This is a genomic window from Streptomyces sp. NBC_00009, from assembly GCF_045040855.1.
In the GTDB taxonomy this organism is placed as follows: domain Bacteria; phylum Actinomycetota; class Actinomycetes; order Streptomycetales; family Streptomycetaceae; genus Streptomyces; species Streptomyces aureus.
Genome location: NZ_CP108312.1, coordinates 572,052 through 629,321, shown reverse-complemented (window position 1 = coordinate 629,321; position 57,270 = coordinate 572,052). Strand labels below are relative to the sequence as shown.

The window sequence follows — 57,270 nt, the reverse complement described above, 5'->3', positions numbered from 1 at the left end:
GCGCCGCTGCTGCTGGTGGTGCTGCGGTTCGCGCAGGGCCTGGCCTGTGGCGGTCAATGGGGCGGCATCGTGCTGCTGTTGACCGAGTCGGCGAGCCCCAAGCGGCGTGGGTTCGCCGGGACGTTCGGGCAGATGGGCGTGCCGCTCGGCATCATCCTGGGCAACTCCGCCTTCCTGCTCACCACCAAGCTGACCTCCGACGACACCTTCCTGAGCTGGGGATGGCGCGTCCCGTTCTTCTCCAGCGTCCTGCTGTTCCCCGTCGTGCTCTTCATCCAGACCAAGGTCGAGGACACTCCGGAGTTCGAGCAGCTGCGGCGCAGTGCGGAGCGCGGGGCCCGCCCGCAGGTGGCGCAGGCGCCGCTCAAGGAGGCGAAGCTCCTCGTCGCCCGTAGTCACGCGGTCCGCCTGAGCAGCCGGTTCGACGAGGCCATCGACCTCGCGCGCCGGGCCGCACAGCTCATCGGCCCCGAAGCCGGCCCCGAAATCGGCCCCGAAGCGGGCGAAGACCTCGGTGAAGCACTGCGGGCAGAGCTCGCCGTTCATCTCGACACCGTGCACCCCGCGCGCGCCGAGCAGGTCCTCGAACGCCTCACGGCCGTCGGCCCGCACGAGCACGACCTTCTCGCGCCGCGCATCGAGAACGAGATCAACCGTGGCCGCCTGGCCCATGCCGCCCGACTGCTCGACCGCGCGGATGACGCGCACACCGCCGCACTGCGCCCCCGCCTGCTGGTGCGTCAGGGCAGGCTGTTGGAGGCCCGCAGCCTGCTGGAGCGGTTCACCGACGACCACAGCCGCATCCCGATGGCCCACCGCGAGAGCTCGGCTCTGCTCGCCTGGATGCACGCACTCCTGGGGCATGCCGACCGGGCAGCCGAGCACGCCCGGGTCGGGATCGGCCTGGGGCGAGACCTGCGCTCCCCGCTGCTCACCTGCGTCTCGACCGGTCGCCTGGGGCTGGCCCTCATCACCGGCTCAGGACCCACCGACGTCCGCCAGGCCCACCAGCACCTCCTGGAATCCCTCGAACTCGCCGAGCGGCTCGGCGTCGACCGTTTCCGGGCCGAGCCCCTCATGGGCCTGACGGTCCTCGCCGATCGGATGGGGCGGCCTGAGGACACGTTGCGCTTCGGGATCGACGCGGTCGAGATCCTGGCCGCTGCCGGAGACCGCTACCTCGAAGCCATGGCCCGACTGGCGATCGGCGCCGCACTGGCGAGCCGGCACGACCCGACGGCCCGCACGTGGCTCAAGGAGGCCCGGGAGCTGGCGCACGAGTGCGGCGATGCGCTCGTGCCGCTGCTCTGCGACCAATGGCTGGCGTCGCTGGACCTCGCCGAGGGGGACCGGGCCGCGTTCGCCGCGCGGGCACAGGACGTGCTGACCCGCACGGTGGACCTCAACCTCACCGACATCTGGCTGACCCCCGGCTGGCTCGGGATCACCGATGAAGCCGTCCGACGGGCGTGGCTCGACGCGGCGCGGGCGGAGCGGTGCGCCGCCGCCCACGCGGCCTACCTGCAGGACAGGATCAGCCCGCCGACCGGCGGCACCATCACCCACCCCTCCCCACCGGCGCAGTCCGTACTGCGCATTACGACACTCGGCGGGTTCGCGGTCGACCGTGGAGGCGTCACCCTGACCGCGGAGTCGTTCGGGCGGCGCAAAGCGATCGAGATCCTCCTGCTTCTGTGCGCGAGCGAGCGCCACTCCCAGAGCCGTGCGGAGCTGCACGACAAACTGTGGCCGGAGCTGTCACGCGAGAAGGCGAGCGTCAGGTTCTGGGTGGCCCTGCACGCGCTGCACCATGTGCTCGAACCCGAGCGGGCGCCGCGCGAGCCCACCCGATTCGTGCGCACCTCCGCGGACCGGATCTGGCTCGACCCGCACAGCGTGACCGTCGACGCCGACGAATTCCGCGCACACGCCGATCAGTTGCTGGCGTCCGCGGAGTGCGACCCGGCAGAAGGCCAGAAGGTGCTGGGCGCCTACCAACAGCCCTTCCTCCACGACTATCCGGCCTTCGAGTGGGCGATTCCCGTGCGCGACGAGCTGGCGGTCCGCTTCACCGAACTCACCCTGGCGACCGCGGAATCGTTGCTGGAAGCCGGCGACCACACAGCGGCCATCGCCGCCTGCCGCCGTCTCCTCGCCCATGACCCGTTCGTCGAACCGGCCTACGAAGTAGTGGCGGCGGCCCGCCTCGCCGCAGGCGACTCGGCGGGTGCCCACCGGGCATTTCGTGAGTGCGAGCGACTCTTCGAGGAAGAGCTGGACATCAGGCCCACGTGGACTCTGGATTCGTCCGGCGTTCACTCGGTTCGGCATGTGCGGTGACTGCGGCGGGCAGGAGGGCGGGCTGCACCCCTGAGCCGGCTGCCTGGGGCCGATATATCGGCCCCAGGCAGCCGGCGATCTTGTCTCGACGACACCGTCAGCTGTCCTTTGTCACCCAATCGAGTCGTTTGACATCGAACCCGGTCATTTCGACTTCTCTGACAGTGAATCTAATGGCAGACAGCACAAGAAGGCTCCGCACCGCTGATACGCACCCGAACCATCAACACCCCTTGCCCACACGGGAATCAGAGATCCCAGGCAGAGCAACTCTGTCCGGATTCGGTAGACCGCTCTACGCTTCGATCAGGAGCACGACAGCATTCGCGCCTCGTCCTGCCGCAGGGGACTACGACGGGGACACATTCCCGCATGTTCCCGGCCACCGGCCAGGATGCCCCGAGCGAGGGTTGAAGGTTGGAAGCCCGAAGCCGTCGCGCACGCGGCCGCGCCTCGCCGACTGGCTCCCAGCCACGGCGGCCGCCACACCCAGCCCAGCGGGGTCCCGGCCAAGACGACGGTGGATCTTGAACGCGCCAGTCGAGCACGCCCCCGTCCCTGCGCATACCCCGTCTTGCCAGCGCAACGGCCAGCCCTCGTTGGTGTGCTGGGCAACGATTGCCCGTTCGCCGAGTTCTATGAACGCCGGGGCCACGTCTGCCTTCGCATGCATCGGCCACAACTGGGTCGCGGTGCCGGATGTCGGCGAAACCAATGGGGTCCAGTTTCCCCGGGTCGGCGAGGAGGCGTACGCGGCTGGTCTGATCCGCCGCCGCACCGTCCGCTCCGCCGTGTGCGAGCTGATGGACGCGCTTCCCTTCGTCGACTTCGCCGCAGCCGGCCCTGGACGCAGGGCAAAGGGCAGCTCGGAGGGGGGTACGGCCGCGCCTCACCCGGCCGGTGACGGCGTCGCGACACCGCACGACGAGCCCGGGCGAGGGAGGGGAGCTACGCGGTGACTGGGTCCGTGGCCGCGGTGTCGTCGTCGAAGGTCATCTCCGGTGCGGGCCGGCGGAAGCCCTTGGTCAGGACGGCCAGGTAGACGACGCCGATCGCCAGCCAGACGCCGCCGATCTGGAGTGCGACGTCACCGAGCTTCGTGAGCAGGTAGAGGGAAACGCCCGCGCCGATGGCCGGCATCACCAGGTACGAGAAGAGGTGGGGGGTGCGGCCGTGTCTGCGCTCTCGGACCAGGTGGGCGATCACGCAGACGTTCACCAGGGTGAAGCCGAGGAAGGCGCCGAAGTTGATGAACGAGGTGGCTGTGGTCAGGTCGAGTTTCATGGCGATGACACCGGCGGCCGCGGTCAGCAGCAGGTTCGGCACGGGCGTGCCGGTTTTCTTCGACAGGTTGCCGAAGACGGCCTTGGGCAGTGCGCCGTCGCGTCCCATGACGTACATGAGGCGGGCGGCGGAGGCTTGCAGGGCGATACAGGAGGCGACGGATCCGGCGATGGTGACGAAGTTGATGATCTCGGCGTACGTTGTGCCGCCGACCTGGACCTTCAGGTGGTAGGCGGCCGCGTCGACGTCGGCGAACTTCGCGCCGGGGTGGACCAGTTGCATCACGAAGGACAGCACGATGAAGATCGCTCCGGCGGCGATGACGCAGCCGATGATGCCGCGGCCGATCGTCCTCGCCCCGCCCCTGGCCTCCTCGCCCAGCGTGGAGACGGCGTCGAAGCCGAGGAAGGAGTATGCGGCGATGGCGGCGGCCGCCGTGACCGCGCCGATCGACGTGCCGGAGTTCCACAGGGCGTCCGTGGCGGGGGCGGAGGAGCCGTGCTTGCCGAGGAAGACGACACACAGGGTGGCGAAGAGGACCAGCGACCCCAGAGCGATGAACATCAGGACCTTGTTGACGCGGTCCGCGAGCTTCATGCCGAAGACGTTGATGGCGGTGGTGATGCCCACCGAGACGATCAGCCAGACCCACTTGGGTATCTCAGGGAACTGGGCGTTGAAGTAGATTGCCGTGATCAGCCAGCCGACCATCGGGATGAAGAAGTAGTCGAGCAGCATCGCCCAGCCGGACAGGAAACCGATGCGGCTGTCGAGCATCTTGCGGGCGTAGGTGTAGACCGATCCCGCGCCGGGCACGGCGCGCGCCATCTTCGCGTAACTCAGCCCGGTGAGCAGCATCGCGAGGGTGGCAATGGCGAACGCGGTCGGGGCCGCGCCGCCGCTGGTGGCGGCGACCACGCCGAAGATCGTGACGACGATGCCGGGGGAGATGTAGGCCAGGCCGAACAGGACGACGGAGAGGAGGCTCAGGTCGCCCTTCAGTCTCATTGTGTTCTCTGTTGTCTCGCTGTTCATCGTGGTGGCTCCTCGGTGGTGTGGGCGGGGTTCCAGGTGGCGGGGTCGATGCGGCCCCCGTACAGCGGGAGCTCGAGGGCTGGGTCGCCGGGGCGGAACTGGTCCCAGATCCGGTTGAGACCGGCGGTGCCGTAGCGGCGGACGTTGCTGACCTCGTCGAGGTCGATCACGTCGGTGAGGGTGGAGTCGCCGGCATCGACGGTTTCGGCGCGCACCGTGCCCTGTGGATCGATGACGAGGCTGTGGCCGATCCCGGACGGGGCGGCGGAATTGACGCTGGCGACGAAGACCTGATTGGTGATGGCGTTGGCGCGGCTGAGGACGACTTCCTGCGCGCGGTCGCTCGTCGACGTGCGGACCACGTTGACGATCAACTCGGCTCCCATCCAGGCCAGATGGCGGGAGATCTCCGGGAACCAGGTGTCGTAGCAGATGGACAGGCCGATGCGGCCGACCCCGGCGAGGTCCACGACCTCGAACCGGTCGCCGGGCGTGGTCGTCTCGTACGGGCGCCACGGGAAGACCTTGCGGTACGAGGCGAGGCGCTCACCCCGTGGTGAATAGACCAGTGTCGTGTTGTGGACGCGGTCGCCGGTGCCTCGCTCGTAGACGCTGCCGGGCACCAGCCAGATACCCAGATCCCCCGCGAGCTCGGCGAAGGCCGCATCGCGTTTGCCGTCGAGCGGCTCGGCGGCCTTCTCCGGGGCGGCCGGGACGCCGGGGGCGCTCTCGCCGAGGTGCAGTTCGGGGTAGACGACGAGGGCGCCGGGTGCGCGCAGTTTCACGCGCCGCTCCACGTCGGCGGCAAAGCCTGCGAGGTCGTCTGCCGGGCGGCCGGGCGCCTGGGCGAGGATCAGGGGCAGGGGGCGGGCCATGCGGGAACACCAGCCAATCGAAGGAACTATTCGAGGAGAAGTCGACGGAGATTCGGGCGCCGATAACCAGAAATTCCGGTGGGACAAGAATGCAGCCAGTCAGCCATAGCCTCAAATACTTGAGAGGGTTGATTATCATGCCTTTGAGGCATGAAGACGTCATGCCTCCTCCGTCTCCCGAGGGGCCACCGCCATGGAAATCCGAGTGCTGCGCTACTTCCTGACCATCGTGGAGACCGGTTCCGTCACCAAGGCTGCCGAGGTGGTCCGCGTCGCCCAGCCCTCGCTGTCGCGCCAACTGCGCGGTCTGGAAGGGACCTTGGGGATGACACTCTTCGACCGCGGCGGCAAGCAGATGGTGCTGACGGCGGCCGGCCGGCGCTTCCTTCCCCTGGCCCGCGACCTGGTCGCCCGCGCGGACACCGCCGAGGCCGCAGTCGGTGCGCTGGCTGCCGGTCGTGCCATGCGGATCACCGTGGCGGCGCCGCCCACCACCATCACCGACGTGATCGCGCCGTTCCTGGCCACCTGGGGGCCGGAGGATCCGCTCGTCACCGTGCAGGCGGAGAGTCCAGCACATGCGTACCAGGCCCTTGCGAGGGGCGCCGATGTAGCCATCTCCTCGGCACCTCCGAGGCGCCGTTTCGCCGGGCTCCCGGTGGCCCGCCTGCCGCTGTGGGCCTACGTCCGTGCCGACCATGCCTGGGCGGACCGGGACCGCGTCACCATCCAGGAACTGGCCGCGGAGCCCCTCATCGTCCTCACCCCGGCGCACGGCACCCGCCGCATCCTGGACCATGCCGTGCAGGATGCGGACGCCTCGTACGACATCGTGCTCGAATGCGACACCCCGCACGTCGCACAGGCCATGGCGGCTTCGGGCCATGGTGTCGCGGTGGTCTCCGACGATCCCCGCTTCGACCTGCACCCGCTGCTGATCCTCGACAGCACGGGCGAACCGCTGCAGATCCACCTGCACGCGGCGTGGGACGCCAGCCACTATGCGCTGCACAGCATCGAGGCATTCGCGGCCGGGTTGTCCCGTTTTTGCGTCGAGCGGTACGGGCCACAAGTCGCCGACCGCCTATGAACTGCAGCGACGACTACAGACCACGGCCCTCACCACGACGCGAGGCGTGAGCGCATGCCGACCCGACGGCCGACAGGGCCAAGGAGAGCTGGAGGTATGCCTGGCAAGCAGCCTGGCCAGACCAGGCAGGCATTGGACGGTGGCCCCGGTGCGCCCCACCATGCGGCGATATCCCACATCAGCCGCCAGCCCGAGAGGACATCGGACCATGCCGAGACCGTTCCATACCCGACGGCTACGCCGTGCCGCCGCCACTGCCGCCGTGCTCGCGGGGCTGTTCGCCGTCCCGCCACCGACGATGGCGGCGCCCGCCGCAACCGCACTCGTACCGGGTGATCCGCTCACCGGAAGCGGTGCGGTGAACCGGACCGAACTCACCGCCGGCCAACTCACCGGGGGTACCGCCGAGGACACCGTGCCCGACAGGGCCTTCGCCCTGCCGGCGCAAGCAGCGCCACCCACCCACAGCTTCGAAGGCACCCTCACCCTCGACGGCCTCTCCACCGCCGGCGGATTCCGCGCACTGAAGGACCCGAACGGATACGGATACGGAGACGCAGCAGCGACCCGGCACCTGCCACCGGTCGACATCGCGCTCGTGCAGAACGGCAGCCACCTCGTCCCGGCGAAGCGCGGGTTGCAGTACACGGGGAACCAGGCGTGGAACCTGGCGGTGGAACCCGGCCGCGCGTGGAACGAGGACGGCGACGGCCAACGCACCCGCGCCTCCCTGCCGTTCGCGCTCGTCGAGCGCAACGCCAACTGCGTGCACAACGGCGCCCTGACGTTCCTCTTCGACAACACATCGATCTCCGAAGTCCGCTACCAGATCACCACGGAGACCTGCGAGTACTTCCAGTTCGACATGTGGGGCCAGGTACCGGCCGACTACCGGCCCGGCCCCGTCGACGGCGCCGAGAACCTGCGCGACGCGTACGCCTCCGAGGTCAAGGGCCGGCTCCCGACCAAGCCCCTCTCGGCTCTGGCCACCGACTACCCGGACAGTGGGGTGGACGTGACGAAGTTCGGCTCCGGCATCACGCCGTCCGCGCTGAGCACCTTCGGCTTGTACTTCGGCGGAGTCCACTACGTGGGCAACTGTCGGACCCGGCAAGGGGAGTACCCGTTCTGCGGCCAGATGCTTCTGCCTTCGTACTCGACCGCGAAGTCGGCGTTCGCGGGAACAGCCATGCTGCGTCTGGCGCAGCGCTACGGCCCGGCCGTGGACCAGGAGAAGCTCTCCGACCGAATCCCCGAGACCGCCGGCAACACTGCCTGGAGCGGCGTCACCCTCGACCGCACCCTCGACATGGCCACCGGGAACTACACCTCGCCCGGCTACGAGACCGACGAATCGGGCCGCACCATGGCGGACTTCTTCGCGGCCGAGCCCTACGCCGACAAGATGCGACTCGCCCTGTCCTTCCCGCGTAAGGCCAGCCCCGGCAGCAAGTGGGTCTACCACACCTCGGACACCTTCCTCGCCACCCGCGCGATGAACAACTACCTGCAGGACAAGGCCGGTTCGGACGCCGACATCTTCGACATGCTCCGCGACGACGTGCTCGAACCCATCGGTGTCGGGCCCGACTCCCTCGTCTCCTCCCGCACCGACAACGGCCCCGGCGGGGTGCCCTTCGGCGGCTACGGCATGTTCTGGACGCAGGATTCCGTCGCCCGGTTCGCGAAATTCCTCAACAACGACCACGGCGCCGTCAACGGCACGCAGATACTCGACCCGGCTCTGCTCGCGGCCACCATGCAACGCACGCCGCAGGACCGGGGCATGACCACCACCGGCACCAAGCCCATGAAGTACCAGAACGGCTTCTGGGGCCGCGAGTTCACCTCCGCCGACAACCCCGCCTACACCAGCCCCTTCTACGTACCATTCATGTCGGGATACGGCGGCATCACCGTCGCGATGATGCCGAACGGCGCCACCTACTACTACTTCAGCGACAACAACGAGTTCAGTTGGAACGCCGCCGTCGCCGAAGCCGACAAGCTAGCGCCCATGCCCGGCGCGGCAGTTACTGCGAGGTAGACCCCACCGAACGCACCCTTTCGGCTGGGGCGCGCTTCGCCTGACAAGACCGTTGCCGGGGTGTCCCTGCGCCTGCCGAAAATCTCGTCCGTGCTGGTCAAGCAGCATGTCGGCATTCGTGGAGGGTGCCGCCGAGTTGGTCGTGTCGGCGTATGTCGAGACGGGCGATTTTGTTGGGATCGATGATGGGTTGGGGCCCTGGGCGGAGTGGAGCTGCCTGTCTCATGGCCTTGTGGGGACGGTGGGTGTTGTGATGGGTTTCGAATTCGCGCAGGGCGTGGCGGAGGTGACCCTCGTTCCAGATGAGGGTGCGATCCAGGAGTTCGTGACGGCAGGTCTGCACCCACCGCTCCGTGATCGAGTTCATGCGCGGGGTGCGGATACCGCTGAGGACAACCTGAATGCCGGAGTCGGCGAGGATCCGGTCGAACAACGCGGGGAACTTCGCGTCGCGGTCTCGGATCAAATGCCGCGCCTGGGCGCCGACATCCTCGAGGTCCATGACCAGATTCCTCGCGGCTTGGGCGAACCAGGCCGCGTTCGGATGCACGGTGGTACCGAGGGCGCGGATGCGGCGGGTGGCGTGTTCGATGACGGCCAGGATGTAGTGGCGTTGGCCGGTCAGGGTGACACTCTCGATGAAGTCGCAGGCCAGCAGGGCGTCGGCCTGAGAGTGCAGGAACGCTGCCCAGGTGGTGCCGGTCCGGTCGGGGGCGGGGTCGATGCCTTGTTGTTTGAGGATTTCGCAGACGGTGGAGGCGGCGATCTTGATGCCGAGGGTGTCGAGTTCGCCGTGAACTCTGCGGTAGCCCAACGAAGGGTTCTCCCGGACCAGGCGCAGGATTAGCGCGCGGATCGAGTGGGCCGTGGGCGGTCGGCCCGGCCTCCTGGGCTGGCATGTGCGGGCATGGCGCCGCTTGATCAGGTCGCGGTGCCACAGTAGCCGTAACCGGCGCAGAGCTTGACGGGGGAGGGGTACCGTCAGAGCGGCGAGGAACGCACAGTCCTCTGGAGCGAACTTCACCTGGTCGGCACCGAGCTGCCGCTCAAGGAGGGCGAGTTGGTGGCGCAGGGCAAGGATCTCCACGCCCTTAGCGCGCTCGCTCATCGGTAGAGTCGCGGTGCGGCGAACATGCTGGTGACGGTCAGGCAGGCGAGGCGAAGTAACACGAGTGTTCATCCTGCCGCACCGCCGAACGAGCTCCTGATCTGCAGGGACGACATTTTCGGCAGGCGCAGGGCCGGCGCGGTACCAAGGAGCACCGCGAACTCGTGGAGGCGATCGCCGCCCGGGACGCCGAGGCCGCGAGCACGCTGATGCGCACCCACTTGGAGCGCACGGCTTCCCGGGTGAAGGACTGACCCCACCGCCGACGACCTGTCCCGAAGCGCCCCGGACCACCGCGGTCCCGGGCGCTTTCGTGTGCGCCGTCGGAAGTCCCGCACCTGGGGTGGCGGTTCGTGCCCGCCCGTCACAGGAGCGCGGCGGCTGCCTCCTCGACGGTCTGGCGCAGGACCTCGCTGATGCGGCGCTGGTCCGTACGGCTCATGCGGCTGATGGGGACGGACACGTTGATGGCCATGCGCACGGGCATCCGCTCCGCGGGAAGGGCGACCGCGACCGATCCGACGCCGTCCTCGCTCTCCTCGGAGCTCGTCGCGTATCCGAGTCGCCGTGCCCTGTCGACCGTGTCCTCCAACTCGGTACGTGTGCGGACCGAGTTGGGAGTCAGCCCCGGTAGCTCCTCCTCCGGGTAGAGCTGGCGCAGGGCGTCCACGGGGAGTTGCGCCAGCATGGCCTTGCCCGTCGAAGTGCAGTGCGCGGGTATCGACCGTCCGAGGCGGGAGGCGACGCGAACCGCTCGCGGGCTCTCGATCGCGTCGATGAACCGCACGGACGTGCCGTCCAGCATGCCCAGGTGGACGGTTTCCTTCAGCTCCGCGTTGACGTGCTCCAGGTAGGGATGCAGCGCGTCACGCACGTCGAAGCGCTGCAGGATGGCGGAGGCCACGCCGGTCAGCGCGGGGCCCGGCACGTAGGCCTTGCCCCGTTCAGCCTGCCGGATGAAGCCACGGTAGTGGAGCATCGCCAGGAGCCGGTGGGCAGTGGACGTGGCGACCCCGAGGTAATGGGCCACATCGGTGAGCCGGAGTTCAGGCTTCTCACCCAGCAGCAGCAGGACCTTGAGCGCGTTGTCCACCGACTCGATGGGGTACTGAGGCGCAGGGCCGCGGCCTAGTGACTCCACACTCTCATTTTTCTTCATAGCAGAAGAGTAGACCAAGACGTTACGTCGTGATCCATGCGGGCGAGGGCCCGGCGGCGGAGAAACTTGGGCGGGACATCGCGGCAGACCTATTGACCAGTGCCTTTCATCACTGTAGGACAGAGAGTCATTCTTCACTACAGAACATTTGGAGCTGGTTCCATGTCCTGGATGAGTCTGGAGCGGGTGCGCGAGCCCGTTTCCGCGGGGGCTCCACCCGGCGGCCGCGCCGGCGCCCTTTCCCCGAAGCTTCGCCGAGTCTCCGTCGCCGCCGTCGCGCTGGCCCTCGTCAGCGCACTCTGCTCCGGCTGCGGTGGCAGCGCTGTGGCGGTGGACGCCGATCACTACACCATCGGGCTGGTCACCAGCCAGACCGGCAATGCCAGCCAGCTGGGTGTGGGTGAACTGCACGGCGCGCAGCTGGCCGTCGATACCGTCAACAAGGCAGGCGGCATCAACGGGCACAAGGTCTCGCTGCGGGTCGCCGACGACCAGAGCAACCCCTCGCAGACCGTGCTGGCCACCCGCCGCCTGCTGCCGCAGACCGCCGCGGTGGTCGGCCCCTCGGTCGCCGGCGCCTGCAACGCGGCCGCGCCGCTGGCCACGAGCGCCGGGCGCGTCAGCTACTGCCTGTCCCCGGGCATCCGCCCACAGCGGGGCTCGACCACCTGGTCGGCCAGCGCTTCCACCGAGGACCTGGCCGAGCGGCTGGTGGAGTACTGGCACCACCGGGGCATCACCCGCATCGGGCTGCTCCACACCACCGACGCCAGCGGCATCGACGGCGGCGAGGCGCTCCGTACGGCCGTCAGGAAGACCCCCGGCATGAAGCTGACCGGAACCGGGGCCTACAGCCCCAAGGCGATCTCGGTGACCCCCCAGCTCCAGTCGGCCACCGCCGGCTCACCGCAGGCCCTGGTCGTCTGGGCGAGCGGCGCCGCCGCGGGAGTCGCGTTCAAGGGACTGAAGGACTCGGGCAACACCCTGCCGGTGGCCACCACGGACGCCAACCTCACCTTTGCCTTCATGGAGCGCATCAAGGACTACGTGCCCGACACCCTGCTCATACCCGCGACCAGGGACTTCTGGGGGCCGCACGCCGGAAGAGGGTTCGCCGACCGCGTACGCCACTACCAGGACAGCTACCGCGCCCGCTACCACGAGGCCCCCGACTTCGGGCCCGGCGTGGCCTATGACGCGGTCATGCTGGTCGCCGAGGCACTCAGGGAGGCGGACGGCGACCCGGCGAAAGCCGTGCAGGCACTCGAGCAACTGGGCCCGTACGACGGCATTCTCGGGACGTACTCCTTCGGCGCCGCCGACCACCGGGGCCTGACCGTGGACGACGTGGCGGTGGTCCGTGCGACCGGCCGCGGCTTCACCTATGTGGGGCGGTGACCCATGTCCGGCACTCTCCAGATCATCCTCTCCGGACTCATCGACGGCAGCGTGTACGCCCTCATTGCCCTCGGCATGACGCTGGTGTACTCGATCAGCAGGGTGATCAACCTGGCGCAGGGCGGATTCGTCGTCCTGGCCGCGCTGACCGCCGTCTCGCTGCAGCAGTACACGGGGCTCGCTCCGCTGGCCGTCGCGGCGATCGTGGTGGTTCTGTTCGCCGGTGTCCTCGCCGTGGTCGACCGCGTGGTCGTCATGCCCGGCTCCCGGCGCACCACGCCGGACCGGATGCTGCTGGTCACGGTCGGTCTGCTGCAGGCCATCGGCGGCCTTCTGCTCCTGGTGTGGGGCAACCTCCCCTACACCATGCGGCCGTTCCTCCCGGCCGACGCGACCGTCGTGGGCGGCGTGCGGATCAGCCCGCAGTACTACTGGATCGCCGGCGCGCTGGCGGTCTCCGTCCTCGGACTGTGGCTGCTGCTGCACCGGTCCCCGCTGGGCACGGTGATGCGCGCCACGGCGAACAACCCGACGGCGGCCGCACTGGCCGGTGTCAACACCGACGGGGTCCGGCTCATCGCGTTCAGCCTCTCCGGCGCGATGGCCGCGCTCGCCGGAACCACCGTCATCCCGGTGACGTTCCTGCAGTTCAGCACGGTGACGCCGTATGCCGTGGCCGGGTTCATCGCGGCCGTGGCCGGCGGTCTCGGCAGCAGCCTCGGCGCGGTGGTGGGCGGTTTCGTCCTCGGGCTGCTGCAGGCCGTGTTCGGCCGCTACATCAGCAGCGAGATCGCCGAGGTGGTGGCGATCGGCGCGCTGCTCCTGGTCCTGCTGTTCCGGCCGAGCGGCATGTTCGGCAAATCGAGTGAGGTGCGCCGATGAGTTCCCCCGCGGTCTCCGGACGCCCCGTATCCGCCCCGGGCCCGGACGGGCCCGCTGCCGCCGCGCAGTCCCCGTCCCTGCCCCGTCATCTGCGCACGGCCGCAGGCGCCCTGGCCGTCCTGGCCGTGCTGGTGCTGCCCTTCGCGCTCCCGGGCTTGACCGGCCTGTTCGTGGTGGTGGGCATCTTCTTCCTGGTGGTCCTCGGCCTGAACCTGCTCACCGGGCTGTCCGGGCAGATCTCCCTGGGCCAGACCCTGTTCATGGCCCTCGGCGGCTATGGCGCCGGACTGCTCACCCTGAAGCTGCACTGGCCGACCACGGTGGCCGCGGTGGCCATGGCCGTGGTCTCGGCCCTGCTCGCGGCTCTGCTGGGTGGCGCACTGCTGCGGCTGCGCGGCTACTACCTGGCACTGGCGACCCTGGGCCTCGCCGTGATCACGGAGTCCCTGGCCGCCGGGCTCCCCGAGCTCACCGGCGGGCCCTCCGGACTGGTCGCCATCCCGAGCCTCCAGCTGGGCAGTTGGACCGTCTTCTCCGACCGGGCCAACTACTACGTCCTGCTCGTCGTGTGCGCACTGGGCGCCTGGTTCGTCGCCAACATCCAGCGCAGCCAGACCGGGCGCGCCCTGAGCGCGGTCGCCGTGGACACCCCGGCGGCCGCCATGCTGGGCATCGCCACGGCCCGCTACAAGACGCAGGCCTTCGTGGCCTCCGCGGTCTTCGCCTCGGTCGCCGGCAGCCTCTACGTCTACTATCTCCGCTTCATCTCACCCGACGTGATCAGTGTGACCGTTGCCTTCAGCGTGGTCATCATGCTTGCCCTGGGAGGGGCCAGGACCCTGGTCGGGCCGCTCCTGGGCGCGCTGATCCTGCAGGGGCTGCCGCAGGCCGGACAGTCCTTCTCGCTCTGGATGCCGCTGGTCGCCGGCATCGTCCTGATCGTGGTCACGACCTACTTCCCCAAGGGGCTGTGGGGCACGGCCAAGGCACTGGTTCGCAGGAGGTACGCACGATGACGCCGTTGCTGGAAGTGGCGGGCCTCTCCCGCCGGTTCGGCGGCGTCACCGCCGTCGACCAGGTCGACTTCACCGTGGGAGAGGGCAGTGCCCGGGCCGTCATCGGCCCCAACGGGGCGGGGAAGACCACCCTGCTGGACCTGATCACCGGGTTCACCGCACCGGACGAAGGCACGGTCCTGCTCGACGGCGAGGACATCACCGGTGTGGCTCCGCACCGGCTCCCGCAACGGGGCCTGATGCGGACCTTCCAGTCGGCCCGCCTGGTCCCGCTGCTCACGGTCCGCGAGAACGTCATGCTCGGCGCCCACCGCTTCACCCGCTCCCGCTTCCTCTCCGACGGGCTGCGCCTGCCCCGCGCCCGGCGCGAGGAACGCGCGCTGAGCGCCCGCACCGCCGAACTCCTTGACTTCCTGGGGCTCACCCCGTTCGCCGACCGTCCGGCAGCCGATCTCCCGGCCGGCGCCCAGCGGCTCGTCGAGGTCGCCCGCGGGCTGTCGGGAGGCCCCCGCATCCTGCTGCTCGACGAACCGGCGGCCGGGCTCGACGACACCGAGACGGCGGAACTCGCCGACGCCCTGAGCGCCGTCCACGCCGGCGGCATCGCCCTGGTGCTCATCGAGCACAACATCGACCTCGTCATGAAGGTCAGTGACCGTGTCCTCGTCCTGGACGCCGGCCGCGTCCTGGCGGACGGCCCGCCGGAAGAGGTGCGGCGCGACCCCGCGGTCATCGAGGCATACCTGGGAGCAGCGGCATGATCATCGAAGTGGACCGGTTGGACGTGCGCTACGGCGCGACCCGCGCGCTGCGCGACGTCTCGTTCGAGCTGGCCGAGGGCGAGGTGGTGGCCCTCATCGGGGCCAACGGCGCGGGCAAGTCCAGTCTGCTGCGTGCCCTGGCCGGGCTGGAAACCCCCCGAGGCGGAACCATCCGTCTCTTCGGCCAGGACATCGGCCACGCACCGGCCCACGAGGTGGCGCGGAAGGGGCTGCGTCTGGTCGCGGAGGGCCGCCAGCTCTTCACCGATCTCACGGTCGGCGAGAACCTCTGGATGGGTGGATACGCCTCGCCGTTCGGTCGCGAGGAACAACAGGCCCAGCTGGAACGGGTCTTCGGGCTCTTTCCCATTCTGCGCGAGTTCACCGGACGGGCCGCGGGGATGCTCTCCGGGGGCCAGCAGCAGATGGTCGCCATCGGACGGGCGCTGATGGGCGGTCCACGCGTCCTGCTGCTCGACGAACCGTCCCTGGGCCTGGCGCCCAAGTACGTCGCGCAGATCCTCGAGGTGGTCGGCGAGTTGGCCGCCACCGGCATCACTGTTCTGCTGGCCGAGCAGAACGCGGCCGCCGCCCTGCGCGCGGCGGACCGCGGGATCGTGCTGTCCAACGGCACGATCACGCACACCTCTTCGGCACAGGAGCTCCTGGACGACGAGGATGTCAGTCGGCACTACCTCGGCGTCGGCACGGCCGAGGACGCCGACTCGGTAGTGGTCCCGCGGCAACTGCCGCGCGCTCTGGACGGGTTGGAGGTCTGAGCAGACCGTCCGTCGGACACGCCGCAGCCCCCGAGGATGCCTCGCCCTCGGGGGCTCTCGGCCGTGCCCGCACGGTCCCGTCCGCGGCCAAAGCCGCAATCCAGAAGAGGAGTTGACGCAGCTCAGCAAGTGTTGTTCTACTGAACAGAGGCGATATCTGCTCTAAAGAAAAATGGCGGAAGGCCTTCAAGTTCGCTTCGAGGAGGAAGGGACGCGATGACCGATCACGACGGCGTCTTCGAGGACGTGCGCAGGGGCATGATCCCCGCGCACATCTACAACGACGAGGAAATATTCGACCTCGAGAAGGAGCGGCTGTTCAGCCGCGCCTGGGTGTTCGTGGGGCACGAGTCCGAGATACCCCACCCCGGCGACTACGTCGTCCGGCGGGTACTGGAGGACTCCTTCATCCTGGCCAGGGACGAGAAGGGCGAGATTCACGCCCACTTCAACATGTGCCTGCACCGCGGTATGCAGGTCTGCAGAGCAGAGATGGGCAACGCGTCACACTTCCGCTGCCCCTACCACGGCTGGTCCTACCGCAACGACGGCCGCATCGCGGGCCTCCCCTTCCACCAGGACGCCTACGGTGGGGAGGCCGGCTTCCGGCGCAAGGGACAGCGGCTGCTGCCCGCCCCGAACCTCGACACGTACAACGGCCTGATCTTCCTGAACATGGACCCCGACGCGCCGTCGCTGCGTGAGTACCTGGGGGACTTCGCCTTCTACCTGGACTACTACACCAAGCAGAGCCCCAGCGGCATCGAGCTGCGCGGACCCCAGCGCTGGCGGGTGAAGGCCAACTGGAAGATCGGCGCCGAGAACTTCGCCGGCGACATGTACCACACCCCGCAGACCCACACCAGCGTCGTCGAGATCGGCCTGTTCCGGGAGCCGAAGGCGGAGAAGCGCAAGGACGGCTGCACTTACTGGGCGGGCAACGGCGGCGGCACCACGTACAAGCTGCCCCCCGGCACCCTGGAGGAGCGCCTGCGGTACGTCGGCTACCCCGACGAGATGATCGACCGGATGAAGAAGTCCTGGTCGGCCGAGCAGCTGAAGGTGATCGGCGACGACGGCTTCATGATCTCCGCGGCGTCCGTCTTCCCGAACCTGAGCCTCGTGCACAACTGGCCCAAGGTTGCCGACAGCGACGACGTGCTGCCGTTCACCTCCATCCGCCAGTGGCAGCCCGTCGGCAAGGACGAGACCGAGGTCCTGTCCTGGTTCGCCGTCGACGCCGAGGCCCCGGAGGAGTTCAAGGAACTCTCCTACAAGGCCTACCTGATGTGCTTCGGCTCAACGGGCATGTTCGAGCAGGACGACGTGGAGAACTGGGTCTCGCTCACCAACACCGCGGCGGGTTCCATGGCCCGGCGCCTGCTGCTCAACAGCCGCATGGGCATCCTCGCCGACGACACCGAGGTCGTCCCGGCCCTCACCCCGGAGCAGTTCGCCGGGCCCGGCACGGCCCACACCGGGTACGGCGAGTACAACCAGCGCGAACTGCTGAACCGTTGGGCCGACCACCTGTCCACCCCGGTCACCACCGCGGCGGCGATCGAGGTCGGCGGACAGGGCCCCCGGAACGAGAAGAAGACGGACGACACCTGTCAGCCGGCGAGCGAGACGGCGGCCAGGAGCACCGACGGAACGAACAACACGGTGGTGACCGGAGCATGACGACCCAGACCGGAATCTACCGGGGTGGCAGCCACTCGGCCGGCCGCACCGGCACCCACTCCGAGCAGGCCGTCCTCGGCCGCGGCGCCTCACGCGTCCAGCGCACCGGCGACACACTCGGCTTCGCCGACGAGCGGCACCTGCTGGCCCACCAGTGGCTCGTCGACGAGACGTACCTGTTCGACGCGCAGACCTACCAGAGCTGGCTCGACCTGCTCACCGACGACATCCACTATCTGATGCCCGTCCGGGTCACCACCGCGCTCGGCTCCGGCTTCGACACGGCACCCGGCATGGCGCACTTCGACGAGGACAAGTACTCGCTCTCCCGCCGGGTCGCCCGCTTCCTCACCGAGCACGCCTGGACCGAGGACCCGCCCTCCAGGATGCGCCACCACCTCACCAACGTCCGCACCTTCGCCACCGAGGACGCGGACCACCTGATCGTCGAGTCCGGAGTCCTGCTCTACCGAAGCCGGGGCGATGTCCGCGAGGCCGCCCAGATGTCCTACGGCCGCGAGGACCTGCTGCGCCGCACCGACGACGGCTGGCAGCTGGCGCGCCGGACGATCCTCGCCGACGACGCCGTCATCCGCATGCAGAACCTGGCGGTCTTTCTGTGAACCTGCAGTGGGAAGGCGAGGAGGACGATGCGAGGTCGGCGCGGCAGGCGGCCGCCGAGAAGGCCGAACTGGTCTCCCGCACGGTCGGCGAACCCATCACCCTGGGCAACGAGTTCTCGGAGATCCGGGTGAGCCGGGTGGAGACCCGCAACGGTACCCGGCTCCTGGTCGAGTCGACCCGTTCCGGCCAGTGGGTGTCCCTGTGCCCCCTGGAGCTGGAGTCACTCACCTGGCAGAACACCGCCACGTTCTCCGCGATGATCGGCAACCCGTTCGGCCCGCTGCTGCAGGAGGAGCTGTGACGGGCTGGCTGGAGGGGAAGCGGGCGCTCGTGGTGGGAGCCGGCTCGGGCATCGGCCGCGCGGTCGTCGACGCGTTCCGCGAGGAGGGCGCCCGGGTGGCGGTACTCGAGCGGGATGCGGAGAAATGCCGCGCACTGAACGAGTCGGCTCCCGACGTCCCGGTCGTCACGGGCGACGCCGCGACCCGGGCCGCCAACGAGCAGGCGGTCGCCACCGCGGTGGAGGTGTTCGGCGGCCTGGACGTCCTGGTCAACTGCGTCGGCGTGTTCGACTTCTACCAGGGACTCGCCGACCTGGACCCCGACCTCGTCGACACCGCGTTCGACGAGATGTTCGCGGTGAACGTCAAGACCCACCTGCACGCCGTGAAGGCGGCACTGCCCGAACTCCGCAGGACCAAGGGCTCGATCGTCCTCACCGAGTCGACGTCCTCCTACTACCCGGGGCGCGGCGGAGTGCTGTACGTGGCGTCGAAGTTCGCGGTGCGCGGCCTGGTCGCCACGCTCGCCCACGAACTCGCCCCCGAGGTCCGCGTCAACGGGGTTGCCCCGGGCGGCACCCTGGGCACCGACCTGCGCGGCCTCGGCAGCCTCGGGCTCGACGCACGCAGCCTGGGCGAGACCTCTGGCCGCGCGGCCGAGCTGGCGGGACGCGTACCGCTGCGGGTGGCCCTCTCCGGGGCCGACCACGCCTGGAGCTACGTGTTCCTGGCGTCCGACCGGTCCCGCGGCATCACCGGAGGCGCCGTCCATCCCGACGGCGGGATCGGCATTAAGGGCTGACCGAGAACACGGCCTGACGAGCAGCAAGGCCTCACGAGCAGCAAGGCCTCACCGGACAAGGCCTGACCGGCAACACGAAGAATGGCGTGGAAGGAACAGACTCATGCCCGTACTCAAGGCGAACTTCGGCGCGTGCCAGGGCTACGCGAACTGTGTGATCGCGGCCCCCGACACTTATGACCTGGACGACGACGGCGTGGTGGTCCTGCTCAAGGACAGCATTCCCGAGGACGATCTGGCCCGCGTCCAGGAGGCAGCCCGCAGCTGCCCCGTCTCGGCCCTGATGATCGAGGAAGCGTGAACGGCACCGTCGTGGTCGTGGGCGCCTCGGTCGCCGGCGTCCGCGCCGCCCAGGCACTGAGGGCCGAGGGCCACCAGGGCCCCATCGTCCTGGTGGACGCCGACTCCGAGGTCCCCTACGACAAGCCGCCGCTGTCCAAGCAGTTCCTCTCCGGGGAATGGGACGCCGACCGGCTCCGGCTCCTCACGCCCGAGGACGCACGGAACGCCGGTCTGGAACTGCGGCTGGGCGTCGCCGCCCGGCGCCTGGACCCGGCCGCCCGGCGAATCGAACTCGCCGACGGCAGCGAACTCGCCTATGACGTCTGCGTCCTGGCCACCGGCGCCGCGGCACGTCCCTCCCCGTGGGGGGCCACCTCCGGCGTGCATGTCGTCCGCACCCTCGACGACGCCGCGGCGCTCCGCAGCGACCTGCGGGCCGGCGGGCCGCTCGTCGTGGTCGGCGGAGGCTTCATCGGCGCCGAGACCGCCGCCACCGCACACCGGCTCGGCTGTCATGTCACCGTGGTCGATCCGCTGCCCAGCCCCATCGGGCGCGTCCTCGGCCCCGCCGCGGGACCGCTCTTCGCAGACCTGCACACCCGCCATGAGGTGGCCACCCGGTTCGGCCGCGGCGTCACCGCCGTCACCGGGACCGCCGGGAACCTGTCGGTGGTGCTCGACGACGGCGAGGTGCTGCCCGCCCGCACCGTCGTCGTCGGGATCGGCGCCGTTCCCAACGACGCCTGGCTCGCGGGCTCCGGGCTGCGCGTCGACAACGGTGTGCTGTGCGACGAGTACTGCCGCGCCCTCGGCGTCGAGAACGTGTACGCGGCGGGAGACCTGGCCCGGTGGTACTCCCCGGGACGCGGCCGGCACCTCCGCGTCGAGCACTGGACCAACGCCGTCGACCAGGCCGCCGTCGTCGCGCACAACATCGCCCACCCCGAGGACCTGCGTCCCCACGCACCCGTCGAGTACGTCTGGAGCGATCAGTACGACTGGAAGATCCAGATCGTCGGGTGCCCTGCCGACGCCGGCCATCACACCCTGGTCGGCAGCTTTGACGGGGCGTCGGCCAGGGGAGCCGCCCTGTACGCCGACGAGACGGGCCTGCTGACCGCCGCGATGACCGTCAACTGGCCCCGGGCCCTGGTCGATTGCCGCCGGCTGGTCGCCGGTGGCACGACGACACTGCACACCGCGGCCGCACGGCTTGACCGCCTCACCGCCCGCCCCGCGCAGACCTCCGGAGCCGCCACATGAACGACCGCGACCTGACCTCCGGGCGTGGACTGACCGCCGAGCGCCAACTCGTCTCCGACGCCTGCCGGATCCTCGCCGCACGCGGCCTGGCCGACGGCATCCTGGGCCACATCAGCCTCCGTGTCAGCGAGGACACGCTCCTCGTACGCTGCCGGGGCCCTTGGGAACGGGGACTCCTCCACACCACTCCCGACGACATCCACCTGGTCGACCTGGAAGGGAAGGCGGGCACCGCCGGTGAACTCGAGGGCGGATGGTCGACGCCCAACGAACTCCCGCTCCACACCGAGGTACTGCGAGCGCGACCCGACGTCACCGCCGTCGTCCACGCCCACCCCGCGGCTGTGGTGGCGGCAGACCTTGCCGGGCTGGCGATCCGGCCGATCATCGGCGCGTTCGACATCCCAGGAACCCGCCTGGCCGCCGGGGGTGTGCCGGTCCACCCCCGAGGCGTACTCATCCACAACCGCCGTCTGGCCGACGAGATGACCCGCTCCCTCGGCACCCGGCCGGCCGTGGTGCTCCGCGGCCACGGCCTGACCAGCACCGGTTCGTGCGTCGAGGAGGCGGTGCTGCGCGCCATCTCCATCGACACCATCGCCCGTCTGTCCTTGACCATCACCCAGGCCGGCGGCACCCTCCAGGACCTCCCGCCCGACGACCTGCGTGAGCTCCCGGACCTCGGGAACGGCTTCAACCACGACACGGCCTGGCGCCACGAACTGACCCGCGTTCACGCGTCTCAGCCTGGGGGCGTACCGGCCTGACCTGAGCGGGTCGTGCACCCACCGATCCGGAGGACAGACATCACCCTGACAAGCCGAAGCCAGTAACTCCCGCACCTGCGCTTGCCGGAAACCTCATCCATCGAGGTCAGGCGGAGTGGTGGTACTCGTGGAGGATGCCGCCCAGGCGATCGCGTCTTCGCATGTCGAGGCGATTGAGCTCCTCCGGATCGGCGACCGTAACGGGCAGGGGACGTAGCGGGCGGGCGTTCGCAATGCCCTGATGAGGCCGATGGGAGTTGTAGAACTGTTCGAACTCGCGCAAGGCGTGGAGCAGATGCCGCTGATTCCAGATCAACGTGCGGTCCAGCAGCTCGCGCCGGCAGGTCTGCACCCACCTCTCCATGACCGAGTTCATCCGTGGCATCCGGATCCCGCTGAGCACGACCTCGATCCCCGCATCTGCGAGGACGGTGTCGAACAGCTCGGGGAACTTGCCGTCCCGGTCCCGGTCCCGGATCAGGAACCGGGCCCGGCAGCCCACGTCCTCGAGGTCCATGACGAGATTCTTGGCGGCCTGCGCAACTCAGGCGGCGGACGGGTGCGCGGTCGCGCCCAGGATCCGGATCCGTCGGGTGCTGTGCTCGATCACCGCGAACACGTACATCCGCGCCCCGGACAGGGTGATCGTCTCGAAGAAATCGCACCCGAGCAGGGCCTCGGCCTGGGAGCGCAGGAAGTCTGCCCAGGTACTGGAGGAGCGTTCGGACGCCGGGTCGATCCCGGCCTCCTTGAGGATCTCCCATACGGTGGAGGCAGCCACCTTCACTCCCAGGACGAGCAGTTCGCCGTGGAGGCGCCGGTAGCCCCAGGAGGGGTTCTCCTTCGCCAGGCGCAGCACCAGGGCACGGACGGAGCGCACGGTGCGAGGCCGGCCTGGTCGCTTCGGGCGCGACGCGGCAGCGAGGCGGCGTGTGGCCAGGTCGCGGTGCCAGCGCAGCAGCGTGTCCGGCCGGACCAGCAGTCGCAGCCTGTGCAGCACATCCCGCGGCAGCCGGTGCAGCAGTGCCGCCAGAAACGCCCGGTCACTCGGGCTGAATCGCACCCCTTCCTTGCCGAGTTGGCGCTTCAGCACCGTGATCTGATGGCGCAGGGCGAGGATCTCGACGACCTTGTCCCGGTCGCTCTTCGGCAGCAGGCGCAGCATCGCGAACGCGTTCGGCACACCCAGATAGGCAAGTCGCAGCAGCACGGCGGACCATCATGCCGTGTTGATCACCAAGTTCACCAGCACGTGATCCCGCCCGACCGCGATCAACTCGTGCACCTCCTCCCACCAGGGCGGATGAGTTTTCGGCACGGGCATGCGGAGCAACGGCGCCCGCGTCAGTCGGGCGGGCCGCGGCCTGGACGCAACAGCGTCCGAATGCTTGCCCGGCCGATCGGCGGTGTTGCTGCCTCGCTCGGTTTCGGTTCAATCGTGGTGTGGAGGCGGCGGGGTGGACTGTTGTGTCGGGGCGGCCGTGTCCTGGTCGGCGGTGATGTTGTTCTGGCTGGCTGTCCAGGAGGCGAGGAGGGCCAGGCTGTCCAGCGAGGCCGACCCGGGGGAAGCGGTGTAGGTGATCATTGTCAGGCCGGGCTCGGCGGCCAGTTCCAGGAGGTCGTAGCGCAGGTCGAGGGCGCCGACGAGGGGGTGCTGGAAGCGTTTGGTGCCGCGGCCGTAGGCGCGTACGTCGTGGCGGGCCCAGCGCTGGCGGAAGGCGTCGCTGCGGGTGGACAGCTCGCTGACGAGGCCGGTGAGGGTGCGGTCGTGGGGGGATTCGCCGGCGGCGGTGCGCAGGTGCGCGGTGAGGTCGTCGGCGACCTGATCCCAGTCGCGCCAGAACCGTTGGGCGCGGGGGTCGAGGAAGGTGAAGCGGGCGAGGTTCGGCCGCTTGCCGCCGTCGGTGTACAGCTCGCTGTACAGGGCACGGGCGAGAGGGTTGGTGGCGATCACGTCGAGCGTGGCGCTGCGTACCAGGGCGGGGACGCCGACCAGGGCGTCCAGGACCGTCTGCAGTTGCGGCGCAATGGCTGTCGCCGGTGGGGTGCGGCGGGTGCGGGGTGCGGCGGAGGTCTGGCCGGCACGGGCGAGGTCGGTCAGGTGGGCCTCTTCGGTGGCGTCGAGCTGCAGGGCGCGGGCGATGGCGTGCAGGACGCTGTCGGAGGCGTTGGTGAGGGCGCCGCGCTCCAGGCGGATGTAGTAGTCGACGCTGAGTCCGGCCAGGGCAGCCACCTCTTCGCGGCGCAGCCCGGGGACGCGCCGTTTACGTCCGGCGACAGGCAGTCCCACCGACTGGGGGCTGATACGGGCCCGTCGGGAGGCCAGGAATTCCTGGATCTGGCTGCGATGGTCCATGTCTTCCACGGTAGGCCGGGGTGCAGTGGTTAAGGAGGACTTGCCAGTACCCCCTTCAATGCGTCCTGCCGCAGCTTCGGCGCTCTTGGTTGTCTTGAAGCATGACCAACAAGACCATGTCCGCTGACGCCGCGCAGGTGTCCGCGGAACCCGATTCCGCTTCAGCCGCACGCGGTATGAACCGCGGGCTGACCTTGCTGTTCGCGCTGGCGGGCGGCGCTGCGGTCGGCAATCTGTACTGGGCTCAGCCCCTGCTTGACACGATCGCCGGCGCGCTGCACATCAGCCCCGGCTCGGCCGGGCTGCTGGTCACCCTGACGCAGATCGGTTATGCCGTCGGTGCGTTCCTTGTCGTGCCGCTGGGTGACCGGCTGAACCGTCGCAGGCTGATTCCAGCGGTCATGCTGATGTCCGCCGTCGCTCTGGCCGGCAGCGCGGAGGCACCGTCTTTCGCCGTGCTGCTGGTCGCGCTTGCGCTGGTCGGCGTGACGACGGTGGCCGGGCAGTTGCTCGTTCCCCTGGCGGGCGATTTGGCGCGTGAAGACGAGCGTGGCCGTGTCGTCGGTACCGTCGCCTCCGGGATCCTCATCGGGATTCTTGTCTCCCGTACGGTCAGCGGTCTGGTGGCTGCTGCGTTCGGATGGCGGGCGGTCTATGTCTTCGCCGCCGTGCTCACCCTTGTCCTCGCCGTTGTCCTGGCGCGGGTCCTGCCCACAGTGCCGCCCCGGTCCTCGGCCGGCTACGCCAGGCTGCTGGCGTCGGTGCTGGCCGCAGTGCGCCGCCACCGGTCGGTGCAGGTCACCCTGGTGCTGAGCGCCATCGCTATGACCGTCTTCACCATGTTCTGGACGGCGCTGACCTTCCTGCTCAGCGCCGCGCCGTTCAACTACTCGGTGAGCCAGATCGGGCTGGTCGGTCTCGTCGGGCTGGCCGGCGCGCTGACCGCCCAGCGGGCCGGCCGTCTGCATGACCGCGGCTGGTCGGTGAAGGGCACCGGCGCGGGACTCCTGCTGGCCCTGGGCTCGGTCGTCCTCAGCGGCACAGCTGCGGGGTCGATCACCGTGGTGCTGGTCGCGGTGCTGCTGCTGGACATCGCGATCCAGGCGGTCAACGTCCTCAACCAATCCCGGTTGATGCATGTGGAGCCCCAGTCCCGCAGCCGGCTGAACACCGCCTTCGTCACCGGAAACTTCGTCGGCGGCACGATCGGCTCGGCCCTGGCCGCCACGCTGTGGCAGACCGGCGGATGGGCTGCGGTGATGACAGGTGCTGCTGTCCTGCTCGCGATCGCGCTGACCATCTGGGCAGTTGGCCGACGGACGCTGGCCGTCGTCTGACCCCCAAAGCCGAAGCCCTATCCCACGAGGAGCGCGTGCGCGCGGTGCCGAGCCATAGGAGAATCGGCCGCCAGGAAGACGGGGTTGCCCGGGACGCCAAAGCGCCCCGGGCAACGTGCGCGAGCGGGCCGCTACTGCCCCTCACCGGAAGTTCAGAAAGTGAGTACGACCCGGCCCTTGAGGCCGCCGGCTGCAAGCAGCCGGTGTGCCTCCACCGCCTGCTCGGCGGGGAAGATGTGTGCGACCCGGGGAGTCATCCGGCCCTCTTCGGCCAGCTGCCGCAGACGCTCCAGCTTGGCGTGTTCGCGGGCGTACTGAGGTACGAACGTGTACTGAGTGGCGATGCCGCGCTCGTCGGGCACCTGGGCGGCGCGGGCTGAGGCCTGAAGGGTGTCAAAATCTCCACACATGCTGTGAGCTGGGGTTTTCCTGCTGGGGAGTGATGGTTCATCAGGAGGCTCGGTGGTACTCGTTGAGGAGTCCGCCGAGGATCTTTCGGCGTCGGACGCGCCCTGCGGGGAAGGGGATGACGGTGGGGTCGTCGCCGGGAGCGCGAAGCTCCAGGCTTTGGTGGGCCCTTGCGGTGTTGTAGTGCGTCGCGTACTGGTCCAGCACGGTGCGCAGGTGGCGTTGACCGAAGATCAGTATCCGGTCGGTGCACTCGGCTCGGGCGGTGCGTATCCAGCGTTCCGCGAAGGCGTTCATCTTCGGTGCTTGTGGGGCGGCCTTGAGGACCTGGATGCCGTTGCCAGCGAACACCGCGTCGAAGGCCTGGGTGAACTTGGCGTCGCGGTCCCTGATCAGGAAGCGGAACGGGTGGGCGCGGTCCCCGAGTTGGAGGAGAAGGTTGCGGGCCTGCTGGGTGACCCAGTCGCCGGTGGGATGCGTGGTAACGCCGAGGACGTGGACGGTCCTGGTGCCGACCTCCATCACGAAGAAGACGTACAGGCGCTTCAGGGTGATCGCGCAGTCGACGTGGAAGAAGTCGGTCGCCAGCAGGGTGTCGGCCTGCGTGTGCAGGAACGCACGCCAGGTGTGCTCGGTCGCGCGGGTCGGCGCGGGTGGGATCTTGTTGCGGAGCAGCACTCGGCGGATGGTCGCGGCGGCGACGCGGTGGCCCAGGCGGCGCAGTTCTCCCTGGACCCGGACGTATCCCCAGGTCGGGTTGTCGTGGGCCAGACGGAGGATGAGTGCGGTGAGTTCCTCGGCCAGCGGCGGTCGGCCCGACTTGGCCGGTTGCTGTCGCCACTTGCGGCGTACCAGGCGGCGGTGCCAGGTCAGGAGCGTGCCGGGGGTGACCAGTCGATGGCGGCGGAGCAGGGCGGGCAGGCTTCGGGCCAGGGCGGACAGGATCGCGCGGTCGGCCCAGATGGCCGGGGTGCTGCTCGCCGGCCGTGGCGGCGCCCGGCTCCTGCACATCTTGAAGGTGCCGCTGTCGCGGACGAGCGTGCTGTTCCAGTTGATGCGCATGCGGCTGCCGTCGGTCGGGACACCGCGGGTGCTGGGCGTGGACGACTTCGCGCTGTACGCGGTTGTCTACGGCACGCTGCTCGTGGATGCCGACACGCGGCTGCCGATCGAGTTGTGGGCCGGGCGCGACGCCGAGCAGCTGGCCGCCTGGCTGCGCACGCACCCCGGCATCAAGGTGTGCCGGGACGGTTCGCTCACCTATCGGCAGGGCATCACCGACGGAGCCCCAGGCGCGATGCAGGTCAGCGACCGTTTTCATCTTTGGCAACGGCTGTCGAAGCGGGTCTCGGACGTCGCCGCCGCCCACCGCGGCTGCCTGTCCACCGCAGTACCCGAATCCGAATCGGCCGCACCACCGTCGCCAGAACTGTCCGAGGCCGCTGACACTCCTGCCCGCTGCCACGCCAAGCGGCTGTTCGAGGCCGTGCACGCGGTCTCCGACACTGGCCGCTCGCTAAGCGTGATAGCTCGCGAGCTGGGCCTGAACCGACGCACCGTGGGCAAGTACGCACGCGCTGTCTCTTGGCAGGAGTGCGTACGACGCACTCCGCCCCGCCGATCCACGAGCCTCGACCCGTATCTGGAGTATCTGCGTCAACGCTGGGAGGAAGGTGAGCACACCGCGACAGTGCTGCACCAGGAGATCGTCGCCAAGGGCTACGCGGCCACTACCAACGGGTCAAGACGGCCATCGCGCCGCTGCGTCGCGGTCTGCGGATCGACACACCGCGCGAGCGACGACCCTCGCCCTGCAGGGTCGCCCGGTGGATCACCACCACACCATCCCGGCGTGGCCTGCACGCCACCGAGGCACTCCGGCGGTTGCTTGAGCACTGCCCGGAGCTGGACCGAACCCACACCCTGGTACGGCAGTTCGCGGCCATGCTCGGTGCCCGCGACGCCGCTCCGCTGCCAGACTGGCTCGACCAACTCGCGGCCTCCCGCCTCCCGGCGTTGGCCAGCCTGGCCAACGCCATCCGCGAGGATCAACGCGCAGTCGTGCGGGGGATCACCACCCCGTTCAACTCCGGCGTCAACGAAGGCCGCATCACGGACCTGAAGCTCCACAAGAGGATTATGGCCGGCCGCGCCGGGGTTCCGCTCCTCCGGCACCGAGTCATCCTCATGGCCAGACTCCGGCGCCACTACCGTGACAGAGCGTCACCGGCGCATGGTGGCACACCCCCGCTTCACGAAAATCTTGCCAGGGCCAGCTTAGGCCGTACGCCGACACGAGTACCGACGTGCCGCCTAAACCGGCCGGATGTTTCATCGGCACCCGCAGCGTCAGCCCACCGTGAGTACCATCCGGAAGCGGGCCTTGCCGGCGAGCATCTTCTGGTAGGCCTCATCTGCACGGTCCAGTGGCACGGTCTCGGTTGTCGGTCGGATGCCGTGCAGGGCGCTGAACGCCATGGTGTCCTCGACGTCCTGCGAGGTGCCGGCAGGGTGGCCGCGGACGATGTAGCCGCTCATGAGCAGCTGGGCCGGGCTGATGCCAAGCGGCTCGGTGTCCGCGCCGATAACCACGAGCTCCCCGCGGGGGGCCAGGCCGTCCACGGTGGCCGTGATGGCTGCGGAGTTCCCGGCGGTGGCCAGGACGACCTTGGCGCCGCCGAGGGACTGCAGGGCTTCGGCGACCGGGGTGCCGGAGGTGCTGTCGACGTAGTGATGGGCGCCGAGTTGTTTGGCGAAGTCGGCCTTCTCGGCACCGCGTGCGATAGCCACGGTCTCGAAGCCCATCGCGATCGCGTACTGCACCCCAAGGTGTCCGAGGCCGCCGAGTCCGAGCACCGCGATGAGATCGCCGGGCCGGGCGGAGCTGCGCCGCAGCCCGTTGAAGACGGTCACGCCCGCGCAGGCCATCGGCCCCGCGTCGCTCGCCGACACCGCGTCGGGGATCCGGGCCAGCGCGTCGACGGGCGCGATCACCTTCTCGGCGAATCCTCCGTCGTATGCCCATCCGGGGACCTTCAGATTCCGGCAGACGATGAAGTCGCCCTCCCGGCAGGATTTGCAGTGGCCACAGCTGCCGCCGAACCAGCCGACCGCGACCCGGTCACCGACCTTCCATCCACGGTCCTGAGCGCCTTCGCCCAGTTCCTCGATGCGCCCGGCGATCTCATGCCCGGGTACCTCGGGGAACGACACCCCTGGTAGTCCAGCGCTCACGAAAAGTGCGTCGGAGTGGCAGACACCGCATGCCTCCACGGCGATCCTGACCTGGCCGGAACCTGGCTGTGCCACCTCTCGCTCGGCGAGTTCGAACGTGCCGTTGGGTTCGTTCACCTGCGCGACTCGGTAGGTACTCATCGTCAGCGCTCCTCGGGGAAGTTGTCTCCGTACATCGGTAGGCCGCTCAGGGATTGTTTTCGGGAGGCTTCCTCCTCGATCACATCCCAGTGCTCCGCCAGGATGCCGTCCTCCATGCGGAGGAAGTCTGCGGCCATCCACGGGGCGGGCTGCCCGTGCCCCGAGAAGCGCCCGCGCACCATGACCGTATCCCCTTCCGCCATGATCAGCTCGCATTCGTGCTTCAGCTCCGCGGGGAGGCTCTTGACCAGATTGAAGAGACCCTCCCGGCCGGGCTCGATGTGAGCGCTGCGCTGGATGTAGTCGGGGGACCAGAACCGCTCGGCAGTGGCGTAGTCCCGCTTGTTGAACAGAGCGTCGAAAGCGTCACGGACGATGGCCTTGTTCCTGTCTTCGACGGTGCTCATGAGGTAATCACCTTCTGTCTGCCGCTTGCAGAAATGGGCGCAAGCACCCTGAAAGACCGGCCGGTCAAGCCGCGCACCACCGACCGGATGTCGCCTGAGCTTGGGATTTGCTCCGATCAGTCGGGTATTCAGTCCCTGCCGAGGAGCTTCCTCGCGGTCCGTACGATCTCCTGGTTGGTGTAGGCATGCGCGCCGATGCCCCAGCCGCAAGGAACGCTCACGGTCAGTGATACCCAGGTGCGCTCTGCGAGGGAAGCGTCTCCGGCGGCCTTGGCGATGAGCGCGGAGATGTCTTTCACCAGTCTGAGTTGCTGCTCGCGATTGTGCACGCCCGCGTTGGTGGTCACGTGGACGCGCACGCTGTTGCTGCCTGTGGGTGCCCGATACTCGGCCGCCCTATGCGACCTGCGTGTATTCGTGGATCACTCCGCCGAGTCGATCATGGCGGATGACCTTGCTCCCGGGGTGCACAGGGTCGGGTAGCGGTCGCAGCGGTGCTGCTTGACCGAGAGACCGGTGCGGCCGGTGGGTGTTGAAGTGTGCCTCGTACTCGGTGAGGACGTGCCGCAGGTGCCGTTCGTTGACGATCAAGGTTCGGTCGAGGAGTTCGCGGCGGCATCCACCGATCCACCGCTCGACGAATGCGTTCGCCCGCGGGGCTTGGACCGGGCTGAGCAACACTTGGATGCCATGGGAAGCGAAGACGGCGTCGAAGGCGTCGGTGAACTTCGCATCCCTGTCCCGGATCAGGAACCTTGCTTGTCTGACCCGGTCTTCCAGAGCCATGAGGAGGTCGCGGGCCTGCTGGGTCGCCCAGCCTCCGGTCGGGTTGGTGGTGACGCCGAGGAGGTGGACCCGCCGGGTGGAGATCTCCATGACCACCATGCAGTACAGGCGCCGCAGCAGCACGGTATCGACGTGGAAGAGGTCCACCGCCAGAATTCCCACTGCCTGACTGCGCAGGAACTCCGCCCAGGTCGGGCCTGAGCGGCGAGGTGTCGGGTCGACCCCGGCCTTCTTCAGGATCGCCCATACCGTGGAGGCGCCGACCGGGCGGCCCAGGCCCGCCAGTTCGCCCGCGATTCTGCGGTAGCCCCAGGTCGAGTTCTCCGTGGCCATCCTCAAGACAAGCTCCCGCACGCTCGGCTGGGTCGCCGGCCGCCCCGGCCTCCGTTGCTTGTAGGTCCAGCGCCGCTTGACCAGGTCGGCATGCCACCGCAGCAGGGTGCCTGGTGTGACGAACAAATGCGGTCGAAGCGTCTTGGGCAGCAGCCGAGTCAGACCCGCGATCACTGCTCGGTCCGCCCACGAGGGTCTCGGCCGGGCGACCTGGCGCCTCAAGACGGCGAGTTGGTGCCGCAACACGAGAATCTCAGCGTTTTTCGAAGTCTCCGATCGTGTCAGCAACGCAATCCATCCCAGGACCTTCAGGAAGATCAGATACAGCAGTCGCAGAGCCATACGTCAGGATCTCGCCCCGCCTGGCCCCGACCGCAAGTCCCAGGCCAACAGCGGTAGCCGAGTTTCGGGCACCCACAAGCTCCGAACTCAGACCTGTGACGGCGGACTTGAGACCGTAGAGAGACGAGATCACCCGGGGCCGGCTCGGGGCTCGCGGAGCACGCTCAGTCGATGAGGGCGGACTGACCTTTCGGCTCCTGTCCTTCGCGTCGCAGTCTCGAAGGTGACGTGTCGAACCACCGACGTACCGCACGAGTAAGGCTGGACTGTTCCTGCATCCCCAGGCTGGCCGCGATCTGCGAGAAGGGCAGGTCGGTCGTCGTGATCAAGTCCAGGGCCTGACTCCTGCGTACACGATCGACGACGCCGGAGAAGGTCGTGCCCTCCTTGGACAGGGACCGCTGCAGTGAACGCGGGTGGAGACTCAGCAGGCGCGCGACTTTCGACAGGTCCGGACCGCTGGATCCGAGCTGCTCGCTGAGAATCGCCGCGACCAGGTCCGACATCGGCACGTGCTGGTGGCCGAAGTGCGTTTCGAGATGGTCCATCGCGATGTCGTGAAGCAGCTCATCGCCGCCGCTGACCGGTGTCGAGAGCAGTTGGCTCGGGACGCGCAGGACCGCGCTCGGACAGTCGAATCTGACCTCGGCCCCGAAGTACTTCCGGTAGGAGCTTTCCTGTGCCAGGCGAGCGTGTGGAAGCAGGACCGAACGAAGTCCGTAGGGTGCGTCGCCGTGGATCAGCGTCAGGACTCGGTGGACGATCCCGATGCCGTAGTCGATCGCCTGTGGTGATGCGTTGATGCCCGCGGTTGTGTAGCGAAGGCCGACCACACCGGGACTTCCCAGCGGATCGTCGGTTTCCTCGAGTGAGAGGGCCGGGCTGTAGACGAACAGGTACCGGCTCGCGCACTCGACGGCCTCGCCGATCGTGCGTGAGTTCTCCATGGCGATCGCCAGCGGTCCCAGCACATGCAGATCCTGCTGCGCCGCCATCCTCAACCCGAGGTCCGGAAGCGCGAATCGGCCGGCTGTCTCCTCGAGAACGCGCTCCACCAGTCGGAGACTGACGAACGAGTTGCCCTCGGCGATCCTCGCCTCGTCGCAGCCATATGCCGCGAGGAGTTCGGGGCCCGAGTCGCCGATCTCGGTGACGAGCGCGGACAGCCCCTGCAGGGCAGAGCACCGGACAGGAAGATCGGTGTCACGCAAGGACAAATCCTTGTCGCCTCAGGGCAAGTACCGGAATGTTTCGACGAAGCAAACTACGAGTCACGACCGAGAGGACAGCTTCTACCGAGCTGGAGCCGAAGTGACTGTCGCCCCATCCATGCTAAGCCCCGCTGGCCTACTGACACCCGAAGAGTTGGACGTCCGCTGGAGGCTCGCCGTCCGCGACCGCCTTGCCTCCATGGACCTGCAGCCCACAGGGCCGGTCAAGCGCTTCGGATCTGTTGAGGAGCTGGACCTCGGAGACCTTCTCATCACCGACTGGGTGTGCCCGCAGGTCGAAGGGACCCGAGGCAGAAACGCAGTGCGTCAGGACGATGACGCGCTGCTGCTCCTCGCCGCCAAGGCCGGCCAACAGATCATCGAGACTTCTGACGAGACCGTCATCCTGCGACCAGGAACGGTTCTCATCATGAGCACCCGCACCACCGGGCGGTTCGTCATCCCGGATCACCTGGCCAAACGAACGGTCCGGGTGCCCATGAGCGCCCTGTCCCCGTTCGACGCGGGGGGCGGCGCACCCGGTTGCCTGCTCCTGGACACGGCTCAGAACCCTTTGGCCAACCTCCTCCGCGGCTTCCTCATGAGCATGGACCGTCATATCGGACGGATGTCCGCGGCGGAGGTCGAGGGAGCGCGCAACGCCCTCCTCGTCCTCATCGCCGGCATGATCCGTGCGAGTCGGCCCCACATCGGCGACGACGAGTTCCTGCAGTTGTTCCGACGGCGGCTGGAGGACTGGATCATCGACCATCTCGCCGGTGGACCGATCAGAGTCGCCGACCTCGCTGCCGCCCACAGCGTTTCTCCGAGGACGGTCCACCGGGCCTTCGCGTCGACTGGGGACACCGTCGGGGCGGTCATCCGCATGCACCGCCTGGCAGCGGCCAGAGGCGACCTGGTGAACACGAACCTCTGCATTGCCGCGATCGCGCACCGGTGGGGCTTCTGCGATGCCAGCCACTTCGGACGGGAGTTCCGTCGAGAGTTCTCGCTGTCGCCCGGCGACTACCGGGAAGCCCACGGATGCGCCTGACCGACTCCTCGTAGGCCGTGGCACACCCGTACCACCCCGCGGCGCGATCCTTCTATGAGCCCTCACAGGCATTCGTGGATTCTGGGCCCGACACCACTACTCGCGAGTGTCGGATCACTCCGAGTGAACCTCCACACGACCGACGGACCATCGCAAGCGAATCGGAAGATCACATGAATCGAGAAGACATCGAGTTCAAGGGCGAGGGTGGCGTCACCCTCCGGGGCTGGTTCTATCCGGCCAGGAACACCAGCACGCCGGCACCGGTCGTGGTCCTGGCGCACGGGCTGTCATGCGTCAAGGAGATGCACCTCGACGACTATGCCGTGGTCTTCTCCGAAGCCGACCTCAACGTGCTCGCCTACGATCACCGGAACTTCGGCGACAGTGAGGGAACTCCCCGCCAGGAGGTCGACCCGGTCCTGCAGTACCGGGATTTCCGGAACGCGATCACCTACGCCACCACCCGCCCCGAGGTGGACGCGTCGAAGATCGGCATCTGGGGCTCCAGCTTCTCCGGTGGACACGTCCTCATGGTCGCGGCGATCGACAAGAGGGTGAAGGCCGTCGTCTCCCAGGTGCCGTTCATCACGGGTCCGCGCACCCTGAGCCGGGCGATCCGGCCGGACTTCATCCCAGTCTTCCGTGCGATCCAGGAGGGCGACCGACTCAACCGGTTCACCGGCGGAGAGCCCGCTATGGTCCCGGTCGTCGCGGCCGACCCTACGGCGCAGGCCGTGATGCCCGCGGCCGACGCCTACGAGTGGTTCAGCAAGACGTCGGCGGACCGGGCGCCCAACTGGAAGAACGAGCTGACGGCTCGAAGCATGGAAATGGTGACCGAGTACGCCCCGGGTACCTTCATCAGCCGCATCGCGCCGACCCCGCTCCTGATGATCGTGGCTGACAACGACAGGGTGGCACCGTTCGAGTTGGCCCTCGACGCGTACGAGGAGGCCCGGGAGCCGAAGCAGATCATCGTCAAGCAGGGCGGCCACTTCGACTTCTACAGCGGCCCCGGCTTCGACGAGCTCTCCGCAGCCGCACGGGACCACTTCGTCAAGCACCTCCGGGGCTGAGCCCCCCTCCTGAGCCGCATCGACGAGCCGCACCTTCCGTCACCGATCCATCCATCAAGGAGCCGCAATGCCGTACTGGGAGATCTTCACCCCCGAGAACAGCTTCACCCCGGAGGACAAGGAACAACTGTCCGAGAGGATCACCTCGCTCTACACGGACTACGCCTTTGAGCTGCCGAAGTTCTATGTCGTCGTCCTGTTCAAGGAAATGCCAGCGAACACCATGTACGTCGGTGGCAAGGCGAACAACAACTTCATACGGATCCGCACGGACCACATCGCCCGGCAGATGGACGACCCCGAGATGCGGTTCATGTGCATGGAGATCATCGAGGAGAAGCTGGCGCCTTTGGTCAAGGAGCGCGGCTACGACTGGGAGGTCCACATCGACGAGACCCCCATGGACCTCTGGCGCGTCCAGGGCCTCGTTCCGCCTCCGCCGGACTCCGACATCGAGAAGCTCTGGGCCAGGGAGAACCGGCCCGTCCCCTACGAGCAGCTGGCCGGCTGATCCCCTGACCGAGGTCCCGAGGCACCGTGGGGGTCCTGTCCACCGTGCGGGCCCCGGGACCTCATCCATCTCCGGAGGATCCGTCTGAGGAGCGCATGATGACCACAGCGCGTACCACCCGCGGCGAGGGCACCCGCTACCGCATCGACCGGCCGACCTTCGCGGACATCATGCGCGATCTGCGGATCCCGGGGGGCGACCTAGGAGCCGGGGACAGGATTCCCCACATCGACCTGCCGACAACTGACGCAGGCCGCTTCAGCAGCGAAAGTATCGCCGCGGACGGCTGTCCTGTCCTGCTCGTCTTCGGTTCGCTGACCTGCCCGGTAACCGAGAGCGCGGGGCGGGGGCTGCTCGACCTGCACCGCACGTACGGTGACGCGATCCGATTCGTGGTGGTGAACGTTCGTGAGGCACACCCTGGCGCCGACACTCCGCAGCCACGCATGATCGACGAGAAGATGCGTAACGCGCGCGCTCTCAAGAGCCACCACGGCTTCGGCTTCGAGGTCGCCGTCGACGGCATCGACGGCACGGTGCACCGCGCGTTCGGCACGCGCCCCAGCTCGGCGTACATCATCGACCCCTCAGGCACCATCGTGTTCCGGGCACATTGGTCGAACAGACTGGAGCCGCTCGAGGAGGCGCTGCGTGCCGTCGTCGCGGGCCGAGCACCCTCGCCTACGAATGTGGGGCAGACGACACGCGCACTGACGCGGATGACGGCGTATGCGGATACCGCGCTCGCCGCTGCCGGTCGCGGGGCCCTGCGCGATTTCTGGCGAGCCGCACCACCGGTCGCAGCGATGATCACGCTGTCCAGACTTTTCCGCTCCCTGCCGAGCGAACGGCGCGTCGCGCCGACCGTCGCGATCACTCTGGCACTCTGCGCTGCCGCAGTCTCTTCGGGGTTGCTTGTCCTGCAGTGAGCCGTATCAACCGCTCCAGCGGCCACGGTGGTGCTTCAGAGCAACGTGGCGCTCGCATACCAGCGCTCGGCGCACTCGTTCTATGAGTCACCGAGCGTGCGTTCATAACGTGACTTAGCCCGCTGACGTGCGCAATGCCGCGTCGGCCGACAACACCGCAACCGGAGGTACCTCGTGACCACTGACACCCACTCCTCGCCGGCCGCACCCATCCGCGCCACGGCCTTCGTCGGTCGCTGGCCGAATATCCCGGCCGAGGAGTTCCCCGGCGTACCGACCGGCACCTTCTCGCCCACCACGGCCACGCTCGTGAGCGGCGCCACCGAGGTGGTCCTGATCGACGCGCTCTACCTCAAGGACGACGTCCGCGACCTCGGTGACCTGATCGAGCGCACCGGCAAGAACCTCACGACGATCTACATCACCCACGATCACGCTGATCACTACCTGGGCTTCGGACCGCTCCTGGAGCGGTTCCCGGAGGCGAAGGCCGTGGCGCTGCCCCACGTGGTCGAGTCCATGAAGCAGAACATGCAGCCTCAGATCGAGCAGTGGCGCATGCTGTTCGGCGACACCTGCATCATGGCGGGGCCGCTTCCGGAGCCGCTCGAAGGCGACACGCTGTACGTCGACGGATCTCCCCTGCACATCATCGAGGTGAAGCAGGCCGACATCCATCCCACGAGCATCGTGCACATCCCCGAGATCGACGTCGTCGTGGCCGGTGACTCCATCTACAACGAGATCCACCCGATGCTCGGCCTGTCGACGCCCGATGAGTGGCAGGACTGGCTCGAGACCGTCGACACCGTGGAGAGCCTCCGCCCGCGCATGATCGTGTCCGGACACCGCAGGCCCGACGGCGACGACTACGCGGTCGAGACCATGATCGCCCAGACCCGCGCCTACATCCAGGACTTCGCGGCTGCCTCCGAGGTCGCGAAGGACGCCGAAGAGCTGGTGGCCACCATGGTGGAGAAGTACCCGCACCACGGCAACGTCTGGACGCTCCAGTTCTCCGCCGGCGAGGCGATCGCGAAGCGCGATGCTGCTGAGTGACCGAGCCTGTCACCCGAAGCCCGCACTGTTGCCTTCGCGTTGAAACGCGCCACACCACGATAGGTGACCTCACCATGAATTTCGCCTCTCTGCCCGACCGTCGCGCCGCATCCACTCCGGATGGGCCCGTGGTTGCCGACGGACGTCAGTCGCTCACCAATGCCCAGTTCCTGACCCGTGTCCGGGCTGCTGCTCGTCACCTTCAGGACCTTGGGATCGGTACTGGCGATGTCGTGGCGCTCAAGCTGAGGAACCGCGTCGAGTTCGTGCTTCTGCTGTTCGCGGCCTGGCGGCTCGGGGCGACCGTCACCCCGGTCAATCCGAGCCTGACCGAGGGTGAGGTCGCACGGCAGCTCGACGACTCGGGCGCACGCGTGCTGGTCGTCGAGGACGGCACGACCGCCGCAGGCGTCGCCACGCTGGCCGTCGACGACCTGTACGGAGAGGGGGAGGGGTCATGTCCGACGCCGCAGCTGGACTCGACCGCGCCGGCACTCTTGATCTACACCAGCGGAACGACGGGCGTACCGAAGGGCGTGATGCTCGACCACTCCAACATCGACGCGATGGCGGCGATGGGGTGCCAGGCGATCGAGGCCGGGCCGACCGACCGCTGCTTGCTGATCCTGCCGCTCTTCCACGTCAACGCCATCGTGATCAGCGTGCTCATGCCGCTGGTCGCAGGCGGCAGTGTCTTCATCACCGACCGGTTCGACCCCAAGACCTTCTTCGATCTCGTCGAGCGGGAGCGACCCACCTACTTCAGTGCCGTGCCCACGATCTACAACGTGCTCGAGGCGCTGCCGGCCGACGTTCGACCCGACACGTCCTCGCTGCGTTACGGCACGTGCGGCGCAGCACCCGCCTCCGCCGAGTTGCCGATCCGATTCGAGGCTCGGTACGGGTTCCCCATCATCGAGGGTTACGGGCTGTCCGAAGGAACCTGCTTCTCCACCGTCAACCCCGTCGCGGGTCCGCGCCGCGCAGGCACCGTGGGGGTTGCCGTCCCGGGGCAGGAGCTCCGGATCGTCGACGAGCAGGGCAACGAGCTGGCGACCGGCATGGATGGTGAGGTCATCGTGCGTGGCCCCAACGTCATGCGTGGTTATCTCGGTCGGCCGGAAGACACGGCGAAGACGATCGTGGACGGCTGGCTGTACACAGGCGACGTAGGCCACCTGGACGCGGACGGCTACCTGACCCTGGTCGGGCGATCGAAAGACATGATCATCCGTGGTGGCGAGAACATCTACCCCAAGGAGATCGAGGACGTCCTCACGGCTGACCTGTCTGTCCTCGAGGCCGCCGTCATCGGTGTGCCTGACGACAAGTGGGGAGAGGTGGTAGTCGCCTACGTCCAGCCGCGGCCTGGTATGACTGTCCACCCCGCGGCTCTGGAAGCGCTGACTGCGCAACACCTCAGCGGCTACAAGCGGCCGACGTCGTTCCTCGTGGTCGACGCCATCCCCAAGAACGCTGTCGGCAAGATCGACAAGCCCTCGTTGCGGGCCGCTCACGCCGCAGCCCTGCCATCCCATTGACCACCAGCAGATGCTCGGTCATCGAGGGCTCGCCATCTTCGAAGGTCGGGTGGCCCGCGGGGCGAGATTCTCTCCCGCCACCGGATCGTCTTCGAAGGTGCCGGCCGGAGGGGCCGGCGTGACGCTTCAGGGGCATGATGGTGAGGATGGACGACCGCGAGGCAAGGGGCGAACATCTGGCGAACGGTTCTATGTCCCGCGCCGCGTCCGACCGCCGCAACTCACCACGGCCTGCGCGACCGACGACCCCTGTGGGGCTCGAAAAGTCATCGCTGCAGTTCAAGCGGCATGTCGGTACTCGTTGATTGCTCCGCTGAGGATCCGGGTGCGCAAGAGCCTGCGGGGCTCGAAACCATCCAGGACTGCTGGCTGTTCCTGGGCCTCGGGCGGTCGTTGATCGCGGGGTCGGTGCGGCCGATGTCTGTTGTAGTGGTCCTGGTACTCGGCGAGGACCTGCCGGGCGTGGGCCTCGTTCAGGAGCAGAACGTGGTCGAGTGCCTCGCGGCGGATCGTGCCGATCACGCGCTCGCAGTGGGCGTTCATGCGCGGTGCCTGGGGTGCGCTGAGCAGCACGTCCATGCCTTCGGCTTCGAAGACGGTGTCGAAGGAGCCGGTGTACTTGCTGTCGCGGTCGCGGAGCACGAAGCGCAGCGACTCGACGCGGCTGCCCAGGTCATCGGCGAGATTGCGCGCCTGCTGGGTCGCCCACTGTGCGGTGGGGTGGGCGGTGACGCCGGTGATGTGGAGTCTGCGGGTGCCGTGTTCGAGGAACGCCAGCGCGTACAGCCGGCTGCCGGTGATCGTGTCGACGTGGAAGAAGTCCGCCGCGATGATCCCCTCGGCCTGCGCGGTGAGGAACTCGCGCCAGCTCGGGCCGGTGCGGCGCGGGGCGGGGTCGATGCCGGCCTTGTGCAGGATCTCCCAGACCGTGGACGGCGCGATCGGGTGCTCCAGTCGGGCCAGTTCGCCCTGGATCCGCCGGTGGCCCCACCGCGGATTCTCCTGCGCCAGGCGCAGCACCAGCTTCTTGAGCGCGGCCGCCGTGGGTGGACGCCCGGTGCGTCGGCGTCGGTCGGAGTAGTCCCACTCCTTGGCGATCAGCCTGCGGTGCCAGGCCAGTAGCGTCCCCGGCGTGACCGCGAAGACGCTGCTCCAGCAGCGGCGCGGTATCAGCGACGACAGCGCGGCCAGCCAGAACCGGTCCGCGGGCTCGTAGCGGACCGGACCGTTGAGTTGTCGTCGCAACACCGAGTTTTCGTGCTGCAGCACCAGCAGTTCGGCGTCCTTGGCCGTGTCCCGGCGCAGCAGGACCGCGGGTATGGACAGCAGCGCCCGGGTGGCCCGGTACAGCATCGAGATGATCACACGCGCAGCATCCCAGCCACCGCGGAGGGCCTGGCACGTAGGCTCCCACCTGCAGCGATGACTTTTACGAGCCCCACACGTTGTGCGTCTCGTGACGTGCGCGAACAGCTGCCTTCTGCCCCCTCGGCGCTGCCGACGGCGCGTTACGTTCGCCACTGGGGGTCAAGGGGTCGCAGGTTCAAATCCTGTCGTCCCGACTTGTGTTGTCGCAGGTCGGAGGCCGTTCTCTCGTGATCGAGAGGGCGGCCTTTCGTGTGTTCCGGGGCGTGGTGGTCGCAGTGTGGTCGCACGCCTTGGGTGCGGCTGGTTCACGGCGGTGCTGAAGGCGGGCGGGGCAGGCTTGCCTAGCCGGCGGAAGGCTTCGCGGAGGCTGCGGATGTGGTCGCGTGGTGGTCGTGGCCGGGTCGGCCGGTGGGTTCGAAGGCTGGTGGTCTCGGCCTGGGTGAGGGTGCGGTCGATGGTGTCGACTGCTTCGCGTGCGGCTTGCTGGGTGAGGTGGCTGTAGAGGTTCGCGGTAGTCGACAGGGTGGAGTGCCGCAGGGTCTTGGAGACCACAGTGAGCGGTACGCCCGCGGTGATGCTGATGGTGGCGGCCAGGTGCCGCAGGTCGTGAACGGTGATCCTGGGGATGCTGGCTTCGTCGGAGAGGTGGTGGAAACGGTCGAGCACGAGTTGTGGTCCGAGCGGGCGGCCGTCGGGCCGACAGAAGACCAATCCGGCGAAAGGATCGGCAGCATCGCTGTGGGTGCGAGGAACCGTTCGTGCCCGATGCCGCAGCGCTGCGGCGACGCGGGGTGAGATGGCGACCCAGTTGCGGCTGGATCGGGTCTTGGGGGTGGTGAGGGCGAGGCGGTTGTTGTCGATGGCGGAGAGTGCGCAGCGCACGTAGAGGACGCCCTCGGAGAGGTGGACGTCGTCCCAGTGCAGGCCGAGGGCTTCGCCCTTGCGCATGCCGGTGCCGATGAGGACCTCGAACAGGTCGGCCATGGCGGGGTCGGCCCGGTGGCAGTAGGAGAGGAAGCGGGCCGCCTCCTCTGGTGTCCAGATCCGCCGCTCCGGTGAGGGCGGGCGGCGCACGACCGGGGGACTGGCCGGATTGTGGGGGAGGCGGTGCTGGCGGACGGCGTCGCCGAGGGCGCTGGAGAGGGTGGCCAGGCACCTGGAGAGGGTGATCTTGCCGCGGCCGGCGGCGAGTTGGCTGGTGGCGAAGGCGGCGATGTGCCGGTGTCCGAGCTGGTCGAGCTTGAGGGTGCCGAAGCCGGGGATGTGGTCGTTGCGCACGTAGTCCCGGTAGCGGGCCATCGTGGTCGGCTTGAGCACCAGTGCTTTCTCGGTGAGCCAGGCGTTGAGGTAGTCGGTGACGGTCTGGTTGGGGTCGGCGTCGAACCCGCCCGCCTCGCCCTCGAGGAATCGGTGCAGTGCTTGCTCGGCGTCGCCTTGGCTGGCGAATCCGCCCCGGCGTACGGTCGCCCGGCGGTGATCCGGGGTGGGGACATCGACGGCGAAGGTCCAGGTCCCGTGATCGCTGTCCGTGACTAGATGTGGGCAGTGTGCGCCGAGCTGGTGACGGTGAATGTCTCGGCAGCCGCAGCGGCGGTAGACACGACCGCGGCTGGCGGGGGTGGTTGTACGCATGGTGATCGCCTCCAGCGTGCGGCAGGGTACGCCGACACTTCCAGCCTCCGTCCACTGCGACCACCAAGCGACCACCACGTTCTCGGCAGGCACTCTGACCTGGTCATATCCCTTGAGGCGGCGACAAGGGAGCAACCGTTCCAGCACTGCCTAACTGAGGTGGCGAAGCAGGCTCGGCATCGCGCGGATGCACAACCTCACCTTCGCCGGAAAGGCCAGCCGCCTGCGTTGTAGCGACAAGAGCTGAAGGCGGCACCCAGAGGGATCAGGCGGCCGAACTCATCAGGCAGTCCCTCATCGGGCCGGATGCGCCGCCAAGGAACTGCTCCGGGAGCGCGCTGACTCGTGGAGCATCCGGCAGATAACGGCGTGCTCGGGCGCCGACAGCGCCAACTCTCCGACCAGAACGCCCCCTTGCCGCATCTACCTGCCCATTGCACCCTTTGAAGTGGGCACTGCGCGATCCGTGACCGGGGAGGGGCGGATGACAGAACAACTCGGCGACCACTTACGCCGAACACGGCCGGCTTGGGAACTGCTTGAGGACAAGATCCTCATACACACCCGCGGTAAGCACCAAGAGGCCATCAGCCTCCCCGCACTCAAAAATCACGACGGAATCGTACTCTGCGGCGCCGACGCTGCAGCCGCCGCCAAAGGTTTCAAGTACACCGCTGACGGCAAGCCACTGCTCATCGACCAACAGGCCTAGGTCGTCGCCGCCTTCGCCCAGACCGCTGCCGCGGGACTTGACGGGTCCGAATCCTGTGGATCGGGGCAAGTACGGCTCGAAGATCCACTTGATCACTGAACGCACGGGGCTTCCGCTTTCCGTCGGCATCTCGGGTGCCAACCTGCATGACAGCCAAGCGCTTGAACCTCTGGTCCGCGGGATCCCGCCGATCAGGTTCCGGCGCGGGCCGCGCCGACGGCGGCCCGCCAAACTCCACGCCGACAAGGCCTATGACAACCGCCACCTCGGCGATGGCTCCGCTTACGCCGCATCACACCGCGTATCGCCCGCAAGGGAGTTGAGACGTCGCAGAAACTTGGCCGCCACCGCTGGACCATCGAGCGCACCATGGCCGGGCTCGCCGGCTGTCGCCGTCTCCATCGCATCGCCGCTACGAGCGGCAGGCAATCCACTTCCTGGCCTTCGCCAGCATCGCCTGCACTCTCATGTGCTACCGCAGACTCACCAAATGAGATGATCTCTAATCATCGGCCCGGCCGTCGGGATGTGCCCGTCAGGCCGTTGCCCGGGCGCCGCTTCGACGGAGGATAGGGGAAGAGAGAGCGGGTCTGCGTGGTGAAGTGTAGGCCTTTGATAACTCCGGCAGCAGGGAGCGCTTCTTCCGATGACCGCACAGCCCGTACGCCCTGAGCACAGTGATCCCGAAACCGACTCGGTCATGGATGTCCCGCCGTTCAAGCCTTCTCTCGTCAAAGCGGTGTTCAGGGATGTGACACCGATGCACGTCTCTCGGTCGGCCGCGTGGGCCGCCGCGTCGGTGACGCGGACAGTACTGACGGAGATCATCGACGGCGCGCGGAGAACGGCGGCGGAGGAAGCCCGGAAGAAGCTGTTTCCCGGGGACCTTGTCTCGGCCATCGACCGGAACGTCGAGCTCGAGGTGGGGGCCAAATGGTACGACCACAGCCCGACGTTCAAAGGCCTGACCGGTGTCCTGTACGACGCCGAGGGTGTCATCGTGCCTTCTCGTAAGCGCAGCAGGTCGCGGAAACCGAGTGCTGTGGTCGGCGCCCACAGGTTCGAAGCCGGGGTCAAGAAGCTGCTGCGGAGCCAGGGGGCGACGGCCGTCCCGGCGATGGTCCGCGACCTGAACGGAATCGCGAGCGTGTTCCTGACGGACCTGGCCCAGGAAGCGGCCATGGTCGTCCGCGAGGGCGGGGCCAAACGTTTCGGTACGGTCACCCTGGTGACGTCGGGCGAACCGGCCCCACCCCCGTTCCTCAAGGATTCCCTCCGGGCCCTGTCCGCCCGCAGAGGGCACGGGCGGACCATCGGCAGGGATGACATCCTGGCCGCCACCACGAATCAGTTGTTCGGCGGCAACCTCAGGCAGCGAGCCCTCACCGAGGCACGCGAGGCGACACAGAACACTTCGGCCGGCTGAGCGGGTTCGACCAGCATCGCCGCCTGCACCCTCATCTGCTACAGCAGACTCGCCAAATGAGATGGCCTCTAAAGCTTGTTGTTTAACCCTGTTGCTGCTTCAAGCGGACGTGTTCGGTGAGGGTTCCGACTCGTTTCACGGTCTTCCCGGGCTCGTAGCGGGGGGCTGGTCTGCGGTTTTGTGATCCTGGCGGGCGTCCGGGGCCTGGCCGGGAGGGTTTCGGCACGCGTGCGGGACGGGCCGCCTTCTCGCGGAGGTGCCGGAACCCACGGCGGACGCGAGCGGGGGTGAGTCGGCGCGGTTCGGCGGGTCGTTCCCAGGGGCGGCGGAGGTCCTCGGCGAGTGGTCGGGCCAAGCGGAGCTGGGTGTGGGCGGCGATGATCAGCCAGGTCCACAGGTCGGCGGTGTGGGGGTCCCGGACCTTTGGGACGGTCCATCCCAGGGTCTGCTTGAACAGCCGGAAGGTGTGTTCCAGGTCGAAGCGTCGCAGGAACGCCTGCCAGCGCAGATTCGGCCTCCTTGCCGGTCATGCCGGTGCGCGAGGACTACAGCCAGACCGGCTTGGGGGCGCGGTCGCCGGGCAGGTGATCGACCTTGAGTCGTATCAACGTGCCGTGGATCAGCGGGAGTTCGCCGCAGTGGTCGAGCCAGGAGCCGCGTGCCTGCAGGCGGGGGTGCATCCGGTCCCAGGCCAGGGCTTCGGCGTTGCCGTAGCGGGTGGTGACGGTGTTGGTGCCCTGGTCGGGGGTGTGCCAAGTTTCGGGCTTGGCGAAGGTGAGGACACCGCCGTGTTTGCGGGGCTGCCCACCACGCGGGGTGGAGCGGCGCGGTCCTGCGTCGCGGAGCATGACCCGGTCCGAGCGCAGTCGGCCGACCAGCTCGACGGGCAGGTCGGATAGGACGTGGGCGAGGCGGGTGACGTCGTAGCCGGTGTCCATGACGATGAGAATGTCTGGGTCGCCGGGCGTCCATTGGCCGGCCTGCCGGAGCCGGGTGACGACGTCGCGCAGCTGCGCGGCGGTCACCGCGGTGGCGTCGTCGGCCGGACCCAGCCGGACGGCGTCCAGGACGGCAGTCCACGACGTCCGTCCTGTTTCCAGGGCGGCGACGAAGGAGTAGGGCCAGCCGGGGATCATCTGGTCGGCGCTGCGGCCGCGGCCATAGACGTGGCAGAACAGCAGTTCCGGGCTGGTCGGGGCGTCGGGCCGCAGCCAGTTGCTGACGTCGACCGCGAGGACGATCCGCCCGTCGGCGGCACGAGGCAAGGGCGTGGAGGCAAGCAGCCGGCGTAGGCGGCGTGGTTCCAGCCAGCCGTGGTTCACCGCGTCGTATATCGCCCCGTGCCCGCGCCGGTGCTCGGCCGTCAGGGTGAGCTCGGCCAGCGACGTCACCGGACCATCAGCGCACAGCACCGCGTCGGTGAGCTCGAAGAGCGCATCCGCCCGGGTGTACAGCAGTCGTAGAACTCGACACGAAAGTGGGACAGCATGCTCAGCGCGGCGTCTACGAGACATGCAGGAGCGGGACTCTTCACCAGCGGCCGTTCCTTCACGCGACGTTGCTCGACACTTCGAAGCGTGAAGAACGGCCGTCCTGCTGTCTCAGGAAGGAACCAAGATCAGCGGGTCAGGTGAACCGGCGAGGTTAAACAACAAGCTAAGAGCTCTATCGCGATCACGGTTCGGCCTTCTTGAGTTGTCGCCAGTAGATGAGGCTGCAGGCACAGCCGGTCGTCCACCGACTTCGGCCCCGGCGACCGCTCCGGCCAGGGAGGCAGCAGCCGTTTGATCAGCGCCCACAAGTCGTCGTCCACGATCCACGGCCGAGTACTCACACCTCTTGAATGGCCGAATCATCACACCGGTCACGCCCGACCAGCCCCAACACCCAAGATCCTTTTACGAGCTCTAACGGAGCGATCTCTTCGTCCCGAAGCAATGCGAGCGACCGGGCGACCTGCGACTAAACCGCCCGCGACCTGCAAGGACTATCCGCAAGCGTCCATGGTCGTCCGCATCGGTGCGGGGTCGTTGCAGCGCAGCTAAACACTCAGTCGGTGCGGCTCTTCCTGTCTCGTATCTCCGAGGCGGACAGCAGGGCATCCAAAGCCGCTCGAGCCTCGGCAATTCGGTGGTGCCACTCCTCGCCTCGCAGGGCCACGGTGTACCACTCGACCACCGGTTCAGTGCCGGTCGTGCAGTAGCCGTAGACCTGGTGGGCCACCTGGTCGGTAAGGAGCTCGTCGTAGTGGAACGTCCCCTCGAAAGCCGCCCAGGCTACTGCCCGCGTGTCTGCGCAGACACGCCGAAGTACTGCTCCCGTGTACTCGCGCAGATCGAGCGAGGTGTCATCGAAGTCCATGTCGTACGACACCAGACCGAGCCGCTCGATGGCTTCGGGTTGCTCCAGCAGAGGGAACGGCAGGAAGGCGTCAGGGCCGCCTCGTGCGCGCGGGACGCGGCCTCCGACTGCGAGAACCATGACGCCTGCGCCCTCGAGTGGGGCGCGCTGCTACGTCTGGTCGATCGGACCGCGCCGGACTGCAAGGACGGCGGCCTCCCGTCCGCGGCCGCGCGAAAAGATCGGATCTCTTGCTTCAAGACCCCTTGTGGCTAAGGGGTGTTGACTGCATCATTCCCGGGACGCGGGTTCACCTCCGAGTATGGGAGTCACTTATATGAACGAGAGACGCATCTCGGCCGCACTCTCCCGCCCAACCCGGCGGACCGCTCTCACTCTGGCCACCGGAGTGGGCGCAGCCACGCTTCTCCCGCAGACCGCCTCCGCCTGGGCCGCTTCTGCCGCCACCGTGGGGGCGAGCGCGCATTCCACCGATGTCTCGCCCCATGAATGGGTCGCGCGCGACGCCTCGTTGCGTTGGCGCACGCTGCCTGCCGACTGGAAGGACGGCGCACTGCTCGGCAACGGGCTGCTGGGCGCCGTCGTCTCCAAGGGCGCCGCCGCGAACACCCTCCAGGTGATGCTCAGCCACACCAAGGTGCAGGACCAGCGCGGGCAGTGGCGTGCGGCCATCGGCTACTCCCGGCTGCCGATCGGCTGTCTCACCCTCAGCCTCTCCGGCGAGATCACCGCCGTCGACTGGACCCTCGACCTGTACGACGCCGAACTGCGCGGCACCATCACCACGGTCCGGGGCAGCGTCGCGTTCAGCATCCTGGTGCACAACTCCCGTGACGCGCTGGTGGCGTTCACCGAGCCGAGCCCGGGGGAAGAGGACGCGGCCTGGTCCTTCACCTGGATGCCCGCCACCACGTCGCGCACAAAGGACAAGCCCGCCGACTACGTGGGCAACCCGGACCCCGCGACCGGCACTGCCGAGGGCACCTCCTATGTCGAGCAGCCGCTGATAGCGGGCGGCGGCTGGACCACGGCCTGGCGCGAGCGCCGCGACGGCACCCGCCGGGTGCTGGCCGCCCATGTCGTGTACCGGCACCCGGAGGAGCTGAGCGGCACCACGCGCCTCGCCCTCGCCGCGGTCGACCGCACCCTCGCCGCCTCCACCACGGGCCTGCTGAGCGAACACCGATCCTGGTGGCACCGCTACTACCGCCGCAGCTTCGTCTCCGTACCCGACAAGCGAATCCAGGACTTCTACTGGATCCAGCTGTACAAGCTCGCCAGCGCCACCCGCGCGAACGGGCCGTCCCTGTCCGAGTGGGGGCCGTGGTATCCGGAGACCGGCGGCAGTTGGACCGCCGTCTGGTGGAACCTGAACGTGCAGATCGCCAGCTGGCTGCTGCAGGGCTCCAACCACCCCGAACTCGACTCCGTCACCTCGACGTTCAAGGCCTTCGAGGCAGAACTCCCCACCTCCGTCCCCGCGGAGTACCGTGACGGCGATACCTACGCCCTCGCGCACCCCTCGGACTGGATGCTGCGCACCGGCGGAAAGACGGTCGGCGTCCCCGGCACCGCCTCCAAGACCGACAACACCGGCAACCTGCTGTGGGCGCTGCACAACATCTGGCTCAGCTACCGCCGCTCCATGGACCTGGCGATCGTCCGCGACGTGCTCTACCCGATCCTCACCCGCGCGGTGAACTTCTACGACCACTTCCTGTACGAGGGTTCAGACGGCGCCCTGCATCTGCCGCTGACCCGCTCACCGGAGTGGGCCGACGCCGAGGACTGCACCTACGACCTGTCCCTGGTGCGCTGGGGCTGCACCACCCTCCTGCAGTGCCTGAAGCTGCTGCGCACGACGCACCCCAAGGCGGCCCGCTGGCAGGAGATCCTGGACCGGCTCACTCCCTACCCGCAGGACGCGACCGGGGTGATGGTCGGCGCGAGCAAGCCGCTCACCGAGTCGCACCGGCACTTCTCGCACATGCTCTGGCTCTTTCCGCTCGCCGAGTACGACCACGCGCGCCCCGCCGACCGTGCCCTGATTGACACCACCTTCGACCACTGGGTCAAGGACCGTACGCAGTGGGCGGGTTACAGCTTCGCCGCCGCGTCCTCGATGGCCGCCCGGATCGGCCGTCCCGAGCAGGCCCTCGACCTGCTGACGTACTTCACCGACGGCAACGTGTTCCGCAACTCCCGGTTGACCGAGAACACCATGTACGTCGAGGGCGGCAACCTCGCCGTCGAATCCCCGCTCACCGCAGGCCAGTCCGTGCTCGACATGATGATCCAGAGCCACTCCGGGCCGGTGCGGGTCTTCCCGGGCGTGTCGGCGAGCTGGCCCGACGCCAGTGTCCAGGGCCTGCGCACCCAGGGCGCCTTCCTCATCGACGCCGACCGGGCCGACGGCACCACCCGATGGGTACGGGTGCACAGCGAGGCCGGCGCGCCGCTCGACCTGGAGCACGGGATCAGCGGGGACATCGACGTACGGGACGAGCAGGGGCGACGTTTGCCGTACCGCACGACGGGTGTCGGGCGCGCTGTGATCCAACTCCCGAAGGGCGCAGTGGTGTTGGTGACCCCTGCCGGCGAGAGGATCAACGGTCCCGCACCGCGGGACGTGCCCGCACTGTCGGCGCGGCGCCCCTGGGGACTGCCGGACTGAACGCGGAGTCAGTGCACCGGCGCGGCGGACTCGGGAGTGATGTTCTTGTTGAAGCGGAGCAGGTTCTCGGGGTCCCAGGCGGCCTTGACGGCGCGCAGTCGCCGGTGCTTGTCCTCACTGCCGTGCACGGTCCGGCGCCACTGCGGGCCCTGGTCGTCGGTGAGGTTGGTGTAGCCGTTCGTCAGTGAGTGAGGGCGCATCGCCTCGGCCATCGCTGTCGCCCACTGCTCGTACAGTGCGTCGTGCTCGGACGAGTCCCACATGCTGACCGCCTCCCACAGCCAGGCGGCGCCCTCACGGGAGAAGGCCATGGCGTCCTCGGCCGTGTCCTCGGAGATGGCGCCGCCCATGCACCAGAGGTTGATGGTGGTGGCGGCGTCGGGGTGCGCGGGTGCGGCGGCGGCGTTCGCCAGCACGGTGGTGATGGCGTCGGTGTCGAGCGCCGGCAGGTAGCCGCCGCGCAGGTTCATGCGCTTGCCGTAGGGCGCGACGGCGTCGAGCATGCTGTTCGCCCGCAGCCAGGGCATGGGGGCGACCAGGTCCGCCACCGGGCGGCCGAGCGCGGCGAGCGGGTCGATGTCGCGGCGGGCGGTCGCGACCTCGCCGCTGTGCACCGGGACGAGGGCAAGCACCGGCCGGCCGTGGGCCTGCGCGGGCAGGGACGGCAGCGCGGGGGCCGGGGCGACGGCGGCGAGCAGGCCCAGCTCGCGCGGGGCGGCGGCCATCACCGCGGGCAGCCCGGCGAGCACGTCGGCGGCCTGCTCGATCGGGAAGATCAGCTGCCCGGCCACCACGTCGGGGCCCACCGGGTGCGCACGGTACTCGAAGGCGGTGACGACACCGAAGTTGCCGCCACCGCCGCGCAGCGCCCAGAAGAGTTCGGGGTTGTCGGTCTCGTCGGCACGGACCGTGCGGCCGTCCACGGTGACCAGTTCGCAGGCCAGCAGATTGTCGACGGTGGCGCCGTAGCGGCGCATCAGGTGGCCGATGCCACCGCCGAGGGTGAGTCCGGCAACGCCGGTGGAGGTGACGGTGCCGGCGGGCACGGTCAGGCCGTGCCGCTGGGTGGCGGCGTCCAACTCGCCGAGCAGTACGCCCGGTTCGGCCCGCACCACCCGCGTCGACGGGTCGACGGTGATCGCCTTCATCGAGGACAGATCGACGACCAGGGCGCCCGCGGGCATCGCATAGCCGTCGGAGCCGTGCCCGCCGCCGCGCACGGCCACCGGGATGCCGTGGGCCGAGGCGTAGCGCAGGACGGTCGCCACATCGTCCGCGTCGACGCACTGGACGATCAGTGTGGGGCCCCGGTCGGCGGCGCGGCCCTGATACAGCGCGCGAGCCGCGTCGTAGCGGTCGCTGTCCGGCCGCAGCAACGTGCCGCGGAAGCCGGCCGGGAAGTCGGCGAAGCCGGAGTGGACGTCGGGTGTGGCCGACATGGTCATGGGGGCCTCCTGAGGAGCCGTGCAAGAGCTAACCGGAAATTCAATTTCCGCTTACGGTCACGGAGGCTGGCATCGGAGACAAATGAACTCATCGACACCCCCACCCACCCCTGCCGACGGCCGCCCCCTGCGTGCCGACGCCCGCCAGAACCTGGAGCAGATCCTCCAGGTCGCTCAGGACGTCTTCGCCGACCTCGGCTACAAGGCGTCGATCGCGGAGGTCGCCCGCCGCTCCGGCCTGGGCATGGGGACCATCTACCGGCACTTCCCGAACAAGGCCGTCCTGGTGGAGCGCATCGCGATCCATGTGATGCAGGAGAGCCTGGCCCAGGTCCGCCGCGCCCTGGCCGCGGAGCCGGGCTCCTGGGGCGCGTTCACCCGGGTGGTGCGCCACATGGTGGGGCTGCGCAGCAGTCAGCTCTTCCCGGTGTCCCGGGGGCGTGCCACGGAGTCGGGGCCCGAGCTGGTCGCGATCCGTACCGAACTCCTCGACGCACTCCACGAGTTGGTGGCCGCCACGCAGCGCGCCGGGGTCCTGCGTGACGATGTGAACGCCTTCGACATCGTCCTGATGCTCAACTCGATTCCGCCGCGCCTTCCCGCCGAGCCGGACGATACCGCCACCGCGGACCTGGCCGACCGTTTCCTCGGCGTACTCCTCGACGGACTACGGGCCCCGGGGGCGGAGGAACTGTCTCTCCCGGCGCCCGGCCGCCGAGAGATCGACCAGTTCTTCCGGACCGCGCACGGTCTGTGACGGACGCCCCCTGCATCAACCACTGCGCGTGCGCTTGCTGGTCGACGGTCTGTGGTCTCAGTACCTGGAGGTCGGCATCCGCCCTGACCCCGAGGTGCTCACCAAGGCCCCGGTTCGCTCGGTGGCCGGGACCGGCGCGTGGATCGGCATCCTCGCCTCGTCCTGCACGGCAGCAGCTCGATGTGGCGGATCAGCCGGGACGTCCTTGACCTGGTGGCGTTCGTGCACGGTGACCACCACCAACACCCGGACGGCTTCGTCCTGTTCGCGGGCGTACGGTTCGCACCGACGCAGGACCGGGACGCCCCCCGGCGAAGGCTTCACCCACCACGAGGGCGACGTGGTACGCATCTCCAGCCCGCGCCTGAGCCCACTGGCCAGCACCGTCACGACGAGCGAGGCGGCGCCGCCGTAGGAGTACGGGCCGCGCCGCCTGGAGCGGAGCCTGGTGGGAAGGGGTGTGTTGTGAACGTTAGCGCAGCGAAGGGGTGACGCCCACCTCAGAGGCCACATGGACCGCGAGATCCAGCAGGTGCCGGTCGCTGCCGCGCGGGCCCACCAGACACAGGCCCACCGGGGCGGTGCGGCTGCGGACGGGGATGCTGACGGCGCAGCGGCCGGACAAGCCCGCAAGGCAGGTGAGTCGGAAGGTCTGGGCCCTGGTCTGTTCGATGACCGGCCCGCCGAGGGCTGCCTCCGCGCGGGTGGGGGCCACCGAGGACGCCGAGGGCAGGATCAGGATCTGATCGCCGAGCAGGTCGTCGACGCGAGCACGGGCCTCGCGCAGGACGGCTTCGGCCGCGGCCAGATCGTCCGGTGTGTACGTCGACGCGGTCTCGAAGCGGGACCTGACGTCCGGGTTGAGGGAGTCCCAGTGCCGTGAGACCCAGGGCCCCCACTGGCGCCAGGCCTCCACCCCCTGCTTGGTCTGGAACGCGCGCACCCAGCCGGGCAGCACAGCAGTGTCGAACCGCAGCGTCCGGATGCGCGGCAGACCCGCGGCGCGCCAGTCGGCCACTGCCCGCCGCACCGAAGCGGCCACCTCGGGCGAGGCCACATCGATGATCTCCTGGGCGAGTACGACACCGGACGGCGCGGGACCGTGGGACCGGCGGGGCAGCAGAACACGCCCGGCGGCGCGCAGTGTTCCGGCGTCGCGGGCGATCCAGCCGACCGTGTCGAAGGAGGGCGCGAGTGGCAGCAGTCCCGCGGTGGACACCGCCCCATGGCTCGGCCGGATGCCGTACAGGCCCTGGTAGGAGGAGGGGATGCGGATCGAGCCGCCGGTGTCGGTGCCGAGCCCGATGTCCGCCTGGCCGAGGGCGACGGCACTGGCGGGACCGGAGGTCGAACCGCCCGAAATGCGGTCCGGAGCGGCCGGGTTGGGCGGCGTGCCGTAGTGGGCGTTGGTGCCTGCCAGGCTGTACGCGAACTCGTCGGTGCGGGCGATCCCGGCGACGTCGGCGCCCGCCGCGAGCAGAGCCGCGACCGCGGCGGCGGTGATGCGCTGCGGCGAACTCTCCGCGAGCCAGGCGGGGTTGCCCGCGCCCACCCGGTGCCCCGCGATCGCGAACAGGTCCTTGACGGCCACGCTCAGCCCGGACAGGGAACCGTGCCCGGTCGCGGGCACCAGCGGGTCGCCGTACTCCCGCCACACCGTCGGATCGGGCGACCCGGCGGCGCTGGTGTCCGACGACGGACGCCTGCCCGCTCCGACCGTCGCGGCGGCCGACCGCCCGCCGAGGGAGACCACCGCCCCGGCCGCCGCCGCGAGCCCCAGAAACGACCGTCGGTTCACTGTCCGCACGTGTGCTGCACTCCTCAACCTGTCCTCTTCCATCGGTACGTTCACGTCGCGCCCCTACCGCCCGAAGTCCCGCTTCCTGATGACCGCGTGGACTCCGGTGGTGCGGTCGACGACCTGGGAGACCTCGAAGTCGGCCGCGGCCGACAGATAGGCGTAGGCGACCGGGCGGGTTATGCCGAGGTCGGACTGGAGGAAGTCGAGGGCGTTCACGACGGCGCGGCGCATCGCCGTGTCCAGGTCGGAGAGTTGGCCGGCCGCCCCACCTGACCCGCCGGAGCCGTCCGGGTCCGAGAGGCCGACCGGCAGCCACGCGTCGTCGGTCTCGCCGAACGGGTAGTGGAACGCGACCGACGGCGCGTCCCCGGAGCCCGGCTTGCAGACGGTGAGCCGGAACGTCGTACGGAGCGATCCCTCCAGCGCGGTGAGCGCGACCTCGCCGTTGCCCATCGCAAAGTGCGGGTCGCCGGTGTGGAAGAGCGCACCCTCGGCGTGTACCGGGAGGTAGAAGGTGGAGCCCTCGCCGAGGTGTCGGATGTCGATGTTGCCGCCGCCGAGCGTGGGCGGGATGGAGTTCAGCAGCGGGTCGGTGAGGGACGTCGCCCCGGCGTACGCGGTGCCCATCAGGCCCATGTGCGGATTGAGCGGGAAGGTCACCTGGCCGGGGCCGTCCAGCGGCAGGATCGCGTGGTCGTCGGCGCCGCGGGAGCGGATCGGGGTGAACACCGACACGTTTCCGTACTGTTCGGGGCTCCCGGTCGCCCGTCCGTCCTCGGCGACCGGCGGCATGACCTCGTCGAGCGTGATGCCGTCGGGAGCGCCGCCGCTGCGGGTGCTGGCCAGCGCGCCCTTGCCGTGCCGACTGGAGATGACGCCGTACGGGACGCGGGGCAGCAGCGACAGTGTCTCCACCTTGAGGACGTCGCCGGGTTCGGCGCCCTCCACATGCACCGGGCCGAGGACCACGTGCGGGCCGTCGGTGTCGAAGGAGCGGGGCGTGCGCGTGTAGTCGCGGGCCAGGGCGACCGCGTCCTTCAGGACCTGATCCTTGCGGACGCCGTGCTCCGCGAACCAGGCGATCGGGTCGCGGCCCTGATCCTCCAGCAGCCCTTCGTGGGACACGGCATCCACGGTCAGGGTCTCGCCGGAGCGCAAGCGCAAGACGGGTTCGGCGTCGCGGGCCGGTACGTAGCCCCAGCGGACGGTGTCGGGCGTGGCGCGCAGGTAGTGGTGGCCGTGGACGGGGCCGATGCCGGGCTGCAGGATGCGCTGCGGCCGGGAGACGGCGGAGACCTTGGAAGAGCCGGAGGCCGCCGTGGCGGGATGCGCGCTCGCAGCCACCGAGCCGCCCGCCGCGGCGAGCCCCGCGGCGATGCGCAACAGTCCGCGCCGCCCGAGCCGCGTCGCCAACTCTTCGTACGCGAGAGCTGGCTGGGCGGCCGCGGGCATGAGGTGGGGCGGGTGTGGTGCGTGCGGATTGTGCGGCATCAGGTGTTCCTCGTCGTCTCGCGGTATACCAGTAGCTCGTGATGCCTTTCCTATGCATTGCCTGTTACCGCGAGGGCGGCTGCCGGTTTCTGCCGGGTAACACCGGCGGCCCTGCTCCACGGAAGCCACCATGTGTTGGGAGAACCGAACCCGCTCGGCGAACTGCTCCCGGCTCAAGCCCGCGCGTTCGCGCAGGGCCTGGACGACGGCGCAGAAGGTGCGCAGACTGTCCGAGCGTCCGGCTCACCGAACCCCGAGCCGCGCTGCCCACCCTGTGCCGCTCGCAAATACGATTCGGTGCTGTGGGCTGCGGCGAGGTCGTTCGGTCAGGCGGTTCTCTGGTACTGGTTGATCAGGCCTCCGAGGAGGCGTTGTCGCCGGATCCGGTGGGCCTGGAGGTTGGTGACGGTGGCCGGGGTGGCCGGTTCGGCGCCGTCCGGGGGTAGTTGCTGCCGGGACTGGTGGGGACGGTGCCCGTTGTAGTGCCGGAGGTATTCGGCCAGGACTGCGCGAGCGTGGGCCTCGTTGTAGATCAGCATGCGGTCGAGGAGCTCGCGGCGGAGGGTGCCCACGACTCGCTCGCAGATCGCGTTCGCTTTGGGCGCCTGCGGCGGGCTGAGCAGGATCTCCACGTCGTCGGCCTCGAAGACGGCGTCAAAGGAACGGGTGTACTTGCTGTCGCGGTCCCGGAGGAAGAAGCGCAGCGGCTCCAACCGGCGTCCCTGCGTCATGGCAAGGTTCCTGGCCTGCTGAACGGTCCACGCGGCGGTGGGGTGGGCGGTGACGCCGGCGAGGTGGACGCGGCGGGTGCCGTGTTCGATGAAGATCAGGGCGTACAGGCGCTTGAGCGAGATGGTGTCCAGGTGCAGGAAGTCGGCGGCAATGATGCCGTGGGCCTGGGCGGTCAGGAACTGCCGCCAGGTGGGGCCGGAGCGCTGCGGCGCGGGGTCGATGCCGGCTGGGTGGAGGATCTCCCAGACTGCGGACGGGGCGATCGGGTAGCCGAGGCGGGCGAGTTCGCCCTGTATCCGGCGGTGGCCCCAGGTGCTGTTCTCCTGGGCCAGGCGCAGGATGAGCTGTTTAACGGCGGGCGCGGTGGAGGGTCTGCCGGGGCGGCGGTGCCGCGTGAACGTCCACTTCCTGGCGATGAGTTGGCGGTGCCAGGCCAGCAGTGTGGTGGGGGTGATAGTGAAGGTCTGGCGCCAGCGCTCGCGCGGGACGAACCGCGAGAGCGCGGCGAGCCAGATCCGGTCTGCGGGCTCGTAGCGGACGCGGGCGATCTGACGGCGCAGCACCGCGTTCTCATGCCGTAACGCGAGGACCTCTGCGTCCTTGGCCACGCGGCTACGGAGTACGGCAGAGGGCACCTTGATCAGATTCCGGACCAGCGTGGTGACGATCGACAGCGACATCGAAGGATCATCCCAGGCGCCATTGAGGCTGATGCCCCGCGTGGAGAAGCTGAAGGCCAGAGCCGGAATCGCATTTCCGAGCGGGACAGGGCCCGTGCGCGGGCATTGGGCGTCTGCCGGTGCGGTTGCTCAGCAGACAGCACTGGTCGCTTCCTTGGAAGGTCTGAAGGGTGTCCAAATCTCCGCACGTGCTGTGAGCTGGGTTTTCCCTCCTGGGGAGTGATGGTTCATCAGGAGGCTCGGTGGTACTCGTTGAGGAGTCCGCCGAGGATCTTTCGGCGTCGGACGCGCCCTGCGGGGAGGGGGGATGGCGGTGGGGTCGTCGCCGGGAGCGCGAAGGTCCAGGCTTCGGTGGGCCCTTGCGGTGTTGTAGTGCGTCGCGTACTGGTCCATCACGGTGCGCAGGTGGCGTTCACCGAAGATCAGCATCCGGTCGGTGCACTCGGCTCGGGCGGTGCGTATCCAGCGTTCCGCGAAGGCGTTCTTCTTCGGTGCTTGTGGGGCGGCCTTGAGGGCCGTCGGCCTGCGTGTCAGGAACGCACGCCAGGTGTGCTCGGTCGCGCGGGTCGGCGCGGGTGGGATCTTGTTGCGGCGTAGCACTCGGCGGATGGTCGCGGCGGCGACGCGGTGGCCCAGGCGGCGCAGTTCTCCCTGGACCCGGACGTATCCCCAGGTCGGGTTGTCGTGGGCCAGACGGAGGATGAGTGCGGTGAGTTCCTCGGCCAGCGGCGGTCTGCCTGACTTGGCCGGTTGCTGTCGCCACTTGCGGCGTACCAGGCGGCGGTGCCAGGCCAGGATCGTGCCCGGGGGTGACCAGTCGATGGCGGCGGAGCAGGGCGGACAAGATCGCGCGGTCGGCCCACGACAGGCGGGGGCGCGGGGTGTGGCGGCGCAGCACCGTGACCTCGTGCCGGAGTACGAGTATCTCCATCTCCTTTGACCGGTTGGACCGGCCGTAGAGGACAAGCCAACCGAGTATCCGACAGAAGATCATGTAGAGCAGTCGCAGAGCCACAACCGACGATCATGCCCAGCCCACAGCGTCAGCCAAAACTCCAGGTCAACGCACGCGTGGAATAATGACACCCTTCAGGCCTTCTCGCTGGCTGCCCTTGCGCATCAGCCCATCGCCAGCCCGCAGCCGAACGCCTGTCGGCGCCAAATGAACCTGGCGCAGCGCGGCCCGAAGACGTGCTTACAAACAATCCCGTCCTGTACGCGTGTCTTGACACAGATCGGGGCCGCGCGTCCATTGCCGCGCGGCCCCGAGCACATATGCCACGGATCCCGCTACCTTCCGCGCAAGCCTGGTGCCAGCTGCTTGGGTCGGGCCCGCTCGAGGCAGGCGTCCCTTCGAGCGCGGCGCCCGCGGCTAACAGGCTGGTGAGGCGGGTCAGGCCAGGTTGATGTTCTCCGCCTGAGGGCCCTTCTGGCCCTGGGTGACATCGAACGTCACGCTCTGCCCCTCCTGGAGCTCACGGAAGCCCGTGGAGTTGATCGCCGAGTAGTGGGCGAAGACATCCGGCCCGCCGGCGTCCTGGGCGATGAAACCGAAGCCCTTCTCCGCGTTGAACCACTTCACAGTTCCCGTAGCCATGTCTCATGCCTTCCAGTCACGAACGCCTCCCGCACCATGCGGGAAGCGGAGGTGGTCGTCCTGGTTCCTGCGGCACAGCACAGCAAAACGCCCACGCCGAAGCGCGGGCAAAACGGGGAACATCCGAACCACGACATCTGCCCTAAACGCTACACGCCCTGACGCCCTGTCACCATCGGAAACGCGCCCTGTCGCGAGGGCCGCAGCAGGGGCGGCCCGCCGCCCAGTGCTCCCCGCACCTGGCAGGTGTGCGCAGGACCTGCCGTCGCCCGATGGCCCGTTGTCACCTCAGACCGCGGGCGGTGTACCCGATTCGGTTGCGCGGCGGTATTCGGCGTTGATGCGCTGGGCTTCTTCGAGCTGGTCCTCGAGGACGATGATGCGGCAGGC

49 protein-coding genes and 7 pseudogenes (2 of these 56 running past the window's edge) are annotated in these 57,270 nt (G+C 68.7%); 31 read left to right on the top strand and 25 right to left on the bottom strand.

The genetic code is table 11. From position 1 onward, the window contains the following. A protein-coding gene (locus tag OHA58_RS02920; protein WP_405476051.1) for an MFS transporter crosses the window boundary here: on the top strand, positions 1-2,340 show its 3' portion. 381 nt of this gene lie to the left of the window's left edge; the window shows 2,340 of its 2,721 coding nt (coding positions 382-2,721); its start codon lies beyond the left edge, outside the window; the stop codon is at positions 2,338-2,340. Between the two features lie 948 nt (positions 2,341-3,288). On the opposite strand, the gene OHA58_RS02915 is transcribed toward OHA58_RS02920, so the two are convergent. Both OHA58_RS02915 and OHA58_RS02910 read right to left on the bottom strand, forming a co-directional pair. Then, complete coding sequence (locus OHA58_RS02915; RefSeq protein ID WP_405476049.1) at positions 3,289-4,659, bottom strand: APC family permease; 1,371 nt, start codon at positions 4,657-4,659, stop codon at positions 3,289-3,291. Next, on the bottom strand, positions 4,656-5,534 hold the full coding sequence (locus OHA58_RS02910; RefSeq protein ID WP_405476047.1) for a carbon-nitrogen hydrolase family protein: 879 nt from the start codon (positions 5,532-5,534) through the stop codon (positions 4,656-4,658). The genes OHA58_RS02915 and OHA58_RS02910 overlap by 4 nt, the downstream gene beginning before the upstream one ends. A gap of 193 nt (positions 5,535-5,727) precedes the next feature. Between OHA58_RS02910 and OHA58_RS02905 the strand changes: the two genes are divergently transcribed. Further along, a complete protein-coding gene (locus OHA58_RS02905; protein WP_405476044.1) occupies positions 5,728-6,624 on the top strand; it encodes a LysR family transcriptional regulator in 897 nt (298 codons plus the stop codon). A gap of 208 nt (positions 6,625-6,832) precedes the next feature. Then, the gene (locus OHA58_RS02900) at positions 6,833-8,671 is read left to right on the top strand and encodes a hypothetical protein (protein WP_405476041.1); all 1,839 of its coding nucleotides are present in this window, start codon (positions 6,833-6,835) and stop codon (positions 8,669-8,671) included. Positions 8,672-8,768: 97 nt separating this feature from the next. On the opposite strand, the pseudogene OHA58_RS02895 reads toward OHA58_RS02900, so the two are convergent. Next, positions 8,769-9,841, bottom strand: a pseudogene (locus OHA58_RS02895) (integrase core domain-containing protein). Positions 9,842-9,880: 39 nt separating this feature from the next. Here OHA58_RS02895 and OHA58_RS02890 point away from each other — a divergent pair. After that, on the top strand, positions 9,881-10,033 hold the full coding sequence (locus tag OHA58_RS02890) for an FCD domain-containing protein (protein WP_405484724.1): 153 nt from the start codon (positions 9,881-9,883) through the stop codon (positions 10,031-10,033). Between the two features lie 110 nt (positions 10,034-10,143). Here OHA58_RS02890 and OHA58_RS02885 read toward each other — a convergent pair whose 3' ends face one another. After that, positions 10,144-10,938: an IclR family transcriptional regulator gene (locus tag OHA58_RS02885; protein ID WP_405476039.1), complete on the bottom strand. Its 795-nt coding sequence runs from the start codon at positions 10,936-10,938 to the stop codon at positions 10,144-10,146. A gap of 162 nt (positions 10,939-11,100) precedes the next feature. On the opposite strand from OHA58_RS02885, the gene OHA58_RS02880 reads away from it, so the two are divergent. The 12 genes from OHA58_RS02880 (at position 11,101) to OHA58_RS02825 (ending at position 21,476) form a co-directional block, all read left to right on the top strand. Beyond that, entirely contained in the window at positions 11,101-12,336 is a 1,236-nt protein-coding gene (locus OHA58_RS02880) for an ABC transporter substrate-binding protein (protein ID WP_405476036.1), read from the top strand. A gap of 3 nt (positions 12,337-12,339) precedes the next feature. Continuing rightward, a complete protein-coding gene (locus OHA58_RS02875) occupies positions 12,340-13,218 on the top strand; it encodes a branched-chain amino acid ABC transporter permease (RefSeq protein WP_329568355.1) in 879 nt (292 codons plus the stop codon). Continuing rightward, positions 13,215-14,234 carry a branched-chain amino acid ABC transporter permease gene (locus OHA58_RS02870; RefSeq protein WP_405476033.1) on the top strand — a complete coding sequence of 340 codons (1,020 nt, stop codon included), beginning with the start codon at positions 13,215-13,217 and terminating at the stop codon, positions 14,232-14,234. The genes OHA58_RS02875 and OHA58_RS02870 overlap by 4 nt, the downstream gene beginning before the upstream one ends. Then, positions 14,231-14,995 carry an ABC transporter ATP-binding protein gene (locus OHA58_RS02865; RefSeq protein ID WP_329568351.1) on the top strand — a complete coding sequence of 255 codons (765 nt, stop codon included), beginning with the start codon at positions 14,231-14,233 and terminating at the stop codon, positions 14,993-14,995. Before OHA58_RS02870 ends, OHA58_RS02865 begins: the two co-directional genes overlap by 4 nt. Further along, complete coding sequence (locus OHA58_RS02860; protein WP_405484722.1) at positions 14,995-15,774, top strand: ABC transporter ATP-binding protein; 780 nt, start codon at positions 14,995-14,997, stop codon at positions 15,772-15,774. The genes OHA58_RS02865 and OHA58_RS02860 overlap by 1 nt, the downstream gene beginning before the upstream one ends. A 216-nt stretch (positions 15,775-15,990) precedes the next feature. Beyond that, entirely contained in the window at positions 15,991-17,457 is a 1,467-nt protein-coding gene (locus OHA58_RS02855) for a Rieske 2Fe-2S domain-containing protein (protein ID WP_405476031.1), read from the top strand. Next, positions 17,454-18,080 carry a 3-phenylpropionate/cinnamic acid dioxygenase subunit beta gene (locus OHA58_RS02850; protein WP_405476028.1) on the top strand — a complete coding sequence of 209 codons (627 nt, stop codon included), beginning with the start codon at positions 17,454-17,456 and terminating at the stop codon, positions 18,078-18,080. The genes OHA58_RS02855 and OHA58_RS02850 overlap by 4 nt, the downstream gene beginning before the upstream one ends. Further along, positions 18,077-18,382, top strand: a complete 306-nt coding sequence (locus OHA58_RS02845) for a hypothetical protein (RefSeq protein ID WP_329568343.1) — start codon at positions 18,077-18,079, stop codon at positions 18,380-18,382. The genes OHA58_RS02850 and OHA58_RS02845 overlap by 4 nt, the downstream gene beginning before the upstream one ends. Then, positions 18,379-19,164 carry a 3-(cis-5,6-dihydroxycyclohexa-1,3-dien-1-yl)propanoate dehydrogenase gene (hcaB, locus tag OHA58_RS02840; protein WP_405476025.1) on the top strand — a complete coding sequence of 262 codons (786 nt, stop codon included), beginning with the start codon at positions 18,379-18,381 and terminating at the stop codon, positions 19,162-19,164. Before OHA58_RS02845 ends, hcaB begins: the two co-directional genes overlap by 4 nt. Positions 19,165-19,267: 103 nt before the next feature. Beyond that, on the top strand, positions 19,268-19,465 hold the full coding sequence (locus tag OHA58_RS02835; protein ID WP_405476023.1) for a ferredoxin: 198 nt from the start codon (positions 19,268-19,270) through the stop codon (positions 19,463-19,465). Continuing rightward, complete coding sequence (locus OHA58_RS02830; protein ID WP_405476020.1) at positions 19,462-20,709, top strand: NAD(P)/FAD-dependent oxidoreductase; 1,248 nt, start codon at positions 19,462-19,464, stop codon at positions 20,707-20,709. Before OHA58_RS02835 ends, OHA58_RS02830 begins: the two co-directional genes overlap by 4 nt. Beyond that, positions 20,706-21,476 carry a class II aldolase/adducin family protein gene (locus tag OHA58_RS02825; protein WP_405476017.1) on the top strand — a complete coding sequence of 257 codons (771 nt, stop codon included), beginning with the start codon at positions 20,706-20,708 and terminating at the stop codon, positions 21,474-21,476. Before OHA58_RS02830 ends, OHA58_RS02825 begins: the two co-directional genes overlap by 4 nt. Positions 21,477-21,582: 106 nt before the next feature. On the opposite strand, the pseudogene OHA58_RS02820 reads toward OHA58_RS02825, so the two are convergent. Both OHA58_RS02820 and OHA58_RS02815 read right to left on the bottom strand, forming a co-directional pair. Continuing rightward, positions 21,583-22,686 (bottom strand): annotated as a pseudogene (locus OHA58_RS02820) (integrase core domain-containing protein). A gap of 222 nt (positions 22,687-22,908) precedes the next feature. Next, entirely contained in the window at positions 22,909-23,832 is a 924-nt protein-coding gene (locus OHA58_RS02815) for a helix-turn-helix domain-containing protein (protein WP_405476014.1), read from the bottom strand. A 101-nt stretch (positions 23,833-23,933) separates the two neighbouring features. On the opposite strand from OHA58_RS02815, the gene OHA58_RS02810 reads away from it, so the two are divergent. After that, positions 23,934-25,169 carry an MFS transporter gene (locus tag OHA58_RS02810; RefSeq protein WP_405476011.1) on the top strand — a complete coding sequence of 412 codons (1,236 nt, stop codon included), beginning with the start codon at positions 23,934-23,936 and terminating at the stop codon, positions 25,167-25,169. Between the two features lie 152 nt (positions 25,170-25,321). Here OHA58_RS02810 and OHA58_RS02805 read toward each other — a convergent pair whose 3' ends face one another. After that, entirely contained in the window at positions 25,322-25,579 is a 258-nt protein-coding gene (locus OHA58_RS02805; protein WP_405476009.1) for a zinc-binding dehydrogenase, read from the bottom strand. Between the two features lie 40 nt (positions 25,580-25,619). Next, the gene (locus OHA58_RS02800; protein ID WP_405476006.1) at positions 25,620-26,639 is read right to left on the bottom strand and encodes an integrase core domain-containing protein; all 1,020 of its coding nucleotides are present in this window, start codon (positions 26,637-26,639) and stop codon (positions 25,620-25,622) included. On the opposite strand from OHA58_RS02800, the pseudogene OHA58_RS02795 reads away from it, so the two are divergent. Both OHA58_RS02795 and OHA58_RS02790 read left to right on the top strand, forming a co-directional pair. After that, positions 26,539-26,880 (top strand): annotated as a pseudogene (locus tag OHA58_RS02795) (ISL3 family transposase); the annotation flags it as partial. The gene OHA58_RS02800 and the pseudogene OHA58_RS02795 sit on opposite strands and share 101 nt — an antisense overlap. 449 nt (positions 26,881-27,329) lie before the next feature. Next, positions 27,330-27,665, top strand: a pseudogene (locus OHA58_RS02790) (ISL3 family transposase); the annotation flags it as partial. A 261-nt stretch (positions 27,666-27,926) separates the two neighbouring features. Here the strand turns inward: OHA58_RS02790 and OHA58_RS02785 are convergent. The 5 genes from OHA58_RS02785 to OHA58_RS02765 form a co-directional block, all read right to left on the bottom strand. Continuing rightward, positions 27,927-28,952 carry an alcohol dehydrogenase gene (locus tag OHA58_RS02785; RefSeq protein ID WP_405476003.1) on the bottom strand — a complete coding sequence of 342 codons (1,026 nt, stop codon included), beginning with the start codon at positions 28,950-28,952 and terminating at the stop codon, positions 27,927-27,929. 2 nt (positions 28,953-28,954) lie between these two features. Then, positions 28,955-29,359, bottom strand: a complete 405-nt coding sequence (locus tag OHA58_RS02780) for an ester cyclase (RefSeq protein ID WP_405476000.1) — start codon at positions 29,357-29,359, stop codon at positions 28,955-28,957. A gap of 128 nt (positions 29,360-29,487) precedes the next feature. Further along, positions 29,488-29,706, bottom strand: a complete 219-nt coding sequence (locus OHA58_RS02775; protein WP_266932554.1) for a hypothetical protein — start codon at positions 29,704-29,706, stop codon at positions 29,488-29,490. A gap of 49 nt (positions 29,707-29,755) precedes the next feature. Continuing rightward, positions 29,756-30,478: an integrase core domain-containing protein gene (locus tag OHA58_RS02770; protein ID WP_405475996.1), complete on the bottom strand. Its 723-nt coding sequence runs from the start codon at positions 30,476-30,478 to the stop codon at positions 29,756-29,758. 506 nt (positions 30,479-30,984) lie between these two features. Beyond that, positions 30,985-32,031 (bottom strand): AraC family transcriptional regulator, encoded by a 1,047-nt coding sequence (locus OHA58_RS02765; RefSeq protein WP_405475994.1) that lies wholly within the window; start codon positions 32,029-32,031, stop codon positions 30,985-30,987. On the opposite strand from OHA58_RS02765, the gene OHA58_RS02760 reads away from it, so the two are divergent. From OHA58_RS02760 to OHA58_RS02735, 6 genes are all read left to right on the top strand, one after another. Next, entirely contained in the window at positions 32,021-33,085 is a 1,065-nt protein-coding gene (locus tag OHA58_RS02760) for an AraC family transcriptional regulator (RefSeq protein ID WP_405475991.1), read from the top strand. The two genes, OHA58_RS02765 and OHA58_RS02760, sit on opposite strands and share 11 nt — an antisense overlap. A gap of 173 nt (positions 33,086-33,258) precedes the next feature. Beyond that, positions 33,259-34,164 carry an alpha/beta hydrolase gene (locus OHA58_RS02755; RefSeq protein ID WP_405475989.1) on the top strand — a complete coding sequence of 302 codons (906 nt, stop codon included), beginning with the start codon at positions 33,259-33,261 and terminating at the stop codon, positions 34,162-34,164. Between the two features lie 67 nt (positions 34,165-34,231). After that, positions 34,232-34,675 (top strand): tautomerase family protein, encoded by a 444-nt coding sequence (locus tag OHA58_RS02750; protein WP_405475987.1) that lies wholly within the window; start codon positions 34,232-34,234, stop codon positions 34,673-34,675. Between the two features lie 98 nt (positions 34,676-34,773). Then, the gene (locus OHA58_RS02745) at positions 34,774-35,604 is read left to right on the top strand and encodes a hypothetical protein (RefSeq protein WP_405475984.1); all 831 of its coding nucleotides are present in this window, start codon (positions 34,774-34,776) and stop codon (positions 35,602-35,604) included. Between the two features lie 174 nt (positions 35,605-35,778). Beyond that, positions 35,779-36,663 carry an MBL fold metallo-hydrolase gene (locus tag OHA58_RS02740; RefSeq protein WP_405475981.1) on the top strand — a complete coding sequence of 295 codons (885 nt, stop codon included), beginning with the start codon at positions 35,779-35,781 and terminating at the stop codon, positions 36,661-36,663. 74 nt (positions 36,664-36,737) lie between these two features. Then, complete coding sequence (locus tag OHA58_RS02735; RefSeq protein ID WP_405475979.1) at positions 36,738-38,204, top strand: class I adenylate-forming enzyme family protein; 1,467 nt, start codon at positions 36,738-36,740, stop codon at positions 38,202-38,204. Between the two features lie 279 nt (positions 38,205-38,483). Here the strand turns inward: OHA58_RS02735 and OHA58_RS02730 are convergent, their stop codons facing one another. Beyond that, positions 38,484-39,569: an integrase core domain-containing protein gene (locus tag OHA58_RS02730; protein ID WP_405475977.1), complete on the bottom strand. Its 1,086-nt coding sequence runs from the start codon at positions 39,567-39,569 to the stop codon at positions 38,484-38,486. Between the two features lie 162 nt (positions 39,570-39,731). Beyond that, complete coding sequence (locus OHA58_RS02725) at positions 39,732-41,204, bottom strand: tyrosine-type recombinase/integrase (RefSeq protein WP_405475974.1); 1,473 nt, start codon at positions 41,202-41,204, stop codon at positions 39,732-39,734. Positions 41,205-41,688: 484 nt separating this feature from the next. Between OHA58_RS02725 and OHA58_RS02720 the strand changes: the two genes are divergently transcribed. From OHA58_RS02720 to OHA58_RS02710, 3 genes and pseudogenes are all read left to right on the top strand, one after another. Next, entirely contained in the window at positions 41,689-41,916 is a 228-nt protein-coding gene (locus tag OHA58_RS02720) for a hypothetical protein (RefSeq protein ID WP_405485419.1), read from the top strand. A 13-nt stretch (positions 41,917-41,929) separates the two neighbouring features. Next, positions 41,930-42,410, top strand: a pseudogene (locus OHA58_RS02715) (IS5 family transposase); the annotation flags it as partial. A gap of 152 nt (positions 42,411-42,562) precedes the next feature. After that, positions 42,563-43,342 carry a hypothetical protein gene (locus OHA58_RS02710; RefSeq protein ID WP_405475971.1) on the top strand — a complete coding sequence of 260 codons (780 nt, stop codon included), beginning with the start codon at positions 42,563-42,565 and terminating at the stop codon, positions 43,340-43,342. 82 nt (positions 43,343-43,424) lie between these two features. On the opposite strand, the pseudogene OHA58_RS02705 reads toward OHA58_RS02710, so the two are convergent. Both OHA58_RS02705 and OHA58_RS02700 read right to left on the bottom strand, forming a co-directional pair. After that, positions 43,425-44,831: pseudogene (locus OHA58_RS02705) on the bottom strand (NF041680 family putative transposase). 560 nt (positions 44,832-45,391) lie between these two features. Further along, on the bottom strand, positions 45,392-45,823 hold the full coding sequence (locus OHA58_RS02700; RefSeq protein WP_405475968.1) for a hypothetical protein: 432 nt from the start codon (positions 45,821-45,823) through the stop codon (positions 45,392-45,394). Between the two features lie 196 nt (positions 45,824-46,019). On the opposite strand from OHA58_RS02700, the gene OHA58_RS02695 reads away from it, so the two are divergent. Continuing rightward, positions 46,020-48,377: a glycosyl hydrolase family 95 catalytic domain-containing protein gene (locus tag OHA58_RS02695; protein WP_405475965.1), complete on the top strand. Its 2,358-nt coding sequence runs from the start codon at positions 46,020-46,022 to the stop codon at positions 48,375-48,377. An 8-nt stretch (positions 48,378-48,385) separates the two neighbouring features. Here OHA58_RS02695 and OHA58_RS02690 read toward each other — a convergent pair whose 3' ends face one another. Continuing rightward, positions 48,386-49,822, bottom strand: a complete 1,437-nt coding sequence (locus tag OHA58_RS02690) for an FAD-binding oxidoreductase (protein WP_405475962.1) — start codon at positions 49,820-49,822, stop codon at positions 48,386-48,388. Positions 49,823-49,904: 82 nt separating this feature from the next. On the opposite strand from OHA58_RS02690, the gene OHA58_RS02685 reads away from it, so the two are divergent. Together OHA58_RS02685 and OHA58_RS02680 are read left to right on the top strand one after the other, a co-directional pair. Beyond that, complete coding sequence (locus OHA58_RS02685) at positions 49,905-50,579, top strand: TetR/AcrR family transcriptional regulator (protein WP_405475959.1); 675 nt, start codon at positions 49,905-49,907, stop codon at positions 50,577-50,579. Positions 50,580-50,607: 28 nt separating this feature from the next. Continuing rightward, the gene (locus OHA58_RS02680; protein ID WP_405475957.1) at positions 50,608-50,994 is read left to right on the top strand and encodes a hypothetical protein; all 387 of its coding nucleotides are present in this window, start codon (positions 50,608-50,610) and stop codon (positions 50,992-50,994) included. A gap of 57 nt (positions 50,995-51,051) precedes the next feature. On the opposite strand, the gene OHA58_RS02675 is transcribed toward OHA58_RS02680, so the two are convergent. The 7 genes and pseudogenes from OHA58_RS02675 to OHA58_RS02645 all read right to left on the bottom strand — a co-directional run. Further along, positions 51,052-52,386: an amidase gene (locus OHA58_RS02675; protein ID WP_405475954.1), complete on the bottom strand. Its 1,335-nt coding sequence runs from the start codon at positions 52,384-52,386 to the stop codon at positions 51,052-51,054. 54 nt (positions 52,387-52,440) lie between these two features. Then, positions 52,441-53,871, bottom strand: a complete 1,431-nt coding sequence (locus OHA58_RS02670) for an acetamidase/formamidase family protein (protein WP_405475951.1) — start codon at positions 53,869-53,871, stop codon at positions 52,441-52,443. Positions 53,872-53,969: 98 nt separating this feature from the next. Next, positions 53,970-54,096, bottom strand: a pseudogene (locus OHA58_RS02665) (multiprotein-bridging factor 1 family protein); the annotation flags it as partial. A gap of 101 nt (positions 54,097-54,197) precedes the next feature. Next, complete coding sequence (locus OHA58_RS02660) at positions 54,198-55,283, bottom strand: integrase core domain-containing protein (RefSeq protein WP_405475949.1); 1,086 nt, start codon at positions 55,281-55,283, stop codon at positions 54,198-54,200. A 129-nt stretch (positions 55,284-55,412) separates the two neighbouring features. Then, positions 55,413-56,249, bottom strand: a complete 837-nt coding sequence (locus tag OHA58_RS02655; protein WP_405475946.1) for an integrase core domain-containing protein — start codon at positions 56,247-56,249, stop codon at positions 55,413-55,415. 427 nt (positions 56,250-56,676) lie between these two features. After that, complete coding sequence (locus tag OHA58_RS02650) at positions 56,677-56,880, bottom strand: cold-shock protein (protein ID WP_376000098.1); 204 nt, start codon at positions 56,878-56,880, stop codon at positions 56,677-56,679. Positions 56,881-57,168: 288 nt separating this feature from the next. Further along, positions 57,169-57,270: the 3' portion of a MerR family transcriptional regulator gene (locus tag OHA58_RS02645; protein WP_266675612.1), read on the bottom strand. 234 nt of this gene lie beyond the right edge of the window; 102 of the gene's 336 nt are visible here — the last part of the coding sequence; its start codon lies beyond the right edge, outside the window; it ends in the stop codon at positions 57,169-57,171.

Coding starts and splice junctions, on each gene's coding strand:
- OHA58_RS02825 (WP_405476017.1), top strand. CDS start 20,706: ATGAACGACCGCGACCTGACCTCCGGGCGTGGACTGACCGCCGAGCGC.
- OHA58_RS02875 (WP_329568355.1), top strand. CDS start 12,340: ATGTCCGGCACTCTCCAGATCATCCTCTCCGGACTCATCGACGGCAGC.
- OHA58_RS02720 (WP_405485419.1), top strand. CDS start 41,689: ATGACAGAACAACTCGGCGACCACTTACGCCGAACACGGCCGGCTTGG.
- OHA58_RS02685 (WP_405475959.1), top strand. CDS start 49,905: ATGAACTCATCGACACCCCCACCCACCCCTGCCGACGGCCGCCCCCTG.
- OHA58_RS02810 (WP_405476011.1), top strand. CDS start 23,934: ATGACCAACAAGACCATGTCCGCTGACGCCGCGCAGGTGTCCGCGGAA.
- OHA58_RS02750 (WP_405475987.1), top strand. CDS start 34,232: ATGCCGTACTGGGAGATCTTCACCCCCGAGAACAGCTTCACCCCGGAG.
- OHA58_RS02700 (WP_405475968.1), bottom strand. CDS start 45,823: ATGGTTCTCGCAGTCGGAGGCCGCGTCCCGCGCGCACGAGGCGGCCCT.
- OHA58_RS02885 (WP_405476039.1), bottom strand. CDS start 10,938: ATGAAGAAAAATGAGAGTGTGGAGTCACTAGGCCGCGGCCCTGCGCCT.
- OHA58_RS02835 (WP_405476023.1), top strand. CDS start 19,268: ATGCCCGTACTCAAGGCGAACTTCGGCGCGTGCCAGGGCTACGCGAAC.
- OHA58_RS02900 (WP_405476041.1), top strand. CDS start 6,833: ATGCCGAGACCGTTCCATACCCGACGGCTACGCCGTGCCGCCGCCACT.
- OHA58_RS02865 (WP_329568351.1), top strand. CDS start 14,231: ATGACGCCGTTGCTGGAAGTGGCGGGCCTCTCCCGCCGGTTCGGCGGC.
- OHA58_RS02910 (WP_405476047.1), bottom strand. CDS start 5,534: ATGGCCCGCCCCCTGCCCCTGATCCTCGCCCAGGCGCCCGGCCGCCCG.
- OHA58_RS02660 (WP_405475949.1), bottom strand. CDS start 55,283: ATGTCGCTGTCGATCGTCACCACGCTGGTCCGGAATCTGATCAAGGTG.
- OHA58_RS02670 (WP_405475951.1), bottom strand. CDS start 53,871: ATGCCGCACAATCCGCACGCACCACACCCGCCCCACCTCATGCCCGCG.
- OHA58_RS02650 (WP_376000098.1), bottom strand. CDS start 56,880: ATGGCTACGGGAACTGTGAAGTGGTTCAACGCGGAGAAGGGCTTCGGT.
- OHA58_RS02800 (WP_405476006.1), bottom strand. CDS start 26,639: ATGCGCATCAACTGGAACAGCACGCTCGTCCGCGACAGCGGCACCTTC.
- OHA58_RS02855 (WP_405476031.1), top strand. CDS start 15,991: ATGACCGATCACGACGGCGTCTTCGAGGACGTGCGCAGGGGCATGATC.
- OHA58_RS02915 (WP_405476049.1), bottom strand. CDS start 4,659: ATGAACAGCGAGACAACAGAGAACACAATGAGACTGAAGGGCGACCTG.
- OHA58_RS02815 (WP_405476014.1), bottom strand. CDS start 23,832: ATGGACCATCGCAGCCAGATCCAGGAATTCCTGGCCTCCCGACGGGCC.
- OHA58_RS02785 (WP_405476003.1), bottom strand. CDS start 28,952: ATGAGTACCTACCGAGTCGCGCAGGTGAACGAACCCAACGGCACGTTC.
- OHA58_RS02780 (WP_405476000.1), bottom strand. CDS start 29,359: ATGAGCACCGTCGAAGACAGGAACAAGGCCATCGTCCGTGACGCTTTC.
- OHA58_RS02735 (WP_405475979.1), top strand. CDS start 36,738: ATGAATTTCGCCTCTCTGCCCGACCGTCGCGCCGCATCCACTCCGGAT.
- OHA58_RS02870 (WP_405476033.1), top strand. CDS start 13,215: ATGAGTTCCCCCGCGGTCTCCGGACGCCCCGTATCCGCCCCGGGCCCG.
- OHA58_RS02850 (WP_405476028.1), top strand. CDS start 17,454: ATGACGACCCAGACCGGAATCTACCGGGGTGGCAGCCACTCGGCCGGC.
- OHA58_RS02725 (WP_405475974.1), bottom strand. CDS start 41,204: ATGCGTACAACCACCCCCGCCAGCCGCGGTCGTGTCTACCGCCGCTGC.
- OHA58_RS02805 (WP_405476009.1), bottom strand. CDS start 25,579: ATGTGTGGAGATTTTGACACCCTTCAGGCCTCAGCCCGCGCCGCCCAG.
- OHA58_RS02770 (WP_405475996.1), bottom strand. CDS start 30,478: ATGGCCACGGAGAACTCGACCTGGGGCTACCGCAGAATCGCGGGCGAA.
- OHA58_RS02755 (WP_405475989.1), top strand. CDS start 33,259: ATGAATCGAGAAGACATCGAGTTCAAGGGCGAGGGTGGCGTCACCCTC.
- OHA58_RS02880 (WP_405476036.1), top strand. CDS start 11,101: ATGTCCTGGATGAGTCTGGAGCGGGTGCGCGAGCCCGTTTCCGCGGGG.
- OHA58_RS02690 (WP_405475962.1), bottom strand. CDS start 49,822: ATGACCATGTCGGCCACACCCGACGTCCACTCCGGCTTCGCCGACTTC.
- OHA58_RS02695 (WP_405475965.1), top strand. CDS start 46,020: ATGAACGAGAGACGCATCTCGGCCGCACTCTCCCGCCCAACCCGGCGG.
- OHA58_RS02710 (WP_405475971.1), top strand. CDS start 42,563: ATGACCGCACAGCCCGTACGCCCTGAGCACAGTGATCCCGAAACCGAC.
- OHA58_RS02905 (WP_405476044.1), top strand. CDS start 5,728: ATGGAAATCCGAGTGCTGCGCTACTTCCTGACCATCGTGGAGACCGGT.
- OHA58_RS02745 (WP_405475984.1), top strand. CDS start 34,774: ATGACCACAGCGCGTACCACCCGCGGCGAGGGCACCCGCTACCGCATC.